Source organism: Vibrio sp. MMH1-50, from assembly GCF_022347645.1.
In the GTDB taxonomy this organism is placed as follows: domain Bacteria; phylum Pseudomonadota; class Gammaproteobacteria; order Enterobacterales; family Vibrionaceae; genus Vibrio; species Vibrio harveyi.
Genome location: NZ_JAKRGG010000002.1, coordinates 230,459 through 288,129, shown reverse-complemented (window position 1 = coordinate 288,129; position 57,671 = coordinate 230,459). Strand labels below are relative to the sequence as shown.

45 protein-coding genes and 1 other RNA gene (2 of these 46 running past the window's edge) are annotated in these 57,671 nt (G+C 45.0%); 27 read left to right on the top strand and 19 right to left on the bottom strand.

Annotated elements, in window-relative coordinates:
* A protein-coding gene (locus tag MHO32_RS03320) for a cadherin repeat domain-containing protein (RefSeq protein ID WP_239210643.1) crosses the window boundary here: on the top strand, positions 1 to 1,306 show its end. 1,745 nt of this gene lie to the left of the window's left edge; 1,306 of the gene's 3,051 nt are visible here — the last part of the coding sequence; the start codon falls outside the window, past its left edge; it ends in the stop codon at positions 1,304 to 1,306.
* Positions 1,307 to 1,363: 57 nt separating this feature from the next.
* Here MHO32_RS03320 and tesB read toward each other — a convergent pair whose 3' ends face one another.
* Complete coding sequence (gene tesB, locus MHO32_RS03315) at positions 1,364 to 2,224, bottom strand: acyl-CoA thioesterase II (RefSeq protein WP_005446627.1); 861 nt, start codon at positions 2,222 to 2,224, stop codon at positions 1,364 to 1,366.
* Between the two features lie 167 nt (positions 2,225 to 2,391).
* Between tesB and MHO32_RS03310 the strand changes: the two genes are divergently transcribed.
* Positions 2,392 to 2,826: a YbaY family lipoprotein gene (locus MHO32_RS03310; RefSeq protein ID WP_038899106.1), complete on the top strand. Its 435-nt coding sequence runs from the start codon at positions 2,392 to 2,394 to the stop codon at positions 2,824 to 2,826.
* A gap of 34 nt (positions 2,827 to 2,860) precedes the next feature.
* Here MHO32_RS03310 and MHO32_RS03305 read toward each other — a convergent pair whose 3' ends face one another.
* A complete protein-coding gene (locus MHO32_RS03305) occupies positions 2,861 to 3,163 on the bottom strand; it encodes a DNA base-flipping protein (RefSeq protein ID WP_005446629.1) in 303 nt (100 codons plus the stop codon).
* 273 nt (positions 3,164 to 3,436) lie between these two features.
* Here MHO32_RS03305 and MHO32_RS03300 point away from each other — a divergent pair, with 273 nt between their 5' ends.
* From MHO32_RS03300 to MHO32_RS03280, 5 genes are all read left to right on the top strand, one after another.
* A complete protein-coding gene (locus MHO32_RS03300; RefSeq protein ID WP_005446632.1) occupies positions 3,437 to 4,180 on the top strand; it encodes a hypothetical protein in 744 nt (247 codons plus the stop codon).
* Positions 4,181 to 4,354: 174 nt separating this feature from the next.
* The gene (locus MHO32_RS03295) at positions 4,355 to 6,352 is read left to right on the top strand and encodes a GGDEF domain-containing protein (RefSeq protein WP_009698326.1); all 1,998 of its coding nucleotides are present in this window, start codon (positions 4,355 to 4,357) and stop codon (positions 6,350 to 6,352) included.
* Between the two features lie 143 nt (positions 6,353 to 6,495).
* Positions 6,496 to 6,592, top strand: an RNA gene (ffs, locus tag MHO32_RS03290) — signal recognition particle sRNA small type.
* Between the two features lie 768 nt (positions 6,593 to 7,360).
* Positions 7,361 to 10,114 carry a cation-translocating P-type ATPase gene (locus tag MHO32_RS03285; RefSeq protein WP_074050248.1) on the top strand — a complete coding sequence of 918 codons (2,754 nt, stop codon included), beginning with the start codon at positions 7,361 to 7,363 and terminating at the stop codon, positions 10,112 to 10,114.
* 183 nt (positions 10,115 to 10,297) lie between these two features.
* Positions 10,298 to 11,032, top strand: coding sequence for an RNA methyltransferase (locus tag MHO32_RS03280; RefSeq protein WP_005446638.1), 735 nt, complete (start codon positions 10,298 to 10,300; stop codon positions 11,030 to 11,032).
* 90 nt (positions 11,033 to 11,122) lie between these two features.
* On the opposite strand, the gene fdxA is transcribed toward MHO32_RS03280, so the two are convergent.
* Complete coding sequence (gene fdxA / locus MHO32_RS03275; protein ID WP_005431654.1) at positions 11,123 to 11,446, bottom strand: ferredoxin FdxA; 324 nt, start codon at positions 11,444 to 11,446, stop codon at positions 11,123 to 11,125.
* Positions 11,447 to 11,678: 232 nt separating this feature from the next.
* On the opposite strand from fdxA, the gene MHO32_RS03270 reads away from it, so the two are divergent.
* The 5 genes from MHO32_RS03270 to udp all read left to right on the top strand — a co-directional run bounded on the left by MHO32_RS03270 (position 11,679) and on the right by udp (position 19,047).
* Complete coding sequence (locus MHO32_RS03270) at positions 11,679 to 13,298, top strand: NAD(P)/FAD-dependent oxidoreductase (protein ID WP_009698323.1); 1,620 nt, start codon at positions 11,679 to 11,681, stop codon at positions 13,296 to 13,298.
* 344 nt (positions 13,299 to 13,642) lie between these two features.
* Positions 13,643 to 14,062, top strand: coding sequence for a CBS domain-containing protein (locus MHO32_RS03265; protein WP_005446643.1), 420 nt, complete (start codon positions 13,643 to 13,645; stop codon positions 14,060 to 14,062).
* 63 nt (positions 14,063 to 14,125) lie between these two features.
* Positions 14,126 to 15,577 (top strand): MATE family efflux transporter, encoded by a 1,452-nt coding sequence (locus MHO32_RS03260; RefSeq protein ID WP_005446645.1) that lies wholly within the window; start codon positions 14,126 to 14,128, stop codon positions 15,575 to 15,577.
* 99 nt (positions 15,578 to 15,676) lie between these two features.
* The gene (locus tag MHO32_RS03255) at positions 15,677 to 17,983 is read left to right on the top strand and encodes a zinc/cadmium/mercury/lead-transporting ATPase (RefSeq protein WP_239210642.1); all 2,307 of its coding nucleotides are present in this window, start codon (positions 15,677 to 15,679) and stop codon (positions 17,981 to 17,983) included.
* 305 nt (positions 17,984 to 18,288) lie between these two features.
* A complete protein-coding gene (gene udp / locus MHO32_RS03250; RefSeq protein WP_005437517.1) occupies positions 18,289 to 19,047 on the top strand; it encodes a uridine phosphorylase in 759 nt (252 codons plus the stop codon).
* A gap of 163 nt (positions 19,048 to 19,210) precedes the next feature.
* On the opposite strand, the gene MHO32_RS03245 is transcribed toward udp, so the two are convergent.
* Positions 19,211 to 20,371 (bottom strand): DUF1887 family protein, encoded by a 1,161-nt coding sequence (locus MHO32_RS03245; RefSeq protein WP_005437515.1) that lies wholly within the window; start codon positions 20,369 to 20,371, stop codon positions 19,211 to 19,213.
* A gap of 165 nt (positions 20,372 to 20,536) precedes the next feature.
* Positions 20,537 to 22,528 carry a methyl-accepting chemotaxis protein gene (locus tag MHO32_RS03240; RefSeq protein ID WP_005446660.1) on the bottom strand — a complete coding sequence of 664 codons (1,992 nt, stop codon included), beginning with the start codon at positions 22,526 to 22,528 and terminating at the stop codon, positions 20,537 to 20,539.
* A gap of 235 nt (positions 22,529 to 22,763) precedes the next feature.
* On the opposite strand from MHO32_RS03240, the gene hinT reads away from it, so the two are divergent.
* The 7 genes from hinT (at position 22,764) to MHO32_RS03205 (ending at position 29,066) form a co-directional block, all read left to right on the top strand.
* Positions 22,764 to 23,114: a purine nucleoside phosphoramidase gene (gene hinT / locus MHO32_RS03235; RefSeq protein WP_005446662.1), complete on the top strand. Its 351-nt coding sequence runs from the start codon at positions 22,764 to 22,766 to the stop codon at positions 23,112 to 23,114.
* 128 nt (positions 23,115 to 23,242) lie between these two features.
* Positions 23,243 to 24,640: a COG3014 family protein gene (locus tag MHO32_RS03230; protein ID WP_009698321.1), complete on the top strand. Its 1,398-nt coding sequence runs from the start codon at positions 23,243 to 23,245 to the stop codon at positions 24,638 to 24,640.
* Positions 24,640 to 25,032: a YcfL family protein gene (locus MHO32_RS03225; protein ID WP_005446667.1), complete on the top strand. Its 393-nt coding sequence runs from the start codon at positions 24,640 to 24,642 to the stop codon at positions 25,030 to 25,032. The genes MHO32_RS03230 and MHO32_RS03225 overlap by 1 nt, the downstream gene beginning before the upstream one ends.
* 87 nt (positions 25,033 to 25,119) lie before the next feature.
* On the top strand, positions 25,120 to 25,710 hold the full coding sequence (gene lpoB, locus MHO32_RS03220) for a penicillin-binding protein activator LpoB (RefSeq protein WP_005431666.1): 591 nt from the start codon (positions 25,120 to 25,122) through the stop codon (positions 25,708 to 25,710).
* A gap of 43 nt (positions 25,711 to 25,753) precedes the next feature.
* A complete protein-coding gene (thiK, locus tag MHO32_RS03215) occupies positions 25,754 to 26,635 on the top strand; it encodes a thiamine kinase (protein WP_239210641.1) in 882 nt (293 codons plus the stop codon).
* Between the two features lie 75 nt (positions 26,636 to 26,710).
* On the top strand, positions 26,711 to 27,250 hold the full coding sequence (gene ycfP, locus MHO32_RS03210; RefSeq protein WP_005446677.1) for an alpha/beta hydrolase YcfP: 540 nt from the start codon (positions 26,711 to 26,713) through the stop codon (positions 27,248 to 27,250).
* Positions 27,251 to 27,776: 526 nt separating this feature from the next.
* Entirely contained in the window at positions 27,777 to 29,066 is a 1,290-nt protein-coding gene (locus MHO32_RS03205) for an NAD(P)/FAD-dependent oxidoreductase (RefSeq protein ID WP_050933599.1), read from the top strand.
* A gap of 86 nt (positions 29,067 to 29,152) precedes the next feature.
* Here the strand turns inward: MHO32_RS03205 and MHO32_RS03200 are convergent, their stop codons facing one another.
* The 4 genes from MHO32_RS03200 to MHO32_RS03185 all read right to left on the bottom strand — a co-directional run bounded on the left by MHO32_RS03200 (position 29,153) and on the right by MHO32_RS03185 (position 34,587).
* A complete protein-coding gene (locus MHO32_RS03200; RefSeq protein ID WP_005446680.1) occupies positions 29,153 to 29,701 on the bottom strand; it encodes a GNAT family N-acetyltransferase in 549 nt (182 codons plus the stop codon).
* A gap of 71 nt (positions 29,702 to 29,772) precedes the next feature.
* Positions 29,773 to 30,543, bottom strand: a complete 771-nt coding sequence (locus MHO32_RS03195) for a peptidoglycan binding protein CsiV (protein ID WP_074050253.1) — start codon at positions 30,541 to 30,543, stop codon at positions 29,773 to 29,775.
* Between the two features lie 7 nt (positions 30,544 to 30,550).
* Entirely contained in the window at positions 30,551 to 34,012 is a 3,462-nt protein-coding gene (mfd, locus tag MHO32_RS03190) for a transcription-repair coupling factor (RefSeq protein ID WP_239210640.1), read from the bottom strand.
* A gap of 5 nt (positions 34,013 to 34,017) precedes the next feature.
* Complete coding sequence (locus MHO32_RS03185) at positions 34,018 to 34,587, bottom strand: PilZ domain-containing protein (protein WP_009698318.1); 570 nt, start codon at positions 34,585 to 34,587, stop codon at positions 34,018 to 34,020.
* Positions 34,588 to 34,851: 264 nt separating this feature from the next.
* Between MHO32_RS03185 and lolC the strand changes: the two genes are divergently transcribed.
* From lolC to lolE, 3 genes are read left to right on the top strand one after another with little or no spacing between them, the layout of a single operon-like run.
* Entirely contained in the window at positions 34,852 to 36,060 is a 1,209-nt protein-coding gene (gene lolC / locus MHO32_RS03180; protein WP_239210639.1) for a lipoprotein-releasing ABC transporter permease subunit LolC, read from the top strand.
* The gene (gene lolD / locus MHO32_RS03175) at positions 36,053 to 36,760 is read left to right on the top strand and encodes a lipoprotein-releasing ABC transporter ATP-binding protein LolD (protein ID WP_029790268.1); all 708 of its coding nucleotides are present in this window, start codon (positions 36,053 to 36,055) and stop codon (positions 36,758 to 36,760) included. Before lolC ends, lolD begins: the two co-directional genes overlap by 8 nt.
* A gap of 2 nt (positions 36,761 to 36,762) precedes the next feature.
* Positions 36,763 to 38,007 (top strand): lipoprotein-releasing ABC transporter permease subunit LolE, encoded by a 1,245-nt coding sequence (lolE, locus tag MHO32_RS03170; protein WP_009698315.1) that lies wholly within the window; start codon positions 36,763 to 36,765, stop codon positions 38,005 to 38,007.
* 197 nt (positions 38,008 to 38,204) lie between these two features.
* On the opposite strand, the gene MHO32_RS03165 is transcribed toward lolE, so the two are convergent.
* Entirely contained in the window at positions 38,205 to 38,714 is a 510-nt protein-coding gene (locus tag MHO32_RS03165; protein WP_005446692.1) for a DUF2062 domain-containing protein, read from the bottom strand.
* A gap of 8 nt (positions 38,715 to 38,722) precedes the next feature.
* Here MHO32_RS03165 and MHO32_RS03160 point away from each other — a divergent pair, with 8 nt between their 5' ends.
* From MHO32_RS03160 to kdsB, 5 genes are read left to right on the top strand one after another with little or no spacing between them, the layout of a single operon-like run.
* Entirely contained in the window at positions 38,723 to 40,981 is a 2,259-nt protein-coding gene (locus MHO32_RS03160) for a DNA internalization-related competence protein ComEC/Rec2 (protein WP_239210638.1), read from the top strand.
* Between the two features lie 31 nt (positions 40,982 to 41,012).
* Positions 41,013 to 42,761 (top strand): lipid A ABC transporter ATP-binding protein/permease MsbA, encoded by a 1,749-nt coding sequence (gene msbA / locus MHO32_RS03155; protein ID WP_239210637.1) that lies wholly within the window; start codon positions 41,013 to 41,015, stop codon positions 42,759 to 42,761.
* 5 nt (positions 42,762 to 42,766) lie between these two features.
* Positions 42,767 to 43,774 (top strand): tetraacyldisaccharide 4'-kinase, encoded by a 1,008-nt coding sequence (gene lpxK / locus MHO32_RS03150; RefSeq protein ID WP_009700425.1) that lies wholly within the window; start codon positions 42,767 to 42,769, stop codon positions 43,772 to 43,774.
* Entirely contained in the window at positions 43,755 to 43,934 is a 180-nt protein-coding gene (locus MHO32_RS03145) for a Trm112 family protein (RefSeq protein WP_005378451.1), read from the top strand. The genes lpxK and MHO32_RS03145 overlap by 20 nt, the downstream gene beginning before the upstream one ends.
* Positions 43,934 to 44,692: a 3-deoxy-manno-octulosonate cytidylyltransferase gene (gene kdsB / locus MHO32_RS03140; RefSeq protein ID WP_005446698.1), complete on the top strand. Its 759-nt coding sequence runs from the start codon at positions 43,934 to 43,936 to the stop codon at positions 44,690 to 44,692. Before MHO32_RS03145 ends, kdsB begins: the two co-directional genes overlap by 1 nt.
* Positions 44,693 to 44,774: 82 nt before the next feature.
* Here kdsB and MHO32_RS03135 read toward each other — a convergent pair whose 3' ends face one another.
* The 9 genes from MHO32_RS03135 to MHO32_RS03095 form a co-directional block, all read right to left on the bottom strand.
* Positions 44,775 to 46,334, bottom strand: coding sequence for a SpoVR family protein (locus MHO32_RS03135; protein ID WP_017819023.1), 1,560 nt, complete (start codon positions 46,332 to 46,334; stop codon positions 44,775 to 44,777).
* Positions 46,335 to 46,345: 11 nt separating this feature from the next.
* Positions 46,346 to 47,617, bottom strand: a complete 1,272-nt coding sequence (locus tag MHO32_RS03130; protein WP_005446701.1) for a YeaH/YhbH family protein — start codon at positions 47,615 to 47,617, stop codon at positions 46,346 to 46,348.
* Positions 47,618 to 47,662: 45 nt separating this feature from the next.
* Positions 47,663 to 49,597: a PrkA family serine protein kinase gene (locus MHO32_RS03125; RefSeq protein ID WP_239210636.1), complete on the bottom strand. Its 1,935-nt coding sequence runs from the start codon at positions 49,595 to 49,597 to the stop codon at positions 47,663 to 47,665.
* 489 nt (positions 49,598 to 50,086) lie between these two features.
* A complete protein-coding gene (locus MHO32_RS03120) occupies positions 50,087 to 50,587 on the bottom strand; it encodes a YfbU family protein (RefSeq protein WP_239210635.1) in 501 nt (166 codons plus the stop codon).
* Between the two features lie 158 nt (positions 50,588 to 50,745).
* Entirely contained in the window at positions 50,746 to 51,411 is a 666-nt protein-coding gene (locus tag MHO32_RS03115; protein ID WP_009698309.1) for an energy-coupling factor ABC transporter permease, read from the bottom strand.
* 179 nt (positions 51,412 to 51,590) lie between these two features.
* On the bottom strand, positions 51,591 to 52,331 hold the full coding sequence (pflA, locus tag MHO32_RS03110; protein ID WP_005446703.1) for a pyruvate formate lyase 1-activating protein: 741 nt from the start codon (positions 52,329 to 52,331) through the stop codon (positions 51,591 to 51,593).
* A gap of 144 nt (positions 52,332 to 52,475) precedes the next feature.
* Positions 52,476 to 53,453, bottom strand: a complete 978-nt coding sequence (locus MHO32_RS03105; protein ID WP_045487986.1) for a lipid A deacylase LpxR family protein — start codon at positions 53,451 to 53,453, stop codon at positions 52,476 to 52,478.
* A 152-nt stretch (positions 53,454 to 53,605) separates the two neighbouring features.
* The gene (gene pflB, locus MHO32_RS03100; RefSeq protein ID WP_038898170.1) at positions 53,606 to 55,882 is read right to left on the bottom strand and encodes a formate C-acetyltransferase; all 2,277 of its coding nucleotides are present in this window, start codon (positions 55,880 to 55,882) and stop codon (positions 53,606 to 53,608) included.
* A 306-nt stretch (positions 55,883 to 56,188) separates the two neighbouring features.
* Positions 56,189 to 57,671 carry the 3' portion of a DUF3360 family protein gene (locus MHO32_RS03095; protein ID WP_005446706.1) on the bottom strand. 65 nt of this gene lie beyond the right edge of the window, so only the last 1,483 of its 1,548 coding nucleotides appear in the window; the start codon falls outside the window, past its right edge — the gene reads right to left on this strand; it ends in the stop codon at positions 56,189 to 56,191.

Here is a 57,671-nt window from a genome sequence, read left to right as displayed (position 1 = left end):
ACCGACAATTTCAGGAGTGGTTGGTCAGGTCAGCTATGCGTTTGCTGAAGGTTCAGAAACCGATGTGGTTTCATTAGACCCTAACTCAGGTGAAATGCGTATTCTGAATGCTGGCAACACAAGAATTGTCGTGTCTGATGTGGGCAATGAGCAATACTCCGCTGGACAAGCAAGCTTTAGTGTTACCGTTAAACCGATTGAGAGCCGTGCGACTATTGCCTATCCACAAGCGACATATGGCTCTGGTGACAAGTTACAACCTAATTTAAACGGTGATGGTGTCAAAGCTGAATATCGCTTGATCAACCAATCAGCGCCGTCTGTAAAAATGGCTTCAAACAATGGCGAGTTAACGATACTGCACGCTGGAGATTACATGGTTGAAGCCACGCTGACAGGACGTAACTACCTAACTAAAAAGGTCAGCTATCAGGGGAAAATAGGCAAAGCCGATCACCCTGGTTTATCTGTACTTCGCCAAGACGTAGAGTTTGAACCCTTCAAAGAAGTGGTGCTAGATTTTGGTCGAGCAATTGGCGAGCGCAGTTACGTACTACACAACACCAGACGCGAAAATATAGCGTCACTAGATCCTTCACGCGGTGTTATCACCTTAAAAGGTTATGATTCTAGTAGCGCTGTGCAAATTAATATTGCTGAGAAAGAAACCCGCGATTACAAAGAGATGAGTGACACTCCGGTAACAGTAGCACTCAACCTCTCTGCTTCTGGTGTGGCGGATAAGTACACACATTTAACAGGTGGTCAAACGGTCGTTGGTAGTGAATTGAATGCACAACAATTCGCTAATTTAAAAGAAAGTGAATTTGGTATTATGGGAGCGAGCTTATTACGAGAGCCTACAGATACTGAATTGGTTGAGAATGGTGAAGGTAAAGTTGCCCTGTTGCTGATGAGGCCAACAGATAATGATGACCCAATGGCAGTGCGAGCTGTGTGGATGCATATTGCTCGTTTTGATGGCTGTCGTGCTGCATTATTGGATCCTAATGATCCTCGCCCATTTTTAGCGATCGACTATTCAGCGGAAGGTTATTGTAAAACCGGTGCAACCTTTCGTATGACTCGTTATTTGGTTATTGATGACAGCAAGCTTGAAAAAGGAACCAAATACGAGATAGTCAGCCCATTGATTCAGTACCGACGTGGACATCGCGAGTTTCTGGCCACTAAGAAAGGGGGGCAATACGCGGAACCAGGTGTGATTTATGGTGAAGGTGAGTACGGTCTTCCTGACAGCTTGTACGAGTGGTCTGTTGTTACTTTTGAATATCAAAAAAACTAACTGACATAAAAAGGAGTGCATAAGCACTCCTTTTTTAGTCCCAATTTGTGAGAAGAGCTATTTGGTAAAGCGCATCACACCTTCTTGAACTGCCGTTGCAACAAGATGACCTTGTTGGTTGTAGATTTCCCCACGAACTAGACCGCGAGTGTTACTGGCGGTTGGACTTTCAATAACATACAGCAACCACTCATCCATCTTAAACGGGCGGTGGAACCAGATAGAGTGATCGATGGTTGCCACTTGGAAGTTCGGAGTCATCAATGACACTTCGTGTGGATGAAGTGCCGTTGTTAGGAAGCCCCAATCCGACGCGTAAGCTAGGAGATATTGGTGAATCAGTTGGTTCTCTGGCATTTCTCCATTGGCGCGAATCCATAGGTACTGTTTCGCTTCAGTTTTCTTAGGTTTCAATGGGTTTACGATGTTGACTGGGCGAGTCTCGATAGGTTTTTCGCCACAGAATGTTTTGCGTAAACGCTCGGGTAAGAACTCTGCAATATGGCTGGCAAGCTCAGTTTCCGAAGGAAAATTCTCCGGTCCAGGAATATCTGGCATGGTGTTTTGATGATCAAAACCAGGAGCATCGCCATGATAAGACGCCGTTAGATAGAAAATAGGACGACCATTTTGAATCGCTTTGACTCGACGAGTACTAAAGCTGCGCCCGTCACGTAGGTTCTCTACGTCATAGATGATTGGTTTCTCTGGATCGCCAGGATAGAGGAAATAACTGTGAAACGAGTGCACTGTGCGTGCGTCCTCTACAGTGTAACGTGCAGCAGATAATGCCTGTCCAATAACCTGGCCACCGTAAACTTGAGGTAAACCTAGGTTCTCGCTTTGACCACGGAACAAGCCTTCTTCTAGTTTTTCGAGTTGTAGTAGGCTGAGCAATTCTCTTAGTGGTTTACTCATGATGTCTCCTCACCTTGTTTTTATTGCTGCTTCAATTATGAAACAAAATCAACTGTTTGATAATTTCTAACTTAGTCAAACTATTGTCAAATAGATAAGCGTACAGCAGACAGTTTAATAATCTCCCTCTATACTTAGCGCGAATTGATACACCCGTTGAGGAAACTATGAAAAAAACACTACTACTTGTTACTTCTTTACTATTCGGTGCTGCACTAGTGGGTTGCCAAACTTCTCAAACAACAGAAATGGAATCAGCTGAGGCGTCTATGAAGACAATTACAGGTACAGTGGCTTACCGTGAGCGTATTGCACTGCCTCCGCACGCAGTCGTTACGGTTGCGCTAGAAGATGTTTCTCTTGCGGATGCCCCAGCTAAAGTACTAGCGAAACAAACATTCGAGACAGAGGGTAAACAAGTACCTTTGGCATTTGAACTGAGCTACAACAGCAACGATATCAAACCAAACCACCGTTACAGCCTACGTGCTCGTATCGAAGTGGATGGTAAATTGCGCTTTATCAATGACACAAGCATTCCTGTCATTACAGATACAGAACAAACGCACCAAGCAAACATTCGTCTTGTTGGTACTCGTTAATCGTTAGCCCAACTGATTGTTAAAATGGCAGCCATTAAGGCTGCCATTTGTATTTTCTGAGCGAGACTTTTCCAATCTCAGACACTTCAATTCCCTCAGCTTCAAGCTTTTGCTTTTGTCTTTCCAGATCGCGACCTTTCAACGAAATCTTCCCCTGACTATTTATGACACGAAACCATGGCAGTTTACTGCCTTCGGGTAGATTACCTAACGCTTTACCAACATGCCTTGCATAGCCCGGATAGCCAGCCATTTTGGCAATTTCACCATAAGTAGAAACACGTCCGGTGGGAATTTGGTGAATTACAGCAAAGATTTGCATTAAAAATTGGTCCATACTGAAAGTGTCCATTGTTGTTTACCAAGGAATGGTAATACACAAGACTTGTACTTCGCTATCAGTTCTTGCTCCTTAACATCATTTGTCGCTCATCTCTCTTCACCGCCTTTTATTGTTTCTTTTGTGAGCTGCAAGTGATCTCTCAGAGTAAGTTGGAAATACAAAAACAAGCTTATGCTTAGTTTACATATAGACCCGCTCAACGACTTTTAATGCCCAGTTTGACATGCCGTTGAGTTACCAAGTTGGTTGGGGAAGCCAGGAGGCGCTATGATTTTTTCGACACTTCAATTTCTTATTACGACTCTTCTTGCCGTGGTGTGTGCTCGTGCCATCAGTTTGAGCGAAGGAGAGATCCCCGTTCTCGCCTTAATGATTCCCGCACTGTGGATATTGCCACAAGGAGGAATTGCCGGTTTGATTCTGCTCGGTGCCATGACCGTTTATGGTGTCACTCTGTCGATGCAGCCGATTGCATTGTCAGTGGGCGTTTTGATCCTATTCCCACTATTAATGGTCGTGTTCTCACGTCGTAGTTCACTAGGCGTATTGCTTACCGCTGGTCTGATTGTATTGACCTTACAAGTAGGCATTATGGTGACACAACAAGCCGGGAAGCTTGATGGCTCTGCGTGGTTGACAGTGGTGCAAACCTTATCAGTGATAGTCATGTGGTGGGCAGCAAATCATTGGAAACCTTCAGAAAAACACAGTTGGTGGTCATTGCTGTTGTTGCTGCCACTGTGGTTAGCTGATTTGCCTTATGCTGTGCTTGTCGCACTAAGTATTACGGGAATTCTGGCTTCTATGGAGGCGTTAACTAAGATTCGAAATTCGATGCGTTGGGGTAAGTTGCTCTGCTGGACTTTGCCGACCGTAGGGTTCGCTGCATTAGTCGTTAGCCCAAACATTGAAGTACCAAACCCTGTCTTTGTTGTTTGGATTTGTTTGCTCGGAACGGCTTGGATGACGGACTACATCTTACGTAGTAGCGATGAGCAGGCAGAGTTATGAAATAGTTGTAGTCGCTCTGGGTAAATAGTGACCCGTGCGGCAGACTCTTGATTTGTTTATGAAATAATAGGCCGAATGTTATATGTTCGGCCTTTCATATTTATTGTGCATTTAATAATAAAAATTCAATCCTACCTTCAATATGTATGAAGGGTCCTTTTAGAAACGTTTGTCATGGTTAAAGTAGTTCAAAGGCTGTTGGTTTTTGCTTGCTTTCTATTGAGTTTGAGCCTCAAAGCAGAACCGGAACAAGCCCCTAATTATAAGGTAGCGACAGAGGCGGATGATGTCGTTACTCGCGTGTTATTTGACGCAGTAGCAGAACATTTTGGTGTTTCGATCCAGTACGTGAATTACTCGAGTTTCGACGCTATTTTGGATTCTGTTGCGAACGGTGAGAGCGACTTTGCTGCGAATATCACCTACACCTCAGAACGTGCACTGAAGTTCAGTTATTCACGTCCAACTAACATTGAATATACTTATCTGTATGGTTTGAATGACGCGACCTTAGGTGAAGCGAGTGTTGTTGGGGTACCAAAAGACACCATCTATGCAGAGCTTATTCAACAAAACTACCCTGAGTTGCTTCAAGTTCCTTATCAAGGGCATGAAGAAGCGGTGGCACTGCTGCGTTCTGGTCAAGTTGATGGGGTAGTAGATGCTATCAATCAACTCAAACCTATGTTGCTAGAAGGCTTTGATGCCAAACTTCTTAATGACCAAATCTCCATCAAGCCTGTTTCTATTGTTAGCCAGAAAGGATCACATCTTGATGAGTTGTCGACGTTTGCCAATTTTATTCACGATGAATCGGTACAAAAGCATTTACGCGAACAAGTTGCGCTATATCAGTTTGAACTTCGACAGACAGCATTGCGTGAATCTATCAAACGACTGCCAATCGATTTAGAGCAGCCTCTTACTATCAAGTTTGAATCTATCTTTCCTTACGTGGTTTATAAAGAGGACGGCTCTATCGAAGGGATGACAGCAGACGTCGTAATGAAAAGCTGTAAAATTTTGGCTTTAAATTGTGTGGTTATCAGCAAGCCTGATGAAAGTTGGGAGTCCATGTACGCCCAATTTATCCAAGGTGAATTCGATTTATTAGCGCCACTGACCATCAGTCGAGAACGACGTGCTTTCAGTTACTTCCCTCAGCCTCATTACCAACCAACGTCGGTTATGGTGAAACGCTTGGGCTACAAGCCCAACGTATATTCCCATGTGTCTCAGCTTATTTCTGAACGTATTGGTGTGGTAAAAGATGACTTTTTTGATCAAATGCTTACCCAAATGTTGCCATTAAAGGAACTAAAGCGATTTGATTCTCAGCAAGCAACATTAGATGCCTTGTTAGCCAGAGAGATTGATTACATTGCGATGGACACCGCTATGCTGAATCATTTCTTACGTTTGAGTGAGTTAATTCCAATCGAACAAGACGATGCGATTGGTGAGTTTTACGAATCGGAATTGTCGATAGGGTTAACAACCAATCAGCGTGGTGAAATTCTCGCCCCATACTTTAGTCGAGCAATCTCCATGCTAGATTTGGAGAAAATTGTTGCTCAGTATGACTTAAGACCAGATTGGCGAACCGCCTTAGAATATGAAGTTCGTTTGGCGACGCAGACTCAAGCTGTGTTTGTTTTTGTGCTGGTGTTTGCGGTTGGTGTCAGCTTGTACCTATACCGTCAATCAAACACTGACAACTTGACTGGATTGAGAAATCGACGCTCGTTACAACTTAAGTACCGACAGGGTGTACCAAAGGATCTTGCGGTCTTGTATCTCGATATTAACCACTTCAAGCAAATCAACGATACGTTTGGACATCGAGCAGGGGATAAAGTGTTGCAATTGCTGTCGCTCAAAATACATCGTGTGTGGGCGGGTAGAAGTTATCGTATTGGTGGTGATGAGTTTATTTTGCTTGGCTATCCTACTGAGGTTCAGTTAAGTCGAGCGGTTGAAGAACTGAGTTCACTGGATGTCAAAGACGAACAATCTGATGGTTTGAATGTGGTAACCATTTCTGTGGGTGTTTCCGCCAAGCGAGAGCGAAGCGTTAGTCTTGAGCAAGCGCTGCATTTAGCAGATGAAGATATGTACTCGAGCAAACAAGCTTCCCGGAATTGTAATGAAGCAAACCCTTGTATGGTTTAGCTTTAATAGACTGAATTGACCGAGTTTTGTCCAAACGGAAGTGAAAAGGACAAATTCGTCGCTTTAGCCCTTGCAATCCGAGAGGCGATGCTGAATAATCCTCACATCATTTGAGACAAGCTCTCAAAGCAAGAATTATGGGGCTCTGGTCCTCTCGCAACAATAGCTCGTGAACTCGGTCAGGTCCGGAAGGAAGCAGCCGCAGCGTGTGACTTGTGTGCCGGGATGTGGCTGGGGTCCCACCCTTTAAAAGCCTCGCTTATACAGCGAGGCTTTTTCGTTTTTATCTTCTGCACTTTAGATCCAATTTTCGATTTAGAACCACTAGATCTTCAAATTGTTGCCTCGCCTTCAAACCAAGTCATTCTCGCTGAACCAAGCATCTCGAGGTTACTTGGGTATACATGGACGAGCTTCATTCTATGGTAAGGAATCTAAAGTCGCACTTTTCCCCGCGTTATTCATTTTTCCCAGAATATGCTCAGAAAATAAATATTCATTACCGATGAATGCAAGGCTTTATATTCTTACAGTGCTCGCATCATTATTTTCTGTTAGCAATTCTTTTATCTTCTCGTTCCTGTTTATTCGAATGGTTTGTCTGCTTGTTAGATTTGTTAGCAATCTTTAAGAAAATTAATCTGTAGAAAAATTACACTTTTCGGGAAATATGAAGTGTATTTTCCGTCTATTCGGGGTCTTATTCATGATCTTTTACACTTGTTTTATTTTTTGTATGACAAAATAAAATTGAGATTGATTGGGGTCAAAGATTCGTCCGCATTCGCCTTTTTCGGGGCTGAAAGTTAATTACAAGTATTCATTGGTTCGGGTAGGTTATTTTTACTCGCTGACATAACACTGAATAGATTCTTGATAAATATTCAAAATGAAAATAAACGGTGCAAAGGTGACGAGCGAGGTGATTTAACTCAATTCTATTCAGCGAATGCTTTTTATCAGTTTGAAATTGTACTGATGTCGCTTGAATGCTTTTTGGAGACCCCCATGACTAAAAAGTGGTTTACTGAGTCGGTTGAAGAAACACTGACTCAATTTAATGTATCAACTGAGCAAGGTCTGACTTCGGAAGAAGTAGAACAGCGTCAGGCTGAACACGGCAAAAATGAGCTACAAGAGCAAGAAGGCAAATCTGCGCTTGAGCTATTTCTACACCAATTTAAGAACCCATTGATCTTCATTCTGGGTATTGGTGCGATTGTTTCCTTCTTCACTGGTCACCTAGTTGATGCGATTGCCATCACTGTGATCATCTTCATCAATGCCATCATTGCATTTTGGCAAGAGTTTAAAGCTCAGAAGGGCATGGAAGCACTGCGAGAAATGGCAGCCCCAACCGCACAAGTTCGTCGCAATGGAGAATGGGTTGATGTCTTGGCGCGTGACATTGTGCCAGGCGATATCCTAAAGATTAATACGGGTGACATCCTCGCAGCGGACGTGCGTATCATCGAAGCGAACCGTCTCGCAGTAGATGAGGCTGCGCTTACTGGTGAGTCTGAGCCGGTTGATAAAATCGTCAAGGTGATTGAAGACGAAACCGTTGGTCTTGGTGATCAGCGTAATATGGGCTTTATGACCACGATTGTGACGACAGGTACAGGCTTAGGTGTAGTAGTCAGCACAGGCATGAAGACGGAAGTCGGTCATATTGCGGATATGATGGCAAACACCGAAGAAACCAAAACACCAATGCAAGAACGTATGGATACCATCGCGAAGACCTTGATGGTTGCGGCTTTGGGTGTGGTTGCTGTGGTTTGTGGTATCGGTCTTTACCATGGTATGCCTTGGCTCGAAATCCTCAACACGGGTATTTCTCTATCGGTAGCAGCAATTCCAGAAGGTCTACCAACGGTTATTTCAATTGTGTTGACCATGGGCTCAACACGTATGGTGAAGAACAACGCATTGGCGAAGCAGCTTTCTGCGATTGAAACGCTCGGTTCAACCACGGTTATCTGTTCGGATAAAACCGGTACGCTGACACAAAACCAAATGCAGGTAATGAAAGCGTACGATGCAAGTGGTCGTTACTGGGAAGTGTCGGGCAAAGGCTTTAGCCCTGAGGGGGAATTCAAACCTCTAGGTCATACGGTTGATGCAAAGCAAAGCCCAGAAATGATGAAAGGCTTGGTAGTTGCGACCCTGTGTAATGATGCGGAATACATCAAAGATGGTGATAATTCGTCAGTGCGTGGTAACCCAACCGAGGGTGCACTGATTGTTGCCGCGGCAAAAGCGGGTCTGGAACAATCAGACATGCTATCAACAGGCGGTTACTCTATCGTCGAGAAGTTCCCATTCGACTCTGCACGTAAGATGGCGTCAGTGATTGTTAAAGGACCTGATGGTAAGCACTTCCTCGCTATCAAAGGTGCGCCAGATGTGGTGTTGCGTAATGCCTCTGGTTTTATGGTTGATGGTGGTGAGCTACCAACAGCTCCAACCATGTCGACAGGTAGCCTTGCGTTAGCGGCAAGTCCAGCAGAAGAGGTCATCGCGAATTATGAAGCGGCAATTCAGGACTTCGCAGAGCAAGCGCTTCGTACTTTGGCGGTGGGTTACAAAGAGCTGACAGAGGATGACCTAAAGCGTGATCCTGCTGAGCTAGAGAAAGATGTGACCGTGCTTGGTTTGTATGGAATCATGGACCCACCGCGTCCAGAGGTTCGAGATGCAGTAGAGAGTTGTTACAACGCTGGCGTTCGCACGGTAATGATCACGGGTGACCATGCACTCACTGCAGCGGCAATTGCACGCGAAATCGGCATTATCCGCAGTGAAAAAGACTTGGTTATAACGGGAGCACAACTGGATGAAATGGACGATGAGGCATTGCGTAAGATTTGCCCGGAAGTGGCAGTCTTTGCCCGCGTGACGCCAGAACACAAGCTGCGTATTGTTCAAGCTCAGCAACACAATAATGAAGTGGCAGCGATGACGGGTGATGGCGTTAATGACGCACCTGCCCTTCGTCGAGCTGACATTGGTGTTGCGATGGGTATTACCGGTACTTCGGTGGCCAAAGATTCAGGTGATTTGATCCTTCTGGATGACAACTTCAGTACGATCGTGAAAGCCGTGCGCCAAGGACGTCAGATCTTCGATAACTTGCGTAAGTTCATTCGCCAAGCACTGACAGCGAACGTGGGTGAAGTGTCGGTTATCTTATTTGCTTTCTTGATGATGGGACCTGAGGCGATTCTACCACTCACGCCATTGATGATTCTTTGGATTAACCTAGTCTCTGACGGCTTGCCTGCTTTGGCGTTGGGTGTTGAGCCAGAAGAGAAAGACTTGATGGAACGTAAGCCGCGCAAGCGTAACGAAAGTTTCTTCAGCGACCATCTCGGTACACGTATTGTGACGCGTGGTTTAGCATTAGGCGGAATGAGTTATTTGGCGTTCAACTGGGCATTGAGCAGCGGTCAAAGCGCTCAATATGCACAGACAATGGCTTTCGCAATGCTGATTTTTGCTCAGCTATGGCACTTGTTTGACTCGCGTACGTTTAACTCGCTATACCGTAAGAATCCTTTCACCAATAAATACCTATTGGGGGCTGTCGCGGTCTCGGCAACGCTGTCCCTTGGCGTGATTTACACCGGTCTTGGTCAGTTGATCTTTAACACAGAGGCACTAAGTGCTGGTCACCTATTTGGTGTGATATTAGTGTCTTCACTGCCGACGTTCATTTTGTCTGGTATCAAAGAGATGACGAAAACCAAAGTCGTTTAAGAATGGTGATGTCGATTCTTGCAGCATAGGGAAGCGACAGAGACCTAAAGCCCGCCGAGAGTGATAGCTTGGCGGGCTTTTCTTTTCTCTCAAGCAAGGCATCTCTTTAGCTGTGCGAAGGTTTACTCTATAATCCCCCCGTTTTCATCTGGTACTTCACCAACTTTCATCTGGGATATTTTCATGATTTCAAAAAACCAACTAAAACTGCTGCGTGCTTTAGGTCAAAAGAAGCAGCGTAAAGCGCACGGCTTATTTCTGGTTCAAGGTGAAAAGAACGTACTGGAGTTAGCGAACAGCTCGCTCACGGTAAAGCAGATTTTTGCGACTGCTGAGTTTCTAGAGCAGCACAGCCAAGAACTAAACGGTTTCGAATGTATTGAAGCGTCACTTGATGACTTAACCAAGGCAAGTACCCTGGTCAGCAATAACGCAGCCATTGCTGTGGTTGAAATTCCAAACGTAACAGTGCCTCAGGCAAAAGGCTTGATGATCGCATTGGATGGCGTATCTGATCCGGGGAACCTAGGTACGATCATTCGCGTAGCAGACTGGTATGGTATCGAGCACATCATCGCGAGCACAGATTGTGCCGACCCATACAACCCAAAAACCATCAGCGCAACCATGGGTAGCTTTGGTCGTGTGCAAGTTAGCCTAGTGGATTTACCAAGCTACTTAGAAGAGGCAAACTTGCCTGTGTATGGTGCTTTTCTTGAAGGCGAGAGCGTGCACAAAACGGAATTCTCAGCAGACGGTATTTTGTTGATGGGCAGCGAATCTCATGGTGTGCGTGAAGCGGCGTCTAAATTTGTGACTGACAAGATTACTATTCCAGCATTTGGTGGTGCAGAGTCTCTAAACGTAGCAATGGCGACAGGTATTATTCTGGACAACATGCGTCGTCAACACAGCTAATCGCAGCAACGAATCATAGATACAAAAAAAGCGTAACGAGCCAGACTTTTTCAAGTTGAGGTTCATTACGCTTTTTTCGTTTTAATGCGCTTATTTTTCTAGCATGTCCAATTTATTTGGCACGCCGTTCCACTTTTCTGCTTCATCCATTGCTGGCTTCACTTCAGTTTGTACCGGCCAGATTTCTGCAAGTTCTGCGTTGAGCTCTTTGTAGATCACTTGATCTTCTGGTAGCTCGTCTTCTTGGAAGATGGCGGCTGCGGCACATTCATCCACGCACAAGCCACAATCGATGCATTCAATCGGGTTGATTACCATAAAGTTTGGACCTTCGTGGAAGGCATCAGCAGGGCATACCGCGACACAGTCAGTGTATTTACATTGGATACAGTTATCGGTTACGACAAACGCCATGATAATCAGCTCTTAAGTTAGTCAAAATTGAAGAATGGGGATAATACTCATCCCAAGGCAAAATTCAACATTCGCTACGTTAATTCCGCCGCGCAACTTGGATTTAGTATGACAGACAATTCAATTTCTCGTAAAATGCGCGCCATTGTGAGCTGACTGCTTTTTCACCCTTGATATTAACGAGGAGAAAATAGCAGTTCTGGCTAAGACACCTACCATAACGAGACATCACATGATTCGTATTAATGAAATTAAACTTCCTCTTGATCACGAGGAAGGCGCGCTATTGGACGCGATTACTAAAAAGCTTGGCATTGCTGCTGAGAAAGTTATCTCTTTTAATGTCTTTAGACGCGGCTACGATGCTCGTAAGAAAACCAATATTCATCTTATCTACACGCTAGACATCATCGTTGAAGGTGATGAAGAAGCGTTGCTAGCGAAATTTGAAAAAGACCCACATGTTCGCCAAACACCTGACATGGAATACAAGTTCGTGGCGAAAGCACCTGAGAACCTAACTGAGCGCCCAGTGGTGATCGGTTTCGGTCCTTGTGGTCTTTTTGCGGGTTTGGTTTTGGCTCAAATGGGCTTTAACCCAATCATCGTTGAGCGTGGTAAAGAAGTACGTGAGCGCACTAAAGACACGTTTGGCTTCTGGCGCAAGCGTACACTTAACCCAGAATCGAACGTACAGTTTGGTGAGGGCGGTGCAGGTACTTTCTCTGATGGTAAACTTTACAGCCAAGTGAAAGATCCAAATTTCTACGGTCGCAAAGTGATCACTGAGTTTGTTGAAGCTGGAGCCCCAGAAGAAATTCTATACGTAAGTAAGCCGCACATCGGTACCTTTAAACTGGTTACCATGATCGAGAAGATGCGCGCGAAAATCATCGAGCTAGGTGGTGAGATCCGCTTTAGCACTCGTGTTGACGATCTGCATATGGAAGATGGTCAAATCACAGGCGTAACGCTATCAAACGGTGAAGAGATCAAATCTCGTCACGTAGTACTAGCGGTAGGTCATAGTGCTCGTGATACTTTTGAAATGCTGCACGACCGTGGCGTTTACATGGAAGCGAAACCATTCTCTGTTGGTTTCCGTATCGAGCATAAACAGTCAATGATCGATGAAGCGCGTTTTGGTCCAAACGCAGGTCACCCAATTCTTGGTGCTGCAGACTACAAACTGGTTCACCACTGTAAGAATGGTCGTACGGTTTACAGCTTCTGTATGTGCCCTGGTGGTACGGTAGTTGCGGCAACTTCTGAAGAAGGTCGTGTAGTAACGAACGGCATGAGCCAGTACTCTCGTGCGGAGCGTAACGCGAACAGCGCAATCGTCGTCGGTATCTCACCAGAGGTAGATTACCCAGGCGATCCACTAGCAGGTATCCGTTTCCAACGTGAACTGGAATCGGGCGCTTACACACTTGGTGGTGAGAACTACGACGCACCAGCGCAGAAAATTGGTGACTTCCTGAAAGGTCGCGATCCAAGCGCACTGGGTGATGTTGAGCCATCGTTCACTCCGGGCATCAAATTGACTGACCTGTCAAAAGCGCTACCTGAGTTTGCTATTGAAGCGATTCGTGAAGCGATTCCAGCATTCGATCGTAAGATCAAAGGTTTTGCATCAGAAGATGGTTTGCTTACAGGTGTTGAAACACGTACGTCTTCTCCAGTTTGCATCAAGCGTGGCAAAGACTTCCAGAGCATTAACTTAAAAGGTTTCTTCCCTGCGGGTGAAGGTGCCGGTTATGCTGGTGGTATTCTTTCTGCGGGTATTGATGGCATCAAAGTGGCGGAAGCCGTAGCGCGTGACATCGTAGCTTCACTGGAAAATGCATAATTTAGTCGCGTGATATAACGTCGAAAGCCAGCCCGATCATAGGCTGGCTTTTTTGTCTTTGCTGCATAGCTAGTTATTTCTCATTTAAATTTCTGAACGACTGGTTACTTATCCAACCTCTTCTCATGCTTTATATTCTCATGGTTATTCATCGAGCTGAGGGCGGTGTTGATGGTATATAAATATGCAACTGAGCATCTATTGTTTTGTCTTATGTATTGATTCGATTAGAGATCGATAGACTAAATCTATGGATAAAATTGCTAATTTCCATTTAGTAAAATCAAGAAATTAGACGACACTTATCTTAAAGGCAGCAAAAATGTGCCGCTAAGGAGATAAGAATGCACTCACTAAAAGTTAAAGATTACATGACGTTACAGGCAGTGACTTTCACCAAGAACATGTCGTTGACGGCGGCTTTGGACAAGGTGATGCAAAGTGTTACTCTAGGTGGGCCTGTTATCGACGAAAACGAGAAAGTCATTGGATTCCTTTCTGAACAAGACCTTTTGGACAAACTCGTTAAAGCCAGTTATCACTGTCAGGACACGCACACAGTAGAAGAGTGTATGCATGATGATGTTTTGTCTGTATCGCCGGATATGTCGATCATTGAGTTGGCCGACATGATGAAAATAGGCAAGCCAAAAATGTACCCTGTGGTAGATGATAAAGAGAAACTCGTCGGTGTGATTACAAGACGCGATGTGCTGAGAGCGATAGGAAAAACGCTGAACGAATGTTTCAAACACCCCGTTTAATTACAAAACAATAAGTATGAAGACGAAAGACGCTACGGCGTCTTTTTGTCGTTGAGGAAGAATATGTCTACGCAAGACGCAAAGTTTGTCCAAGGTTCAACCATGCGCCACATTCTGGTGATGTCCGGAGCGGGTTCCGTGGGTTTAATGGCGCTGTTTGTCGTCGATTTGCTTGATATGTTGTTCATCAGTATGTTGGGGCAGGTCGAGTTGGCTGCGGCGGTTGGTTTCGCGGGAACATTAATTTTCTTCTCAACTTCAGCATCGATAGGTACCTCGATAGCGATGGGCGCTTTAGTTTCCAAAGCGATCGGTGCAAAGGATTTCGAACGAGCGAAGTTGACCAGTGGTAGCATCATGCTGGTGGCTTTTATGATCAGCTTGGTCATTACCATTGGTATGTTCATCCACATTCCCGAATTACTCGCAGCCATTGGTGCGGAAGGAGTTGCAGCGGAGCGTGCTGAAGCGTATCTCAACATTCTTCTACCAAGTGCGCCAATTTTGGCATTAGGTATGTCAGCCGGTGCAGGTTTGCGTGCTGCTGGTGATGCTAAACGCTCGATGTGGGCCACGTTGGCTGGTGGTATCGTTAACGCGATTCTTGATCCTCTCTTTATCTTTGTCTTCAAATGGAACGTGGAAGGTGCGGCGGCGGCCTCGGTGATTGCTCGTTTTACGGTATTGGCATTCTCCCTTTATCCGCTGGTGAAAGTGCATCAGTTGGTGTCCTTTCCAACATTCGATATCTTCAAAAATAACCTTAAGCCGATTTTGGCGATTGCCATTCCAGCAATCATCACTAATACCGCAACGCCAATTGGCAACGCGATTGTAACGACACATATTGCTCAATTCGGTGAGGACTTTGTCGCAGGCTTTGCGGTGATAGGGCGTTTAACACCAGTGTGTTTTGCTGTGATTTTTGCATTGTCTGGTGCGGTTGGTCCTATCATTGGGCAGAACTTTGGCGCGGAGCGAATGGACCGCGTGAAGCGAACACTGACAGACTCTTTGTTGGTTACCACTATTTACACTCTGGGTGTTTGTGCCTTGCTTTATGTTTTGCAAGATTACATCGTCGCTATGTTTAGTTTGACGGGGGATGCCGCGATTATTGTTGTCGCGTTCTGCACTTACGTTGCTATCACATTTGTATTCAATGGCACTTTATTTGTTGCGAATACCTCGTTTAACAACCTTGGTAAACCGCTTTATTCAACGGCATTGAATTTGGGTAAAGCGACAATTGGTACATTACCATTTGTGTACTTTGGGGCTCAATGGTATGGCGCACTTGGTGTGTTATATGGACAAGCGGTGGGTACGATTGTATTTGGCTTACTTGCACTGGTAGTACTGAACAAGCACATCAAAGATCTGATGCAGAACTTTGGGGAAGACATTATTGAAGACGACCCTGCGATTACTTGTGTTAACACTCAGCCTTTCTGTTCGCATGACGCGGTATTGATCGACGAAGTCGCAACGGCTTTGGAAGAAGAAAAAGCGTAATTTTGCTTAATTCATTATATTGTTCTTGACCTTGGAGCTAGCTCCAAGGTTTATCCTTGGTGGCAGAAAGAGGCTCATCACCAATAAGGAAAGTGAATTATGTGTACAAAACATCAAGGTTGCCAATCTGGCAAAATCAAATCTGCGGTGGCGGTAGGTGCAAACGACTCTTGCTGCGCACCGGCAAAACCAACTCTCAATATCACGCAAGCGAGCGTGGTCGACTCAGAAGGCTCTTGCTGCAGTAGCGGCGGTTGTAGCTCAGAGTCTGCCGAAGACGAAGGTCCTGCCGAACCCCTCGAATCCTCCATTCGTCATAGCTGGTTAGTGTCTGGTATGGACTGTCCTTCTTGTGCCCAAAAGTTAGAGAAGGCGATTACCTCTGTAGAAGGGGTTACCAACGCTAAAGTACTATTCGCAACCGAAAAATTGGTCGTCGATTTTGATAACCGTGCCGTCGCGGCTGTAATTGAGCAGGTCTCTCAACAAACTGGTTTTCCATTAACTTCTACCGATGCACCAAAGCCAAAAGCAGAAAAGAAAGGTTGGTTAGGCATTGTTAAAGACAATGTACAAATCCTATCGATCGCAGGTGCAATGGCGTTTGCTGGCATCATTTCTGATTTCAACCCAACGTTAAGTACTTGGTTGTTTACCTTAACCTGTTTGCTTGGTTTGTATCCGGTTGCAATGAAAGCGGTAAAATTGGCTCGTAGTGGCACTCCGTTTGCGATTGAAACATTAATGAGTGTCGCAGCATTAGGTGCACTTTACCTTGGCGAAACTGCTGAAGCAGCGATGGTGCTATTGCTTTTCCTTATTGGTGAAAAGTTAGAAGCATACGCATCATCTCGTGCTCGCAGTGGTGTTCAGGCATTGATGGACTTAGTGCCTGAAAATACGACACTAATTGTGGACGGCGAACGTCAAGAAGTGCCAGCGTCACAGCTTCAGCCAGGTGACATTATTGAAGTCGCTCCTGGTGGTCGTATGCCTGCTGACGGTCTACTTATGACCCAAGCAGCAAGCTTTGATGAGAGCGCACTAACCGGTGAATCCGTTCCAGTTGAACATGCTGAAGGTGGAAAAATCATGGCGGGTGCCGTGGTTGTCGACAAAGTCGTGCAAGTGAAAGTGACGTCTCGCCAAGGTGAAAACGCGATCGACCGTATTCTGCATTTGATTGAAGAAGCAGAGTCACGCAAAGCACCGCTTGAACGCTTCCTAGATAAATTCAGTCGTTGGTACACACCGCTGATGATGCTTGTCTCTCTATTAGTCATCATCACACCGCCATTGCTGTTTGCACAACCTTGGGAGACATGGGTATACCGCGGTTTAGCATTGTTATTGATCGCATGTCCATGTGCTTTGGTTATCTCTACTCCTGCAGCGATTACCTCAGGTTTAGCCGCGGCAGCAAAACGAGGTGCCTTGATCAAAGGCGGTGCAGCGTTGGAACTGTTGGGACGTGTTGAATCTGTCGCGTTCGACAAAACAGGTACTTTGACACAAGGTAAACCGCAAGTGACTGACGTGGTTCCATTCGATGTAACAGAAGAGCAGCTATTAAGCTTAACGGCGTCGATTGAGATTGGCTCAAGTCACCCACTAGCGTTATCGCTGGTAAGTAAAGCGCAAGAGCAAGGCATCAATATTCCTGAAGCGGCAGATAAAACTGCGCAGGTTGGTTCTGGTGTGACAGGTGTGGTTGAAGGGAAGTTGGTTCAAGTCATCGCACCATCGAAAGCAGACTTCCCAATCTCGCAACAGGTTGAGCAACAAGTGGTTGAGTTAGAAGGGCAGGGTAAAACGGTCGTTATTGCTCGTCATGATCATGAAGTCATTGGTTTGATCGCATGGCAAGACACGCTTCGCCAAGACGCCCAGCAAGCGGTTGCTGCACTGAAGAAACTTGGTATTTCATCAGTCATGTTAACCGGTGATAACCCACGTAGTGCAGAAGCTATTGCTAACCAGATTGGTCTTGATTACAAAGCCAGTCTGTTACCAGCGGATAAAGTGCACTATGTGGAAGAGATATCAGCGCAACACACTGTCGCGATGGTCGGAGATGGTATTAACGATGCACCGGCGATGAAAGCATCCAGCATCGGTATCGCCATGGGTGGTGGTACGGATGTTGCGCTAGAAACCGCAGATGCGGCCCTGACTCACAACCGCTTGGTTGAATTGCCTGCGATGATTGAGCTATCACGTGCGACGCTCAATAATATTCGTCAGAACGTAGCGTTGGCTTTAGGCTTGAAAGGCGTGTTCTTGGTGACAAGCTTACTCGGTATTACTGGGTTATGGGTTGCGGTATTAGCCGATAGCGGGGCTACTGCCTTGGTGACTTTGAACGCTTTAAGACTATTACGCTTTGAAACTAAGCAAGTAAAATAATCATAAACGTGTATTAAGAATTAACCTGAGGCGGAGACGTCTCAGGCTTTTTTATATCTGTTAATCGAGATGGTCTTAGTGATGGTTTCGTTTGGTGAATCACTGATTACTATGCAATGAAATGATCTTTTGGTCTGTAAAGTGTGATCCAAACCGTTTTTATTTGAAAGTGTAGATTTATTACATTGTTTCATTGTGATTGTGATCACTCAATGTTGGTAAAAGGTTCGCTACAGTGCATCTGTACCCAACAACTTATTAATGAGCTTATTGTTTACAAAATAAGCCACAACAAGGAGCGACTTATGTCTCAAGCTGTATTCCATTTAGGTGTTACTGAAGCTGATCTTAATGGTGCTACTCTAGCAATCATTCCAGGCGATCCAGCACGCGTACAAAAAATCGCAGAAGAAATGGAAAACCCAGTATTTCTAGCAAGTCACCGTGAATACACGCTATACCGTGCAGAGCTAGACGGTAAACCTGTTGTGGTTTGTTCTACAGGTATCGGTGGTCCATCTACTTCTATTGCAGTAGAAGAGCTAGCGCAACTTGGTGTTCGTACTTTCCTACGTGTTGGTACTACTGGCGCAATCCAACCACACGTAAACGTAGGTGACATGATCGTTACGACAGGTTCTGTTCGTCTAGATGGCGCGAGCCTACACTTTGCTCCAATGGAGTTCCCAGCAGTAGCAGATTTCGAAATCGCAACAGCAATGAAAGCAGCAGTTGAAGAGTCTGGTGCAACAGTTCATATGGGTGTGACTGCTTCAAGTGACACTTTCTACCCAGGTCAAGAGCGTTACGATACTTTCTCTGGTCGTGTTGTTAAGCGTTTCCAAGGTTCTATGCAAGAGTGGCAAGACATGGGCGTTCTGAACTTCGAAATGGAGTCAGCAACATTGCTAACCATGTGTGCAAGCTCTGGCCTGAAAGCAGGTTGTGTGGCGGGTGTAATCATCAACCGTACACAAAAAGAGATTCCAGATCATTCAACTCTGAAAGAAACGGAAGCTCGCTCAATTAAAGTTGTAGTAGAAGCCGCTCGTAAGATGCTTTAAGTACAACATTAGTTGGCATTTAAACAAACGGGAAAAACCAGAGGTTCGCCTCTGGTTTTTTCTATCTGTTCGTTTTGTTTGGGTGCAACAACTTTAAACCTGACGCAATAAAAAAAAGCAGCCGAGAGGGCTGCTTTTCTATTTTTTGATTGGAGGTTAAAAACTAGATTTCGTCAGAACCGCCAGCGGCTTCAAACCATGCAGAAAGGTGAGTTTTGAGATCTTTGAGTTCATCAGGACCGATCAGTGCCAAACCTAAATCTTCTGCACGAGTGATGTCATTATGGCGCAGTGGGCGGAAGCTCACCAACATCGCTCTTGCTTGTAGACCGCCAAGAAGATCACGCAGCGATTCAAGTTTGTAGAGCGTGTCATCGCCATCGTCACGCATGCCTTTGGTTTTACATTCGATGATGTGAAGCTTGTTGTTCACCACCGTTGCCACGTCAAGCTCATTACGAACTTCACTTTCACCGAGTTTGCGATAAACCTGCACGTTCAACGAACGGTCTTGAATGGTCGGCATGGTGTCTTGAATTTGTTTAACGGTGCTGTGAACCAGAGTTTCTAACCACTCACCATTTGAGAAGCGGCGTGCATCTTCGTCAGCAAACGTCAGTACGCCGTTTTCGTAAGTGGCGATTTGCGCTTCGACCAAGTCGGTCAACAACATGTTCAGTTCACGGTAGCCTTGTTGTTTCTCAGAAAGCTCAACATCTAGCTTTTGCTCTTTACGACACGTTGTTGCAAGGTAGTTTAGTGTAGCAAGACCAGGACCAAGCTCTAACGCGTTAGACGCCCAGCGCTCGCCAAGTTCATACAGCTTTTGGTCAAGTTGAGGAGGAAGGTCTACGTGGTGGAATTCACCGCGCGCACCGAAAATTGTAAGGTAGTCAGAAATCGTAATGTGGTCTTCTACTTGCGTGTCTTCTTTGCCATCTGGGTAAAGCCAGCATAATTTGTCACTGTTTGGCTCTACAACGAAGATTGGCCAGCGATAAGTACGGAAGACTTCGTACACGGAAAGCAGACGGTGACGAAGGCCACAGCTTGCATTGAGTTTAACTTCTTCGCCTCGGTCGTGGAGGTCTTTTGCCAATTTGTGGACAGATTGTTTGATCAGAGAAGTGTTTACTGCAGAAGGAATTTCAAAGAATTCGGAAGTAATTTCTCGCTGCTCTAATACTGCGCTCAGTCGCTCGTACATATCGGATTGGCTTTTGTCGCCGATGAAGACGATATGTGTACTTACAGTGCGATTATCCAAAAGAGGAGTGACTAATCTCACTGGATCTTGGTCGATAATACCAACATGAACAGCCATAGGTTTTCCTTCTTATTTGGCTTGCTCGAAAAGAGAAAAGAAAAGGGATGAGCAAGCCATAATAACCATATGTAGACAAGGCTCATAAAAAACAAGGGTGACTTTAATAAAAAGTCACCCTTATACAGTTGGTTGCAATAAATCCGCTACTTGTCGCGTTCGATTTTATAGCTTAAATCGATGAACCAGTTCATTTTGCTGATGCGCAAGTTGCGTCATTGATTCGCTGGTTTGCGCAATGCTAGACATCGCGTGATAGCTTTGGTCTGCAATGCTATTGATGTCTTCAATGCTGCGTGCAATATCGGCAGAAGTCTCGCTCTGCTCAGCTGCCGCCTGAGATATATGCGTGCTCATTTGGCTGATTTCGATGATCAGTGCTTGGATTTCTTCCATTGAACTGTTTGCTTTTGATGCTTGTTCCACCGACATTTCCATATCACTCATACAACTTTGAATCACCTGACTCGCGGTTTGTGAACTGGTTTGTAGGTTACTGATCATTGACTCAATCTCAGTTGTCGATTGTGTCGTCTTGGAAGCTAACACTCGAACTTCATCGGCAACAACTGCAAAACCACGACCTTGCTCGCCAGCACGTGCTGCCTCAATGGCGGCATTCAGTGCGAGTAGGTTGGTTTGTTCAGCAATGTTACGAATTACATCCAGAATAGAGCCAATTTGCCCACTCATTTTCTGCAATTCAGAAACCGCAGACACTGATTCGTTTAAACGTGTCTCAAGTTGGTTGATGGTCGAGATATTGCTGTTCATCACGTTGCGTCCTTGGTCAGACGCTGTCTCAACACGTTGTACCATCTCTAGCGAGCCTTGTGCACTCTGCGCGACTTCTTGTACTGAGTGAGACATCTCAGTCATTGCTGTCGCCACATTAGCGGTTTGCTCACGTTGAGAATTCAATTGTGTTTGTGCTTGTGAAGAAGTTTGCTCGTTGGTTGATGCGGTTGTTGCTAAGTTGTCTGATGCATCGTTTAGTTTCACAAGGATGTTGTGCAGGCTATCCGCGAGCGTATTGATGTGACCGCTCACACGGCTGAATTCGTTGTTGTAACGGTTGTCGATACGTTGCGTCATATCGCCTTCTGTAAGGCCTTCCAACGCTTTTAAGATGCGAGTTAGTGGTTCACGAACACTTTGCGCGATGTGGTAGCCGATCGCTGTTGCAAAGAGAACCACAATAACAGCAATGACAATCGCTTTAGTCACGCCCGCTGAGTAGATGTCCCCAGCGTCAGCGAGAGACTCGTTCAGCTTGTCGGTTGCGGTTGTGGTGAATTGTTCAAGAATTGCCATGCTAGAGTCTACTTTTGTCGCTAGGTTAGCAATGTTATTGTACAACGCAGATCGAGCCGATAAGTAACTGTTGTGTTGATCCAATACTCCGCCACGCATACCTACGTCGCGAGTAAACTGCTCAACGGATTCGCCGAAGGCTTTTTGCAGCTCAGGCAGTTGTGTCACAAGTCCACGGAACGCGTAGTTTAGGTGCGTGACTGCTTTACGGTTTTTTGCTACCGCTTGAGTTACGAATTCTGGGTTGGTACTTGCCAGCGCATCCGAGGTAATAACTTCAGCATCTTTTAATTTAATGAAGTAGCTTTTTGCCATCACTTTCACTGAGATGCTGGATTGATCTGCAACGTATTCTTTAAGACCAACAGAAAGCTCTGTGTTGAGCTTTTGGAAACGACGCGATGATTTTTGCACTTCTTCTTGTGCTGAGAACATTGCCTCATAGTTGTCCATGGCTTCTTTTGCTTCGGTAAAGTAGCTCTGCTCAAGTTCTTTAAGTTGAGAAAATGGTTCGGCAAGAGAAGGGTAGATTTGACTCGCGATTTCAAGTTGACTCAATGTCCCTTCAAAGCGCTGTTGAGATTTAGCAAATTCCTGACGCATTTCATCCATGCGTTGTTTATTCTCTGTGGTCAGGAAATCCTTAAAAGATTTATCTGCGGAAAGCAGTTCCACACTGGTCTGGTTAGATAGTGAAACAAGTGGTAGTGAAGACTTGGATACTGTCTCAAACTTACCGTGAATATCATTCATGCCCCCCATCATAATGGCAATCGTGACCGCAAACAGGACGATGATTAGCGCGAAGCCTGCATACATCCGTTTAATAACTGAACCTCGCATAAGTGAGCTTCCTCTCCCAAAAATAGACAAGATAAATAAGAAATGTCTTAAAAAAGTAACAAAATTCATTGGATTGTATTGAGTTTGAGACGCACGTTTTATGACGGACACGACAAAAAAAGCTTCAACGTAACGGCTTATATTGATAATGTTAAGTGAACACTGTTTTTTATTGAGCTCGCTTTTGGCTTAGCGCATACTAAATAGGTTACACACCTTATAAAATGGAGTACCCATGGCGGAAGAAACCATCTTTAGCAAAATTATTCGCAAAGAAATCCCAGCAGATGTCCTTTACCAAGATGATTTAGTAACGGCGTTTCGTGATATTAATCCGCGTGCACCAAGCCACATTCTTATCATTCCAAATAAGCTGATCCCGACAACTAATGACGTGGAAGCCGAAGATGAAGCGATGATGGGGCGCATGTTCACGGTTGCGAAAAAGCTGGCTAAAGAAGAAGGCATTGCAGAAGACGGTTACCGTTTGATTGTAAACTGTAACTCACATGGCGGTCAGGAAGTCTATCATATTCATATGCATCTAGTGGGCGGTCGTCCTTTAGGTCCAATGGTATTGAGCTAATCTATTAGAAGTGGATGAAGCAGTTCATCCACTTCTTTATACCCAAGCACTTCGGGATGTTTGGCTCAGCCAATGTTTTGAAATTACTTGGGTATATTTCTGTGAACGACACATTTGTGGAGATAAATGTGAAACATGGTGTGAAGCTATTCGGATTGATGAGCTGGGTCCTGCTTGCTACGGGATGTGCGAACTTATCCGCTGGCAATCTGTTCAGTCATTACAGCGACCAAAATAAAGAAGTCTACCAAGCGGTGGTTGCTGGTGAATACGCCAAAGCTGAACAACTGCAATCAAGTGATGTAGGTGGCGAAATCCTTGGAAACTTTGAACAAGGAAGAATTTCGTTTCTTGCTGAGGATTACCCTACCAGCTTGAACTCATTAGAAGAAAGCGATCGTGCAGTTCGTAAACAACAAGATCGTGCAACCATTTCTGTTACGGAAACAGCAACCAGCGTTGGTTCTCTTGCCGTTAACGACAATCTAAATGAATATCAGCCTGCCGATTATGAGCTCGGCTTTTTGCATTTGTACTTAGGTTTAAACTATTTGCAAAAGAATGATCTCGAAGGTGCGCTGGTAGAAATGCGCCGTGCTAACCAAGTGCAAGAAGCAGCGAAGAAAGCACGTGAAAAGGAACTAAAACGCGCAGAGAAGGATCTTAAGAGTCAAGGCATGTCGGCGAACCTAGGTAGCGTGCTTGCAAACTACCCAGATGCGGGTAAAAAGCTAAGTTCAGTACAAAATGGCTACTTGTTCTATCTGTCGGGTCTTTTATATGAAGCGTCACGAGATTTGAATAGTGCGTATGTAGACTACCGTCGTGCCCTTGCGGTGATGCCAAACAATAAGCAAGTGATTGAAAGCACCATGTATGCCGCAAAAAAGCTCGGCATGCGTGAAGACTTACGTTTACTTGAAAAACGTTATGGTAAAGCACCTTCAGGGTTGAGTAAGTCTCAAGGTCGCGTGATCGTGATCGACGAACAAGGTGTTGTAGAAGCATTACAAGGTTGGCGTATAGATTTGCCTATATATGACAGCCGAGGTGATGGTGCAATTTACTCGCTCGCATTACCTTATTACCCAAAAAGCGGAACGCAGCGTTTTGGCGATGTGGCATTGAATGGCAGCAAATTACCATCGAGCACTTTAGTCGATGTTAACTCGATGGCTCAAAACGATTTGAACGAACGTTTAACGACGATTGTTATTCGTCAGGCAATTCGTGTTTGGGCAAAAGACCGAATTAGAAAAGAAGCAGCGAAGAAAGGCGATGACGTCGGCAACATTCTTTTCAATGTTTGGAATACATTAACTGAACAACCTGATACCAGAAGTTGGCAGACGCTCCCGGGGACGGTGAAAACGGCTTCGAAAGTGGTGAAGCCGGGCAAGCAGAGTCTTAACTTAGGTGATCAGGTGTATCAATTTGACGTGCCAGCACAACAAACCACGTTGGTTTGGGTGTCCCGTCAGGGTTCGCACTCAACAGTGTGGCATAAACAACTAGGGAGGTTGTAATGAGAGCATGGCTTATAGGCTTAGCGGTGATCATTGGTTTAGCCGGGTGTGCTGACAACACCGCAGGTATCCGAATTGATGGTCAAACTCAAAAGGTGTTTTTTAATGACAATGTTTTGGGTAGCCGTTTGTTAGTTGACAACATCACAACGACTTACGTGGATGATCGCCCACGAGGTGTCGTGCAGTTAAGCAGTAACTACAAAGGTGACCAGCACATTCTTTATCGCTTTTATTGGTATGACAATACAGGTCTGGAAGTGAACACTAAACCTGGTCCGTGGCGCAAAATGATTGTGCGTGGATTCGAACAGGTGACTCTGTCTGAAGTGACGGTGAACCCAAACGGAACACAATTTCGCGTACAAATTCGCGAAGCAGATGATAACTAACTCAACTCGAGTAACACAATTTCGGCGGCTATGCTGCTTTGCCAAGGTGGAGGCACCTTGGTATGAAACACAAACTAAGGAACTCTCATGAAAAAAAGTATTATTGCTCTTTTAGGTCTTGCCGTCATTCTGGGTGGTTGTTCAAATAAGGTCTCTTACGGTGATGCGCAAGCGACAGAAACAACAACGATTGATTTCGGCTCGACGGATCTACAAAAAATTGCTGGCGAAATGGTCGACAGCATGATGATGTCAGGTTCAGTGGCAGCAATTACTCGTGACCAACGTCCTATCGTGTTTGTTGAGCGCATCAAGAACAAAACAAGTGAGCACATCGATACTGAATCTATTACTGACACTATCTCTACTAAGATGCTGAACTCTGGTAAGTTCCGTTTTGTAGACATGGATCGTGTGGAATCTGTTCGTGAGCAACTTAACTTCCAAAACACTGACGAGCTAGTGAACCAAAGCACAGCTATCCAATTCGGTAAAATGGTCGGTGCGCAATACATGCTTTACGGCAACCTTTCTAGCATCGTGAAAAATGCAGGCAGTGACAAAGACGTTTACTACAAAATGACGATGCGCCTAATGGATCTAGAAACAGGTCTGATTGAATGGGCGGATGAAACAGAAATCCGTAAAGAGCAATCTAAGAGCCTATTTGGTCTTTAATTGATTCTTGTTGGTCATATGACCTTGAGTGGAGAAGTCATTCATGGCGTGGTTTTCTTGGCAACAAGCGAAACAGTTAGATCCGAGTTTAAATACTCTTGATGGCTTCTTTACTTCACCACCAGTGAAGGTTCAAACCGTCACTGGTGGACTTACCAATCGTTGTTGGCGGTTGGAATCTTCAGAGGGTCTTGCGTATGTCTGGCGACCAACCAGTAACGTATGCAAGACCTTTGCTATATCTCGCCATAACGAATATCAAGTGCTCAATGCAATCGCCCCGCTTAACCTCGGACCTAAACCTGTCTTTGTTCATGAGCAAGGTTTGCTAGTGGAGTGGGTTCCGGGTGAGACATTGACTAAGCCTGGTATCGATATTGATGAATTATTGCCAATCGCTGCTGCTATTCATGAATATCCGTCGACGGCGATTCCTTTGGTTCCTTTCTCTTACTTGTCACGAATTGATCACTACTGGTTAGAGCTAGGTGGTAAGTACATTGGTACAGAGTTTGAAACCTTGTATCGAAAATGGCGGTCGGAACCGAGTGTTGAACAAGTTCCCGTTGCACTGTGCCACTTCGATCTTGGTTGTTATAACTTGGTTCGTGGTGAAGAGGGGGTGAAGGTCATAGACTGGGAATACGCCGCTTTATCTGATCCAAGATTAGACCTCACTTTGATTTTGCAGCTTGCCGATGTACCAATTGAGCAGGGTGTTGCTCAGTATTGCGAGATTCGTCAAATTGATGATGTGTCTCTGTGGCTGGAAGGCGTACGTGCGTGGATGCCAAGGACCATTATGATGGCGATGTTATGGTATTTGATCGCCTACAAATTGTGGGGTGATGAACAATACTTAGACAGTGCGAATGAGTTTAAAGACTTATTATGTATGGAAGATCACTGTTTTGATAACTCATGACTTTTTCCTCTTTAACCATAAGGAAATAGTGGTAGTTTAAAGTGAAGTACCAGCAAGTCACAGGGAGAGGTACACATGATTATTTACTTGCACGGCTTTGATAGTACAAGCCCAGGTAACCACGAAAAAGTTCTTCAATTGCAATTCATCGATGATGACGTTCGTTTCATCAATTACAGCACACTTCATCCTAAGCACGATATGCAGCACTTGTTGAAGGAAGTGTCTAAGGTCATCGACCAAGCGAATGACCCAGCCCCACTTATCTGTGGTGTTGGCCTTGGCGCATATTGGTCAGAGCGTATCGGTTTTCTTTGCGGCATTAAGCAGGTGATGTTCAACCCAAACCTGCATCCAGAGAAAACGATGGCAGGTCGCATTGATCGTCCCGAAGAATATGAAGATATCGCGACCAAATGTGTCGAGCAATTCCGAACCAAAAACCAAGATCGTTGTTTAGTGATTTTATCCAAAGAAGATGAAATACATGACAATTCGAAAACTGCGGCGGAGTTGGACAAGCATTATCAGATTATTTGGGATGAGAACCAAACGCACAAGTTCAAGAAAATCTCTCATCATCTGCAAGCGATGAAGGCATTTAAGAACGCATAAATTGCCCAATAGATAAAAATTTAACTACCTTTAAACAGCACTTCAAGAAGTGCTGTTTTTGTATCTATTGGTTTTGACTCTATCGCACTGATTCTGCCAAATTTTACATTTTGTATCGATTTATCGGCTTGATTTATCGATTTAACCTTTTGTGGCACGAAAACGTTACCGTCAAGCAGATGAAAAGTAGTCAATCCGTATCCAGAGTAAGGATTTTTGTTGCCATCAAAGGATTGCTCTATATAATGAACTTGGTAAAAATAATTTGATAAATATCAAAAAAAATTGAGAGCGAGTAAGAAACTTGCCCATTTTTTGTCTGAGATCGTGTGTTTCAGGCGAATAACCCGATGGACCATAAGCCGAAAACAAGAGTAGGCAATAACATGATGGCGTCGGGATTTATCCAAAAAGTGAGCTCACCTCTAGAGACCAAAGAATTCATCGGTTGGATGTATGACCGCAGCGTAACTGTGAGTCTACGTCGAGCTGAACCCATATATTCATTTTTGTAGAGGATAACATTGTGACACGCATTATCGTTGTAGGCGGCGGTGCTGGTGGCCTTGAGTTGGCTACCAAACTGGGTCGCACTCTGGGTCGTAAGAACCGCGCGCAAATTACACTGGTAGACCGTAAAGCGAGCCACTTGTGGAAACCACTGTTGCACGAAGTGGCAACAGGCTCATTAGACGAAGGTGTGGATGCATTGAGCTACCGTGCTCATGCCAAAAACCATTGCTTCGATTTCCAAATGGGTAGCCTTCAAGACATTGACCGTGAACGTAAAGTGATCATTCTAAGTGAACTAAAAGACGAACATGGTGAACTTCTGATGCCAAGCCGTGAACTGGAATACGATATTCTGGTTATGGCAATTGGCTCTACGTCAAACGACTTCAATACGCCTGGGGTTCGTGAAAACTGTATCTTCCTCGACAGCCCTGAACAGGCGCACCGTTTCCGTAGTGAAATGAATAATGAATTCTTAAAACTGCATGCAAAAAACGGTAACGGTACGGTAGATATCGCGATCGTTGGTGCGGGTGCAACTGGTGTTGAATTATCGGCAGAGCTTCACAACGCAGTAAAAGAATTACGTACGTATGGCTTCGGCGATCTTGACTCTAGCAAACTAAATGTAAACCTAGTTGAAGCAGGTGAGCGCATTCTGCCTGCGCTTCCACCACGTATCTCTTCTGCAGCGCATCAAGAGTTGGTTAAGCTAGGTGTAAACGTGCGTACTGCGACCATGGTGACACAAGCGGACAAAGACGGTTTGACTACCAAAGATGGTGAGAAAATCCCTGCACAAATCATGGTATGGGCTGCGGGTATCAAAGCGCCTGATTTCATCAAAGGTATTGCCGGTCTAGAAACGAACCGTATTAACCAATTAGTCGTGAAAAACACGTTGCAAACCACTCGTGATGACGACATCTTCGTTATCGGCGACTTGGCTCAATGTACCCAGCCAGATGGCTCATTTGTGCCGCCACGAGCTCAGGCTGCGCACCAAATGGCAAGTCAAGCGTTCACTAACATTGTGGCTAAGCTTAATGGTCGCGAGCTTAAAGCATACGAATACAAAGACCACGGCTCTCTAGTGTCTCTAAGCCGCTTCTCAACCGTTGGTAGCTTGATGGGTAACTTAACCAAAGGCTCTATGATGGTTGAAGGTCGCATCGCACGCGTAGTTTACATTTCCCTGTACCGTATGCACCAAATGGCGCTACACGGTGTGATTAAAACGGGTTTGATGATGCTGGTTGGTCGTATCAACCGCGTATTGCGTCCAAACTTGAAACTGCACTAATTTGAATTTTTGGTTCTTTGTTGAAGATTTGGCGAGAGAATCAAATAACAAATAGAAGAAAAGCCACCGCATGTCGGTGGCTTTTTTCATTCCAAGTCATTGGGTAACAGTGAATAAACGACCCCATCTTTTGGCTTCCCATGAAAGATAAATCGGTTTCTGGCAATCGCTTCTTTCTGTGCACCAACAGACTCAATTAAAGCCTGACTGGCTGTGTTATCTAAATCACAGACGATTTCTACGCGAGTCAAATTGAGTTTAGCGAAGCAGAACTCGGCAAGCGCGCGGATTGCCTCTTGAGCGTAACCTTTGCGTTGATAACGGTCCGCAACCCAATAGCCAATGCTTGCCATATTGAAGGTATGATAAAGCTCATTGACAGCAGCCATACCAACAAGGTTATCGCTACTTCGTTCATAAATGCCAAAACCAAACGCTTCTGTTTTTACCCAGTTCAGTCGCGTAGCGAGCAAGAAATCTTGCGCATCTCTTAGTGAGACATTTTCATCACACCAATCTAACCATTGGTGTAGGGAAGGGGATTCTGCCAGTATGCGTTGTAGAATATGGGCTTCCTCAGATGGGATTAATCTGAGAGCCAAACGAGGGGTTATGATTTCAAAATCTGGACTCATACAACTTCCATGTTAGATTTCAAATAAAACAAAGCGCAGCAAGTGCTGCGCTTTGTTGTTGGTACTGTGTTTTATTGTACTCGACGAACTTGAATGATCATCCCCATTAATGGGTTATCTAAGTAGTGGGTTTCGCCACTGCGCATACGACGCTTCTGATCCATTCGGAAGCTCTTCAAGAATGTCTCTTCAGTCACAGTCGGAGAGACTTCTGCTAAGTTACCGACTTGCACGTTACCATCGACTTCGCCAAATTCTTCAGACAATTGTTCTGAAGGTTGCGATTCAATGTGAACCTCCCGAACACTCGGTTCACGTAAGTCCATCGTTGTCTCGGCAAACAAATAGTGCTGAACGTAGATTTGTAATTTGCCATCTAACTCATAAAGTGGACCTTTAACGCTTTCTTCGCTATAGCCATCGGTCGCTAAGGAATGTGCATTGCCAGTGATTGAGCTGCCATCTGGATTATATGATCCTGAAAAATCACGCCCGCCAACAATGCGGAAAACTGGTGCACTTGCTTTACCACGGTCACCTTGACGCCACGCTACGTGCTTCAATACTTTAAAGCCTGCATGGTTGTTAAGTGCTGCTTCTTGAGCGTTCAATCTGTAAGAAGAACGAGGAAGCAGGGTGACGCCTTTTGATTGACGGTAAGAATCGCTTTGTAAGCTGCCGACGTTACTCATTTCGATAGTTGGCAGTTTGTTTGGCCATGATTCACTGGTACTTTCAGCGTCGACTGCTCGCTTGAAAATAATTACTTCAATATCAAATTGACGCGCAGCCCATGATGGCATTGAGACACAAAGAAGTAATAATGGGATCAGTATTCTCATTCGACTATTAGCTCGTTGGTAATAAATTCTGTTTAAAATCATTCAGTAAGTCTTGAACAAACTGAATGCGTTTACGTCGGTCCGTCAATGGTACGCTAAACTTGAACTTAGTTGGACCTTCCATTGCAAATTTTTGCGGCTGTGATTGCAGGAGTTTAACTAAATATGCTGGGTTTATGTCAGCATCAGGGTAAAACTCGATGAAACCACCTTTGTCATGAGCTTCAATTTTCTTAGCTTTGAGACATGCAGCAGCAATTTTTAGCTCAGAGACAGACAGTAAGTTCTTCGTTGCATCAGGTAGCAAGCCGAAACGATCAATCAGTTCCACTTTTAATTCTGATAGCCCTTCTTTATCTGTCACGCTCGCGATTCGTTTGTACATAGATAGGCGAGTGTTGACGTCTGGTATGTAGTCATCTGGCAAAAGAGCTGGAATACGCATTTCGATTTCAGTTTGTTCTCGAAGTAGATCATCCAGTGAAGGCTCTTTGCCCTCTTTTAAGGCTTCAACGGCTTGTTCAAGCATTTCCATATATAGTGTAAAACCAACCGATTGAATTTGACCACTTTGTTCGTCACCCAGTAACTCACCAGCCCCGCGGATTTCAAGATCGTGGGTAGCAAGAGTGAAGCCAGCACCAAGGTCTTCCAGTGACGCAATTGCATCAAGACGCTTGATTGCATCTTTCGTTATTGCTTTTGGATGTGGCGTCAACAGGTAAGCGTACGCTTGGTGGTGCGAACGACCAACACGACCACGAAGCTGGTGCAACTGCGCGAGACCTAGGTTATCTGCTCGGTCCATGATGATGGTGTTGGCGGTTGGTACGTCAATACCTGTTTCTATGATCGTAGTACATACGAGTAAGTTGAAGCGCTGATGATAGAAATCATTCATGATGCGCTCGAGCTCGCGTTCACGCATCTGACCATGTGCAACGGTAACTCGCGCTTCCGGAATCAGCTTTTGCAAATCTTCGGCGGTTTTTTCAATCGTTTCGACTTGGTTATGTAGGAAGTAAACCTGACCACCACGCATGATTTCACGGAGTACTGCTTCGCGTACTACGGAGTCTTCGCGTTGACGTACGAAGGTCTTAATCGCCAAGCGGCGTGCTGGTGGTGTTGCGATGATCGACAAATCGCGCATGCCACTCATTGCCATGTTTAATGTGCGCGGAATTGGTGTTGCGGTAAGCGTTAAGATGTCGACATCGGCACGCATTGCTTTCACTTTTTCTTTTTGACGCACACCAAATCGGTGTTCTTCATCAACAATCAACAAGCCAAGATCTTTGAACTTAATATCGCTTGATAGCAACTTGTGAGTACCAACGACAATATCAACTTTGCCATCAGCGACATCTTGGAGAATCACTTTTTGCTCTTTTGCCGATTTAAAGCGCGACAGGACTTCTACGCGAATTGGCAAGTTAGCAAAGCGGTCGCGGAAGTTTTCAAAGTGTTGCTGTGCAAGCAGAGTGGTTGGTACTAAGACTGCCACTTGCTTACTGTTGTCTGTGGCAACAAATGCAGCGCGCATTGCGACTTCTGTTTTACCAAAACCAACGTCACCACAAACTAGGCGGTCCATGGCTTTTGCTTGGCACATGTCAGACAAGACCGCATTAATTGCCATTGACTGATCGTCGGTCTCCTCAAACGGGAAAGTTGCTTTGAAAGTTGCGTATTGACCGCGGTCGAGCTCAAATTTATAGCCCGGTTTTAGCTCTCGCTTGGCATAAACATCCAGAAGTTCTGCTGCAACGTCACGAACTTTCTCAGCAGCTTTACGGCGAGCTTTTGCCCATGATTCACCGCCTAGTTTATGCAGCGGTGCACTTTCTTCAGCTCCGCCAGAGTAGCGGCTAATCAAGTTCAGTGAAGATACGGGTACGTAAAGCTTGGCATCATTTTGATACTCAAGTGTTACGTATTCCGTTTTCATACCGCCAGCTTCAAGAGTTTGTAGGCCTATGTAGCGGCCGATACCGTGATCGATGTGCACAACAGGCTGACCCGGCTTAAGTTCAGCTAGGTGGCGTATGACGGTGTCACTGTTGACTGCTTTTTTGTCTTTACGGCGACGTTGGATAACGCGATCGCCAAGCAGATCGCTTTCGCAGATCAGCGCGAAATTTAGCTCTTCATGAATAAAACCATGTTCCGCAGCACCTAGAATTAGGCTGAAACGATCGTCAGAATCCAGCGCTTGATATAGTGAACCATGGACTACTGGGCGCACTTTAATGCCTTGCAGTAGCTCTGTTAATGCTTCACGGCGACCTTCTGACTCGACAGAGAAAACGATTTTACCCGCAAACTGTTCACTGAATTGGCGTAAACGCGCTAACGGCTCTTTGTTCTGCTGTTGAACACCAAGCTCTGCCAGAGATTGAACGGCGAGATTCTGGCGACCTGCACGTTTAACGATTTTCTCTAGGCTCAGTTGAGCTTGCGGTAGTTGTTTGAAGTGAGTGAATAGCTCATCTTTCTTCAGCCACAATTCATGTGGTGCTAACAACGGACGCAGTGGATCGATTTTCTTTTGATCGTAGCGGTAGTCAACGTCATTCAAGAAGGTATCGACTGCGGCTTCAATATCGCCGTAGGTGATCAGTTGAGAGTCATCGGGTAAATAATCGAAAAGCGTTTCTGTATGATCGAAAAATAGTGGCTGCCAATATTCGATGCCCGCCGGCCAAGTGCCTTTGGTGACTTGCATGTAAATTGACTCAGGCTCGCGGCGAGCTTCAAACTGAGAGCGCCAACGAGTACGGAAATCTTCAATAGCCGCTTTCGTCGTCGGAAATTCATGCGCAGGCAGAAGCTGGATTTGCTGAATGTCTTCGATCGAACGTTGGTTTTCTGGATCAAATGTGCGAATGGTGTCGATCTCGTCATCAAAGAAATCAATGCGATATGGATCTGAACTGCCCATTGGGAACAAATCTAGGATCGAACCTCGGCTTGCATATTCACCTGGACCAAAAACTTGATCAACGTGACGGTAGCCAGAGTTCTCCAGTTGCACACGCAGTTTTTCCAGCGAGAATTGGTCGCCCGTTTTCACCATCAAGGTGTGTTGCAGTAAGAAATCACGCGGGGACTGGCGTTGTAATACTGTGCTCACTGGCACAATGGTCACACCACGATTTTGGTTTGGCAATTGATATAAGCGTGCAATACGATCTGAGATGATCTCTTGGTGTGGAGAAAAGTTGTCGTATGGCAGCGTCTCCCAATCAGGGAATAGGCTTACAGGTTGGTCGGTAAATTGCTCAATTTCTGCTTGCAGTTTGAGCGCGATTTGCGGGTCTGGTACCACTAGCAGAGAGTGGCTAGAGTGTTGTTTTGCTAGCTCGGCAATCGCCATCGGCAATGCCGCTCCCGGTAAGTTGCCAAGCTGTTTTTTATCGCCACGCTCAGACGGATTGGTGACGGACAGAATCGTTGCTTTTGTCATGGTAATTATTTGTTATCTCGCTCTAATGAGCGCTGACGGAGTAGTTTTTGCTGTTGGTATAGTGCGGCTTTAATCAATAAATCTTGGTCAGCTTCTCGAAGTAATTTGTACTTTAGTGTGACTACATAGCCTTGCTCGGCAGATTCGCACTCTACTACCTGAGCGTAGCAGTAAATTGCTGCAGCAGGATGATCTAAGAAGAGCTTCACACGAACCAGTTGGTCTTTTTCTACGGCAGAATCGCTACGGTAGCTCAGTTGGCTTGCGCCGAATTGCGTAGTCTGGAAACGGAGTGCAATGTCATCTTGTTGCGAGAGCATAAAGCTGAGCAGTAAGTTGAGTTTAGAGTTTTGAGTATCCAGCAAATGGATGACGTGTTTTAACTCTTTGTTTTGCAGCTCCAATCTCGCGTTATCAGCTAACATATCTAAATGGCTAAATTCACTTGCGACAATAAAAGGCGCTGGAATTTCGGATTGGAAAGTCTCTTCATCTGGCAGAGCAAAGTCCGTCCCTAGCGTTTCGACGTTGATAGTCAGATTGTGGTGTACGGTAAAATATTCTTGCTCTGTCATAATTCGGTCCTTTTCTGCCATCGAGCGCTCTCATTTCATTTAGGAATGAGTAGGATAGGGGGTTGATTATCGCTAATCAGGTTAAGTTATCAAGTTTCCCCGTTTCTCTGGCTGAACTTTTTGCTGTAAATGGGGACTTATTGCATGTCGTTGACAAATTTAGCGATTATCTTGTCTTCTTCATTGTAAGAGTAAGGTAAGATAACCCGTATTAACTAGCTAAGTAATGGCTTCATAACTAGATAACCAGTTGGTTTGTCCTATATGTATCATCCTATTTCTTTGTTTATTGGCTTGCGGTACCTTCGGGGACGCTCCGGAGACCGATTTAGCCGATTTGTTTCTTATATGTCGACAGCCGGTATCACAATTGGCGTGATGGCGTTAGTGACGGTGCTTTCCGTAATGAACGGTTTTGAAGCCCAGTTGAAAGAGCGCATTTTAGGAGTGCTTCCTCATGCTGTGATTTCGCAACACGATAGTAAAACGCCTCTCAGTGAAGCTGCTCCAAAGTTCATTCAAGATATGTCGACCATAGCAAAACCAGAACCTATTGTTCGTGGTGAGGCTGTTATTCAAAGCTCTGCACAACTGACAGCTGGTTATTTAATTGGTATAGAGCCCAAACTTGGCGACCCGATTTCTAACCACCTTATCGCAGGACGTTTATCTTCTCTTCAAGCAGGTGAGTACAAAATATTCCTTGGTCACAGCTTGGCGCGCTCATTGAAAGTGTCGATGGGCGATAAAGTCCGTTTGATGGTCACCAATGCCACCCAATTTACCCCACTGGGTCGAATTCCGAGCCAACGTAATTTCACGGTAGCTGGCATCTTCAATACGGGCTCAGATGTCGATGGTCAGCTTATGATTGTTAATATGACTGATGCGGCAAAGCTGATGCGTTTACCGAAAGATACAGTCTCTGGCTGGCGTGTGTTCTTCTCAGACCCTTTTATGGTGACTGATTTTGCTGATCAGCCAATGCCTGATGGTTGGCAATGGAGTGATTGGCGAGAACAACGTGGTGAGCTTTTCCAAGCCGTCAAAATGGAAAAGAATATGATGGGCTTGATGCTTGGGCTGATCGTTGGTGTTGCGGCGTTTAACATTATTTCCGCTTTGATCATGGTGGTGATGGAGAAGCAATCTGAAGTCGCGATTCTTAAAACACAAGGTATGACTCAATCTCAAGTGATGGCGATTTTCATGGTTCAAGGCGCAAGCAGTGGTGTGATTGGTGCCATTGTTGGTGGTGCAATGGGCGTTGCTTTATCACTTAACCTCAATGCAATTCTTGAAGCGGCGGGAGTGGCACTATTTAGCTTCGGTGGTCACTTACCTATCGTGATTGATTCATTCCAAATTTTACTAGTGGTAGTGCTGGCGATTGCTCTGAGTCTAGCTGCAACTGTTTACCCGTCTTTCCGAGCATCTTCTGTTAAACCTGCTGAGGCACTTCGCTATGAATAAGCTATTAGAATGTCGTGATATTCGTAAAGTCTACCGAGAGGGTTCGTTAGATACTGAAGTGCTCAAAGGTGTAAGTTTTGATATTGATAAAGGCGAGTTAGTGTCTATTGTCGGTTCATCAGGCTCGGGTAAGAGTACGTTGCTCCACATCCTTGGAGCATTAGACGATGCATCTCAAGGAGAAGTGGATTTTCTGGGACAGAACCTGTCTGCTTTGAGCTCCAACAAACAAGCTGCATTGCGCAATAAGCATCTTGGCTTTGTGTATCAATTCCATCATCTGCTGGCTGATTTCACAGCGGTTGAAAATGTTGCAATGCCACTGTTGATTGGTGGGGCGAAAGTTGCAGATGCGAAAGCGGAAGCAAAAGCCCTTCTGGAGAAGGTGGGGTTGGGACATCGAATGGATCATCGTCCGTCAGAACTTTCTGGTGGTGAGCGCCAACGTGTGGCTATCGCACGAGCTTTGGTCAATAAGCCTGACTTGGTTTTAGCAGATGAGCCGACTGGTAACTTAGATCACAATACGGCGCTAGCGATTTACGACTTAATGCGTGAGTTAAATCAGGAGTCGAATATTGCTTTCTTAGTTGTCACTCATGATAACGAGCTGGCCGCGAAAATGGATCGCCAAATGCATATGCAAGATGGTTTGCTGGTGGATCGTTTTACCACAGACACAGCAACCGTGGAGGGCTAATTTTGTTTTCATCTTTAGCATTGATGATTGGTGGACGTTTCAGTCGCGCTAAAAAGCGTAACAAGATGGTATCGTTCATTTCTCTTTCCTCCACCATCGGTATTGCGGTTGGCGTAGCAGTCATCATCATTGGCTTATCTGCGATGAATGGCTTTGAACGAGAGTTACAGTCTCGTGTGCTTTCTGTGATTCCACATGGTGAGTTAGAGGGGGTGAATGGTCCACTGCACAACTATACCAAAACCATGAAGCAAGCCCTAAGTCATGAGCATGTGGTTGCTGCCGCACCTTATGTTCGGTTTACGGGGTTAGCAGAAAAGGGCAGTAAGCTAAAAGCAATAGAAGTTCGCGGTGTGGATCCAGCTTTTGAGCAAGCTGTTTCTAGTATGTCTGACTTTATTGACCCACAGGCGTGGCAAAATTTTTACTCAGGTCAACAGCAAGTGATTCTTGGGCGTGGTGTCGCCAATGAGTTAAAGGTCGATGTTGGTGACTATATTACTTTAATGATCCCGCAATCAGGCAGTACGAATAAGGTACAAGCCCCAAAGCGAGTCCGAGTCAAAGTCGCTGGTTTTTTAACGCTTAACGGTCAAATAGATCATTCATTAGCGCTAGTACCGCTCAAGGATGCTCAAGCCTATGCTCGCTTAGGTGATGGCGTTACAGGTATTTCGCTGAAAACGGATGATGTGTTGAATGCACCATCAATTGTACGTGAAGTCGGTAGCCGAATTGATGTTTATGTTTACCTAAAAAGCTGGCAACAACAATTTGGCTTTTTGTACCGTGATATCCAACTTGTTCGTACCATTATGTACCTGGTAATGGTGCTAGTGATTGGTGTCGCGTGTTTCAATATTGTCTCGACATTGATGATGGCGGTTAAAGATCGCGCGGCTGAGATTGCGATTCTTCGTACTATGGGTGCAAAAGACAGTTTGATTAAGCGTATCTTCGTTTGGCAAGGCGTATTCTCGGGCGTATTTGGTAGTCTTGCGGGTAGTGTCGTTGGCGTTCTTGTCGCTCTCAACCTCACACCGATTATTAAGGGGTTGGAAGCCTTAATTGGTCACCAATTTCTTTCGGGGGATATCTACTTTGTCGACTTCTTACCATCGCAATTGCATTGGCCAGATGTTGCTTTGGTTTCCATTACGGCGATTATCTTGAGTTTGTTGGCAACATGGTACCCAGCCTCCCGTGCAGCGAAACTTAATCCAGCGGCGGTATTGAGTTCCAAGTAATCTACAAAGCTCAGCGAACAGTTCGCAAATAACAGACAACAAAAAAAGGACCGATTATTATCGGTCCTTTTTATCTATATCGTTGCTATCTCTAATTGGCTCGATGCGTTTCATACTTGAGTTACATCACCTTTCATTTCTAACGTTAACTGTTTTCCATTCAACGCGCCATAACCTGCCAACTGGTGAATAAGCGCTTATCGTACTTTACGCTTTTGCCAGCTTCTCACGACTGAATAACGCCAAAGACCACGAATACCGAAATAACCAATGATTGCTGACACTACGCCACAGATCGCGCAGCCAAGTAAGAACGGAGGTCCTATGGTGTTCATTTGCTGCATGATGAATTCCCACGACAATTCAAAGTGGAATGGTTGTGGTGGTACATGCATGACCAAGGCACCAAGCTTGTAAGCAAAGTAGAACAGCACTGGCATGGTAATTGGGTTACTGATCCAAACAAGTGCGACTGATAGAGGCAAGTTAACACCAAGCATGATGGCAAGACCTGCCGCCATGATCATCTGACTCGGAAGCGGGACAAACGCCATAAACAGACCAACAGCAAAAGCACCAGATGCAGAGCGACGATTTAAACACCACAAGTTTGGGTTATATAAAACGTTGCCGAAGACCTTTAGTGCTTTTTGGCGTTTGATCATTTCATGATCTGGCATGAAGCGTTTTATCAGCTTTCTAGGCATAGGACGACATGACTCTCTTAGAAAAAAGTTTGACCTTGGCTTTATTTGTAGCGAGCGTTATTTCGTCTGCATGGTGGCCGACGATACCAGATTGGCGTTGGTTGCTGCTGGGAATAATTGCCACTGGCTCAATAATAAAATTACGACGTGGCTTATTGAGCATAGGCGTAATTTCGGGCTTTATGGTTGTCATTATCCACGGCAATGTTATGGAGCATCAAAGACAAGCCCTGTTTCAAGCAGGGGTGAATATTACCATAAATGGCAAAGTTGACAGCCCTTTTACGCAAATAAGTCACGGATATGAAGGAATTGCGCGTGTCCATCAGGTGAATTCTCAAAACTTGTTACCTTTTTTTAAACCGAAAATCCGGTTGATAACGCCTTTCCCACTCGCCGTTAACAGTGAGTTCACTACCGAAGTGACAATTAAACCCATCTTTGGGCTCTTAAACGAAGCAGGTCATGACGCCGAAAAGCAGGCAGTAGGAAAGGGCATTGTGGCAAGGGCGACCGTTTCAAAGGATTCAGCGTGGCTTATTCGTGAGCGATCATCATTAAGAACGCAAATTATCGCCGTCGTTCATAAGCACATTGTTCAGCTTGAACACTTCGCTCTTATTCGTGCTTTGGCGTTTAGTGACCGTACGCTTCTGTCTCGATATGACTGGCAACTCCTACGTGATAGTGGCTTACTGCATTTGGTCTCGATTTCGGGTTTACATATAGGAATGGCGTTTGCTTTTGGTATGAGCTTTGGGGTTGTTGTTAGGTACGCTTTGCCAAAATTTGTCTTTTTACCTTCCTTGTTTGGGCTTGCTACTGCTTTTTTGTATTCATGGTTAGCAGACTTCTCTTTGCCTACGACTCGAGCTTTTTCAGTATGTTTGATTTACTTGTTATTAAAGTCTGCTTTGATTTATTGGAGCGCTTGGCGCGTGCTGCTCCTTGCTGTAGCAATACAGTTGTGCATCGAGCCGTTTTCTGCACTCACTATGAGCTTTTGGCTGTCTTATCTCTCTGTTATCGCCGTTTTATTTGCAGTGAATTGTGTACAACATAGCCGTGGCAATTGGATTAGGAAACTAGGTACCTTATTCAAAATTCAGTTAGTACTCACTGTGTTGATCATTCCGATTAGTGGGTTGTTTTTTGCCGGGACGAGCCTCTCCTCTATTTTATATAACCTCATTTTTATCCCTTGGTTCGGTTTTGTTGTCGTTCCACTGATGTTTGTTGCACTTATCATTACCCCGTTTTCAGTGCACTTGGCGAACATGCTGTGGCAGTGGTTAGATTGGATGCTTGTACCCCTTACTTGGTCTTTGCCATTTGCTTTGGGGAGTTGGCAATCTCTTAGCTCACAGGCAACGTTGTGGGTGCTGGTATTGGGCGTTTGTGTGCTTTCGATGCGATTTTTAAATCGAGAAACCTCAGGCGTTTTGTTCTTGGTCATCACAAGTCTGGCGTTGTGGTATGAACGAAAATCCGATGGTTGGCGTATTGATGTGTTAGATGTTGGGCATGGACTTGCAGTGCTCCTAGAAAAAGACGGTGAAGTGCTTTTATATGACACGGGTAAAACATGGGCTTATGGAAGTATTGCTGAACAAGTTATTGCTCCTATCTTGTATCGTAGAGGGTTCGGTTCTATCGACATGTTTGTCGTCAGTCACGCCGACTCAGATCATGCTGGAGGACGAGCATATATCGAAAGGCACTTCGCCCCAGTTCGTAAGTTTAGTAGCCAAAACTATGCTAACTACCAACCTTGTATTGCAGGGGAACGATGGAAATGGCAAGCGCTAGAATTTGAAGTTCTTTGGCCGCCAAAGTTGGTTAAACGTGCATATAACCCACATTCATGCGTGATTCGTGTTGTCGATACCAAAATGGATTTTAAGTTGCTATTAACGGGCGATATTGAAGCCGTTAGTGAATGGATCTTGGTGAGAAAACCCGATCAGTTAAAAAGTGATGTTGTGATTGTCCCGCATCACGGAAGTAAGAGCTCTTCTAACCCCAAGTTTGTTGAAGCGATTGCCCCAAAACTGGCGATCGCATCTCTGGCAAAAGGGAATCAGTGGGGAATGCCTGCAAATAACGTGGTTCTAGCGTACGAGAACGCCAATGCGAAATGGCTGGATACGGGGAATGGCGGTCAAATAAGCGTCCTTATTGAGCAAGAGAATTGGTATTTTGAAACGAAACGAAGTGAGACATTTGACCCTTGGTATAGGCAGATGCTGCGTAACGGAGTAGAATAAGAGTCTTAATGTAAGAAAATAAAGCACTTCTATGTCAACAAATACTGATGAAACGACTTGGCAGACGTTTAAGCGTCTTTGGCAATTTATCCGTCTTTATAAATCTGGTCTGATCGTTGCTGTTATAGCATTGGTTGTTAATGCTATCTCTGATACTTATATGATCTCTCTATTGAAGCCGTTGCTCGACGAGGGGTTTGGTAACGCAGAGTCAGATTTTTTACGAACACTCCCGCTTATTGTCTTTGCCATGATGTTTATTCGTGGCGTAAGTGGATTTGTTTCCACTTATTGTTTGAGCTGGGTATCCGGTAACGTGGTAATGCAAATTCGCCGCATGGTGTTTAATCATTTTATGCATATGCCTGTTTCTTATTTCGATAAAGAAAAAACAGGCAATCTACTTTCTCGAATTACTTATGACTCTGAACAAGTTTCAGCGGCGACTAGTTCTGCGCTAGTTAGCATTGTGCGTGAAGGTGCAAGCATCATTGGTTTGTTGGTTCTGATGTTCTATAACAGCTGGCAATTGTCTTTGGTTTTGTTTGCTGTTGCACCTGTTGTTGCTTTTGGTATTAGCGTTGTTTCTAAGCGATTCAGAAAGATCTCGAGAAACATGCAGACGATGATGGGCAATGTGACTGCCTCTGCAGAGCAAATGCTGAAAGGTCACAAAGTAGTACTGAGTTATGGCGGCCAAGATATCGAAGGTAAACGCTTCGAGAAAGTAAGTAACCAAATGCGCCAACAAAGCATGAAGTTGGTGACAGCTCAAGCAGCGGCAAACCCAATCATCCAGATGATTGCGTCTATTGCTATTGTTGTGGTGCTTTATCTTGCAAGTATTGACTCAATTAAAGACCAGTTAACGCCGGGTACATTTACTGTTGTATTCTCTGCGATGTTTGGTTTGATGCGTCCATTGAAAGCACTAACAAACGTAACGTCACAGTTCCAACGTGGTATGGCGGCGAGCCAAACCTTGTTCGCTCTTGTGGATTTGGATACAGAAAAGAACGAAGGCAAATTCACTGTCGAGCGAGCAAAAGGCGACGTTGCAGTGAAAGATGTAAGCTTTACCTATGAAGGTTCTGAAAAGCCTGCATTGGAAAATGTCAGCTTTGATATTCCACGAGGCAAAACAGTTGCCTTAGTGGGGCGCTCAGGTTCAGGTAAGAGTACCATTGCGAATTTGTTTAACCGTTTCTACGATGTAAGTGGCGGTGCTATCTCACTTGATGGTCATGATATCCGTGACTATGAGCTGAAAAACTTACGTGAGCAGTTTGCTCTGGTTTCGCAAAACGTGCATCTGTTTAACGATACGATTGCGAACAATATTGCTTACGCAACAGAAGGCAAGTATTCACGTGAAGACATTGAACGCGCAGCCAGCCTAGCTCACGCGATGGAGTTCATCAGTAAGATGGATGGTGGACTCGACGCGATGATAGGTGAGAACGGTGCAAGCCTTTCTGGTGGGCAGCGTCAACGTGTAGCAATTGCTCGAGCTTTATTACGTGATGCGCCAGTTCTTATTCTTGATGAGGCAACATCTGCTTTAGATACCGAATCTGAACGTGCCATCCAATCTGCTCTGGATGAGCTACAGAAAGACAAAACCGTATTGGTGATTGCCCACCGCCTATCTACGATAGAGAATGCAGATGAAATTTTGGTTGTGGACGAAGGTGCAATTGTTGAGCGTGGTAGCCATGCCGATTTAATCGCGAAAGATGGCGCTTATGCCCAACTTCACCGAATCCAATTTGGTGCTTAAGCGCTGTGATTGAAAAAATCTGGTTCGAAAACCATCCTCTCAAGTACTTACTGTGGCCGCTACTGTGGCCACTTAGTCTGTTATTCGGTGCAATTAGTAAGTCTAAGCGACAACAATACCAATCTGGAAAAAAACAAGCGTATAAAGCGCCTGTACCTGTTGTCGTTGTTGGTAACATTACTGCTGGTGGGAACGGCAAAACCCCAGTTGTGGTGTGGCTGGTAGAGCAATTGCAGCAACTTGGTTTTAAGCCTGGAGTGGTGTCTAGAGGCTATGGCGCAAAAGCGCCGCAATATCCGTTATTGCTTGATGATAGTACGCCTGCTAAACATTGTGGTGATGAACCTAAGCTTATCTATCGCAGAACTGGCGCACCAGTGGCAGTGGATCCAGTCCGTGCTAATGCAGTGAAAGCATTACTAGAAGTGGGCGTTGATATCATTGTTACGGATGATGGGCTTCAACATTACGCGCTTGAGAGAGATATCGAGTTTGTTATTGTTGATGGTAATCGTCGCTTTGGTAATGAAAGCCTTATACCGCTTGGCCCGCTTCGCGAAGGGGTAGAGCGTCTTTCTAACGTCGATTTTATTATCACAAACGGTGGTCAAGCTCAGCAAAACGAAATGCCAATGTCTTTAGCGCCATCGAAAGCCGTTAATTTAAAGACAAAACAGCAAGTCGAGGTGAGCGAACTGCAAGACCTCGTTGCATTTGCTGGGATCGGACATCCGCCACGATTTTTTAATACACTTAATGCGATGAACGCTGACGTTAAAGTAACGAAGGGTTTTGCCGACCATCAAGACTTTGACCAGCAAGAATTGCACGCATTGGCTCAACAAGGGGCGAATGTGATTATGACAGAAAAAGATGCCGTCAAATGTGACAGCTATGCGCAAGATAATTGGTGGTATCTGCCTGTTTCTGCTCAGTTTGAATCAAACGATGCAGAGCGAATTTTAAATCGAATAAAAGAGGTTAAAGCGACTTATGGATCACCGTCTGCTTGAGATTGTAGCTTGCCCTGTGTGCAAAGGTAAGCTGACGTACGATAAAGATAATCAAGAGTTGATCTGCAAATTGGATCGCCTTGCTTACCCAATAAAAGAGGGTATTCCTGTTCTGCTTGAGCCAGAAGCTCGAACCATGAGCATGGACGAGGGACGCTAATGTCTTTTACGGTTGTCATTCCTGCACGCTATGCGTCAAGCCGCTTACCAGGTAAGCCATTGGCAGATATTGGTGGTAAACCTATGATCCAATGGGTTTACGAGCAAGCGTTACAAGCGGGTGCAGAAGATGTGATTATTGCAACTGACGATGAGCGAGTGTCAGTGGCAGCAGAGCAGTTTGGTGGCAAGGTTTGTATGACCTCGCCAAACCACGAATCTGGCACTGAGCGACTAGCCGAAGTAGTAGAGAAAATGGCGATTCCTGCAGACCATATTGTGGTGAATGTTCAGGGTGATGAACCATTGATTCCGCCGTCTATCATTCGCCAAGTGGCTGATAACTTAGCAGGTTGCGATGCGCCCATGGCAACGCTTGCGGTGGAGATCGAATCGGAAGAGGAAGTCTTCAACCCGAATGCGGTAAAAGTGGTCGCGGATGAGCGTGGCTATGCCATGTATTTTAGCCGAGCAACGATTCCATGGGATCGTGACAACTTTGCTAAACAAGACAAAACGATCGCGAACCCATTGATGCGTCACATCGGCATCTACGCTTACCGTGCTGGTTTTATCAATACCTATGTGAATTGGCAGCCAAGTGCACTTGAACAAATCGAGTGCCTAGAGCAGCTTCGCGTACTTTGGTACGGCGAAAAGATCCATGTGGAAGTTGCAAAAGAAGCGCCAGCAGCCGGTGTGGATACGCCAGAAGATTTAGAAGCAGTACGTGCGATTGTCGCTAAGCAAGCACAATAAGCTTGGTATTGATTTCAAAATTAGAAAAGGCTCCTCATTGAGGAGCCTTTTTGTATCTACGATAGATTGGAAGCTGTATCGGTTAGATATTGGTGTCGTACTGATTGCGTTTCGGACATGTTGAGAGGATCTCTCTGTGTCCGGTGTCTTTGACTTCTTCCAAAATCACGTCGAAGCCCCACAAGCGATATACATGCTTAAGTACTTCTTCATAACTGTTATCCAAAGGAATGCGGTTATGGGGGACATATTGCAGCGTTAATGAGCGGTCACCGCGGACATCTACGTTAAACACCTGAATATTTGGCTCTAAATTCGCCAAGTTATATTGCGCAGCTAGCGTTTCACGAATGCGTCGGTAACCCATCTCATCGTGAATGGCGGCAACTTCGATGAAGTTTTTACGATCATCGTCATTGATGGCAAACAACTTGAAATCACGCATGAGCTTCGGTGATAAGTATTGGCTAATAAAGCTTTCATCCTTGAAGTTATGCATGGCAAAGTGAACCGCGTCTAACCAGTCTGTTCCTGCTAGTTCAGGGAACCACTCTTTGTCCTCGTCTGTTGGTTCTTCACAGATACGTTTGATATCGCGGAACATCGCAAAACCAAGCGCATAAGGGTTGATACCACTAAAGTAAGGGCTGTTATATGGTGGCTGTGCAACCACACTAGTGTGGCTGTGTAGAAATTCGAGAATGAATTTCTCAGACACCAAACCCTCATCATAAAGGTGATTAAGAATGGTGTAGTGCCAGAATGTTGCCCAGCCTTCGTTCATGACCTGAGTTTGTTTTTGAGGATAGAAGTATTGGCTTACCTTACGCACGATACGCACAATCTCACGTTGCCATGGCTCAAGCAGAGGAGCATGTTTTTCAAAGAAGTAGAGCAGGTTCTCTTGTGGCTCGCTAGGGAAACGGACTTTAATGTCTTCTTCTTTTGTTTTCGATTGTGGAACGGTACGCCATAACTCGTTCACTTGCGATTGCAGGTAAGCTTCACGCTCTTCCTGACGCGCTTTCTCCTCGTTAATTGAAATCTTTTCAGGACGTTTATAACGGTCAACGCCGAAATTCATAAGTGCATGGCAAGAGTCTAGAAGCTGCTCGACTTCGTGCACACCATAACGCTCTTCACATTCCGCAATGTAGTTCTTCGCAAACAATAGATAATCGATGATAGAGCTGGCATCGGTCCAAGTTTGGAACAGGTAATTGCCTTTAAAGAACGAGTTGTGCCCATAGCATGCGTGAGCAATAACCAGTGCCTGCATAGTGATGGTGTTCTCTTCCATCAGGTAAGCGATGCATGGGTTTGAGTTAATGACGATCTCGTAAGCTAGACCCATTTGACCGTGCTTATAGTTCTGCTCTGTTTGGATGAACTTTTTACCAAATGACCAGTGGTTGTAGTTGATGGGCATACCGATGCTTGAGTATGCGTCCATCATTTGCTCTGAGGTGATGACTTCGATTTGGTTAGGGTAGGTGTCGAGACGATAATGCTCCGCGACACGCTTGATTTCCTTGTGGTAACGCTCCAGCAGTTCAAATGTCCAGTCTGGACCATCTGGCAGCATATTATCTCTACGTTTCTTCGAGGCTTCCCCCGAAAGGTTTGTCGTTGCGGTATTCATCGCTAGCCTCCTTACGCATTTTCTTTTTGGAATAGTTCACGGAAGACTGGGAAGATATCCTCCACAGAGCGGATGTTTTTCATAGCGAAGTTTGGAAAGGCTTCGGAAAGCTTTTCATACTCATGCCACAGCGTTTGATGGGAACGTCTAGTGATCTCGATGTATGAATAGTACTGACAATTTGGCAGTAACTTATTGACGAGTAGGTCACGACAACGGGGTGAGTCGTCTGCCCAGTTATCGCCATCGGATGCCTGAGCCGCGTAGATGTTCCATTGACCCACAGGGTAGCGGTCTTGAACGATCTCATTCATCAGCTTGAGCGCGCTCGATACGATAGTGCCCCCCGTTTCTTGCGAATAGAAAAACTCGTGCTCGTCGACTTCTTTCGCTTGGGTGTGGTGGCGAATGAAGACCACTTCAACATTCTCATACGTGCGAGTTAAGAAAAGATACAAAAGCACATAGAAGCGTTTTGCAATGTCTTTGGTGGCTTGATCCATAGAACCGGATACGTCCATTAGACAGAACATGACCGCTTGGCTCGATGGCACAGGGCGCTTCTCATAGTTCTTGAAACGTAAGTCGAAGGTATCAATGAAGGGTACGCTTTCGATTTTCTTACGTAACTCTTCGATTTCCTTCTTCAAGCGATTTTCTTCGAGCTGTTGTGCAGGCTCAATGTTCTTGATGCGAGTTAGTTCATCCTCTAGCTCGTTAAGAAGACGTTTTTTACCTGCTGTCATTGCGGTGCGTCGCGCCAGAGATTGTTGTAACGAGCGAACGACGGCAATGTTGGATGGAATACCCGCGGTTTGATAACCCGCGCGATGGGTCTTCCACTCTGTGATTTTGGCAATTTGGTTTTTCTCGAGATTTGGTAGCTCTAAATCTTCAAATAAGATGTCGAGATATTCATCTTTTGAAATTTGGAAAACGAACTCGTCTTGACCTTCGCCGTCGGGGCTAGCATTGCCTTCACCAGCTCCGCCGCCTTGACCTCCACCTTTCGGACGTTCAATTTTATCACCCGTGATAAATTGGTCGTTGCCAGGGTGCACACGGTCACGTACACCCCCTTTACCCTGATGAAACATAGGTTCGTTAATGTCTTTGTGCGGTATTGCGACGTCTTCGCCCGTTTCCGTGTTCGTGATCGAGCGTCGATTCACTGCGTCAGCTACCGACTCTTTAATCTGCTCTTTATGGCGCTTCAAGAAGCGCTGTCGATTAACAGCGCTCTTGTTCTTGCCATTGAGCCTTCGGTCTATAAATTGCGCCATGAAATAGCCCTCTTCATGTTTCACAAGCGACCTAACTCAAACTGGTTAGGATGACTTACGTACTCGTAGGTACCACTCAGAAAGTAGGCGAACCTGTTTCTCGGTGTAGCCTTTTTCCATCATGCGAGCGACAAAGTCGTCGTGTTTCTTCTGATCTTCAGAAGACGTTTTCGCATTGAATGAGATAACCGGAAGCAGCTCTTCGGTATTGGAGAACATTTTTTTCTCGATTACCGTGCGCAGTTTTTCGTAGCTGGTCCAAACTGGGTTTTGACCATTGTTATTGGCTTTCGCACGAAGCACAAAGTTTACGATTTCGTTTCGGAAATCTTTCGGGTTAGAGATGCCCGCTGTTTTCTCGATCTTCTCTAATTCAGCATTTAGAGAAGCACGGTCGAACAGTTGGCCTGTTTCTGGATCGCGATATTCTTGGTCTTGGATCCAGAAGTCTGCATAGGTGACGTAACGGTCGAAGATGTTCTGACCGTACTCAGAGTAAGACTCTAGGTATGCCGTTTGAACTTCTTTACCAATGAACTCGACATAACGAGGCACTAGATAGCCTTTCAAGAATTCAAGGTACTTCTCTGCCATTTCTGAAGGGAACTGCTCACGTTCTACTTGCTGTTCAATAACATAGAACAGGTGAACAGGGTTGGCCGCCACTTCCGTTTGGTCGAAGTTGAACACGCGAGATAGGATTTTGAAGGCGAAACGAGTTGATAGACCGTTCATACCCTCGTCAACGCCTGCGTAGTCACGGTACTCTTGGTAGCTCTTCGCTTTCGGATCGGTGTCTTTCAGTGTTTCACCATCGTACACTCGCATCTTAGAGAAGATGGACGAGTTCTCAGGCTCTTTAAGTCGCGAAAGAATACTAAATTGTGCCAGAGTTTCGAGCGTACTTGGTGAGCAAGGTGCTTTAGAAAGCTCACTGTTTTCAAGCAGTTTCTGGTAGATCTTCACTTCTTCCGACACACGTAAGCAGTAAGGTACTTTCACTATGTACACACGGTCTAAGAACGCCTCATTGTTCTTATTGTTGCGGAAGGTTTGCCACTCAGATTCGTTCGAGTGAGCCAGAATCATACCGTCGAATGGAATCGCAGACAGTCCCTCGGTACCATTAAAGTTACCTTCTTGAGTTGCGGTTAATAGAGGGTGTAGCACCTTGATTGGCGCCTTGAACATCTCTACGAATTCCATCAAACCTTGGTTCGCTTTACACAGCGCGCCAGAGTAACTGTAGGCATCTGGGTCGTCTTGTGAGTAATGCTCTAACTGACGAATATCGACTTTACCAACGAGGGACGAAATGTCTTGGTTGTTTTCATCGCCTGGCTCGGTTTTAGCAATAGCCACTTGGTCGAGGATGGAAGGGCGTACTTTCAGCACTTTGAACTTGGTGATATCACCACCAAATTCATGCAGACGTTTTGCTGCCCACGGTGACATGATAGATCGTAGGTAACGATGTTCGATGCCGTATTCTTTCTTCAAGATCTCGCCATCTTCTGTCGGATTGAACAGACAGAAAGGGTGATCGTTAACTGGGCTTCGTTCGCCGTTCGCACTAAGCACATAAACGGGCATTTTTTCCATTAGGGCTTTTAGCTTTTCGGCAAGTGATGACTTACCACCACCAACAGGACCGAGTAAGTACAGAATTTGTTTACGCTCTTCCAAACCTTGTGCGGCATGTTTGAGATAAGAAACAATCTGCTCAATCGCATCTTCCATGCCATAGAAGTCTTTGAAGGTTTCATAACGTGAGATGACTCGGTTCGAGAATATACGGCTCAGTCTTGGATCTTGAGCAGTATCAATGATTTCTGGCTCTCCGATAGCCATCAGTAGGCGTTCTGCAGCATTAGCGTAAGCGCTTTTGTCGTCTTTACACAGGGCTAAGAAATCCTGTAACGACATCTCTTCATCTTTTGCAGCTTCATATCTTGATTGATAGTGGTCGAAAATACTCATGTCGCTTTCCCCTTTAACTAGTCAGTCTACCGACGAACGTTGACGCAGGCTTATCCACCTTTGATATGCCCTTCGTTGTATGAAGTTATACGTCCTGTTATCACGTTTGGTTTGTACTGGAAGTAAGCTAGACAACACCAAAGACTTTGCTTTATGGACACTTTTTCACTGCAACGGAGAACGATGGATAGGTACCTTTCAATCACTCCCTTTCTCATTTTAAGCCTAGTCGGGGATTTCCAATTTTGCTTAACAATTATGAATTTATTGCAAAAGTGACATTTGAATCACTGTTTGGAGATTGAAAAATTTATGTTGTGAATAGGAGTGATAGAAATCAGATATTTGGCTTTGAATCACTGATATTAGTGATTCGTATACAAGTCTAGAGAATGAAAGATAAAACTGTGCTGATAGAATGAGCTTGACTTGTGACAGGGGAAAAGAAAAAAGGAGAGCCTTTGCCCTCCTTTTCAAATACTTGCTGAATTATGCACTAAAGATTTGTGCTAGCTCGTTTGCACATAGGTGGTATTGACGAGGACAGTTGCGCCAGGTTTTTAGCATGCGGCGGTATTTGTCTAACATTGGCATTTGGCTATTGAAGTGGTGATCAGCTTTATCAAATTGAGGGTAAAGACCTTCTGAATCCACTAGGAAGCGCACATAGTGTACTTGTTGTGCTTCTGTCGCAATATCAAAGCCAAGGAACTGAAGGCGACGCTGGTCGAATTTACCGCGCTCTTCGTCATCCAGCATTTTGTTTGATTCTTGCATTGCGTGGTACATCTCCATGATATCGATGATTTCACGACACTCGGTTTCTGTAATGCAGCCAAAATCTTTGTTCAACTCGCGCATTTGTAGCTCGTAACCACGCTCTACAATAGTCTGTAGACGCTTGTATTTTGCTGCGTTGTTAGGATCAAGTTGAGACATTAGGTTGTACTGGTTTGATAGGATCAAACGTTGAGCGTTTGACATTTCCATGGTGACCTCACTAAATAATCTAATACATTTTTAATGTGCTTAGGTTAACGTTTCGGATGAAGGTGAAACATGATCTCAACACATATTTAATATGAAAAATGGCAAGAATTATCGAATTTAACCAGTTTACAAATGCAGTATGAATGGGGCGTTACAACTTATTTGTGATAATGGTTGTATATGTAGTCACGGTCTGAAAAAACTCTCAGCCACTCAGGCTTAAAAACGGTCAGTACCGCTAAAGCCATTCCATTAAGAAGACCTTCAGGGAAAGCGAGTAACGGAACAAACACAAAGTAATTGTGCTGGATGGTTTGCCAATCATAGTGACCCACAGATAGGTGGTAAAAAGAATTGATCAGCAAGTGGAGGCTGCCGGTAAGTGCACCATTGAAGAATCCTGCCACAAAAATGAAAACGAAGATGTTACGTGGTAAGTACTGGTAGCTCAGAAGAAAGATGCTGTAACTGATAAGTATTGGAATCAGTGCAGAGAGCACTAGCGCGCTTGGCAACATCAACAACGATATGTCATGAATCAAGTGGTTGACGACCATCGCAGGGATGCAAAATAGAAAAGCCATGCGCCAACCATACATCATAGTTAGCGTGGTTAAAGCAAGGAAATGAATTTGTAACCCTTCTTTCACCCCTGCTTGGGCAGACCACAAAACGCTAATCAAGAAAAGTGTCGCGAAGACTAAATGTTGGAATGGCTTTTCTTGTTCCATTTTAGGCCAAACGACTCTTCGCCAATCGGGGAGACAATAAACGACGACGACCCAGAAAATAATGATGATCGAAACAAAATTAAACCAATCCATGTGTTATCCCAACGCTTTTCCTGTGAGCTTTACTTACGGTTTCGTATTCCTAATACGTCTAATATGAGTTGGATAGGGCACAAGACCTGCTGGTCCGTTAGACACATATACCTACGTATAGGTAAAAAAATACCAGCAAGTTGCTGGTATTTTTAATCTATTCAATAACCTAATGCTACTTAGTATTTCACATTTGAGTGGTATTGGGAAAGAATTGACTGGATTTCGTCCATAGTTTCTTTAGATGGAGGATTTACACCATCAAGAGGATATTCAACACCAAGCGCCTCCCATTTGTGTGCGCCAAGTTTGTGGTATGGCAGAAGCTCTACTTTTTCAATGTTATCCATATCTTTAATGAATTCACCAAGCATATGAGCGGCTTCTGGTTCGTCCGTGTAGCCAGGAACAACCACATAACGAATCCAAGTCTTTTGACCAATTTTATGTAGATAACGAGCAAAGTCTAAAACACGACGGTTAGACACACCAATGAAGTCTTGGTGAATCTCATCTTTCATGTGTTTTAGGTCAAGCATGACTAGGTCAGTCGCATCCAACACTTCATCGATCACGTCGGTGTGTTTACGGATGTAGCCGTTAGTATCCAAACAAGTGTGAATGCCTTCTGCTTGAGCAGCGCGGAAGAAGTCACGAACGAACTCAGGCTGAAGCATCGCTTCACCACCGGAACAAGTAATGCCACCACCTGATGCGTTCATGAAGTGACGGTAAGTTTTTGCTTCAGCAATAATCTCTTCAACCGTAACTTCCTTGCCATCATGCGTGTCCCATGTATCGCGGTTATGGCAATACTTACAACGCATTAAGCAACCCTGCAAGAAGACGATAAAACGGATACCAGGTCCGTCTACGGTACCACATGACTCAAACGAGTGAATACGACCAGTTGTTGACATCTTTTGCTCTCATTTTTAATAAATTCTGACCGTTATTTTATTACAAATTGCAGGGTTAAAACAGTCTAAGTGGGCTTTCGTTGGCGAGATATTGAGCAAAGACAACGGCGAATGAAAACTCACACGCCGTATGGGGAGATTTCTTTAGAAGAAGGCGAACAAAGACAAAGAGCCTGTACCGTAAACGTCAGTTTGGGCTTCCTCATAGTCTGGCGTTTTCACTGTAAATGTTAAGCTTGCGCCATAGTTTTGGTTGTACCAAGCCGCACCTGCAACGGCACTCGCTTGCCAGTTCTGTAGTGTGACATCATATTGCTCTGATGGCTCTGGTAGACCTGAACGGTCGCCTTCAATAGTGATATCGTTAAAGCGGTAACGACCTTCAAAGCCCGTGAATAAGAACCAACTTGATGTGCTCTTAGCTAACATGCTGGCATGGAATGGACTTTCAACGCTGATGTTTGCGGCACCTATGCTGTTGGCTAAGTTAGTACCCCAACGAAACATGACACCTTGTGAAACGTCACTTCGGAAATTACCCGCGTTAATATCGTTAACGTTGGTGATTTCCCACTGTGTCGTTTTGCCCTCGCTACGCATCAATTTGTTGAACGCTCGGTAGCCGACGCTAAACGCTAACTCGTCATCAATTTGGTAATCCCAACCTTGTGGATCGGTTGAACCAGTAATGCTATGAACCAGCTCTTGCGCCTTTTCAGAGAGTGAGCTCTCACCCGTTGCACCGATAGTGAAATTGTAGCGAACAGCTTTATCAGCGGTGAGTGAGATATAGTTGATTTCAGTATGTAAGTAGCCCGCGTAAGGACGATCGTTGACAAGTGGGTAGTCGGCTTCGATGTCACTTGGCGTGTACATTTTATGCCCAAGCACTAATTCAATCTTATCGACGTTGCTTTGGCTAGAATCATTTAATGTAAACCACTTCCATTCTGCGTCTTCACGCAATTGTTCAGTCGCGTAAGAGAGAAAAATACCATTGGTATAATCTTGGTCAACGCCAAAAATGCCATCGTTATCGAGAGTGAAAGAGACTGTGGATTTGGTGGATGCGATTGCTGCCGGTGATAGCAGCGCAAGGATGAATAATTTACTGAGTTTCATAGTGTATGTTTGCAAGCTTTTTACGCATCATACGGAAGATCCCAGACAAAATCTTTTGTAATGTCACAACTTTAGTTCAAGAAACAAAAAAAGGTCGATGCTTTTCAGCATCGACCTTTGTTCTATCACTTAAAGTGCTAATTCAATCAGTCTTATAGAGACTCAGTGAATGTACGTGCGATTACGTCAGCTTGTTGCTCTGCAGTTAGAGAGTTGAAGCGTACAGCGTAACCAGATACACGGATTGTTAGCTGAGGGTATTTCTCTGGGTGCTTAACAGCGTCTTCTAGAGTTTCGCGGTTAAGAACGTTCACGTTTAGGTGTTGACCACCTTCGATACCAGATTCATGGTGGAAGTAACCATCCATTAGACCAGCAAGGTTAGCACGTTGTGAACCTTCATCTTTACCTAGAGCGTTAGGTACGATAGAGAACGTGTAAGAGATACCATCTTTAGCGTGAGCAAACGGTAGTTTACCTACAGACGTTAGAGACGCTACAGCACCTTTTTCGTCACGACCGTGCATTGGGTTAGCACCTGGTGCGAAAGGAGCACCTGCGCGACGACCGTCAGGCGTGTTACCAGTCTTCTTACCGTATACCACGTTTGAAGTGATTGTTAGGATAGACTGAGTAGGGATTGCGTCACGGTAAGTCTTAAGCTGACGAATCTTGTTCATGAACACTTCAACAAGTTCACAAGCGATGTCATCTACGCGAGCATCGTTGTTACCGAATTTAGGGTAGTCGCCTTCGATTTCGAAGTCGATTGCTACGCCATCTTCGTCACGAACTGGTTTAACTTTCGCGAATTTGATTGCAGATAGTGAGTCAGCTGCAACAGATAGACCTGCGATACCACAAGCCATAGTACGGCGAACGTCACGGTCATGTAGAGCCATTAGCGCAGCTTCGTAGCTGTACTTGTCGTGCATGAAGTGGATGCTGTTTAGTGCAGTCACGTACTGCTTAGCTAGCCAATCCATGAAGTGGTCTAGTTTGCCCCATACATCGTCGAAGTCTAGAACTTCGTCAGTGATCTTAGGCATTTGAGGGCCAACTTGGATCTTCAGTTTCTCATCCACACCGCCGTTGATAACGTATAGAAGAGTCTTAGCTAGGTTAGCGCGAGCACCGAAGAATTGCATGTGCTTACCAATGATCATTGGAGATACACAACATGCGATTGCGTAATCATCAGACTCGAAGTCTGGACGCATTAGATCGTCGTTCTCGTACTGGATTGATGAAGTATCGATAGATACTTTTGCACAGAACTTCTTGAAGCCTTCAGGTAGTTGCTCAGACCAAAGAACAGTGATGTTTGGCTCTGGAGAAGGACCCATTGTGTATAGAGAGTTTAGGAAACGGAAGTTTGAACGTGTAACTAGCGTACGACCGTCAAGACCCATACCACCCATAGACTCTGTTGCCCAGATTGGGTCGCCAGAGAATAGATCATCGTACTCAGGAGTACGTAGGAAACGAACCATACGTAGTTTCATTACGAAGTGGTCGATCATTTCCTGTGCGTCAACTTCAGTGATCTTACCTTCAGCGATATCACGTTCGATGTAGATATCTAGGAAAGTAGAAGTACGACCTAGAGACATTGCTGCGCCGTTTTGAGATTTAACAGCTGCTAGGTAACCGAAGTAAGTCCACTGGATAGCTTCTTGTGCAGTTTCAGCTGGACGAGAGATGTCACAGCCGTATTTCGCAGCCATAACTTTCATTTGACCAAGTGCACGGTGCTGCTCAGCAATCTCTTCGCGAAGCTGCATAGTCATCTGTAGATCTTCACCGTTCTCAAAACGCTCTTGTAGAGACTTGAATTGAGCTAGCTTGTCTTGCATTAGACGGTCGATACCGTATAGAGCAACACGACGGTAGTCACCGATGATACGACCACGACCGTACGCATCTGGAAGACCAGTTAGAACGCCTGATTTACGACATGCTAGGATATCTGGAGTGTAGATATCGAATACGCCAGCGTTGTGCGTTTTACGGTATTCTGTGAAGATTTTCTTAACTTGTGGGTCAAGCTCGCGATCGTAAGCTTTGCAAGAACCTTCAACCATACGGATACCACCGTTAGGGATGATTGCACGCTTAAGAGGAGCTTCAGTTTGTAGACCTACGATAGTTTCTAGGTCTTTTTCGATGTAGCCTGCATCGTGAGCAGTGATGGTAGAGATAACTGAAGTATCGAAATCAACAGGAGCGTGAGTCGCGTTCTCTTGTTTGATACCTTCCATTACCTTAGCCCAAAGCTTGTTAGTCGCTTCAGTACCTTCAGAAACTAGGAAAGATTCGTCGCCTTCGTACGGAGTGTAGTTCTTCTGAATGAAATCACGAACGTTTACTTCGTTTTGCCAGTCGCCTGCAGCAAAACCTTCCCAAGCTTTAGCAAATTGCTCTGCCATGACATACCTACCTTTGTAGTAGAAAAAAATACGTACTGGTTCGCCGTTGAGCCAGCTATCTCCACTGTTAAACGGAGAACAGTACACTCTTAATGAATAACAATATTTATAGTCTTAAATAAGAAAGAGTGGGTCATAAAACTATAAATATTGTCACTGCTAACAATGTGGGTTCTTCCCAACCACAATTCAAGGCTACACTAAAAAAATTTTGCAAACCTTAAACTAAATCAATAAATCCTAAAAAATCTCGATAAAAATTGGGTAGCGACGAGCGCTACCCACACAATTTTTGAACGAATGTCATTATAGCCAAGCTTTAATGCCATATTGTCCTTCTAGCATACCTACTGCAAGCATAGCGACTAAACAGATAACAAGTACACCTACAGGGATCACAATCTTATCGACAAAGGATAGACGAGAAGCGCGCTCCTTATCACCAATCAGACCATTGTTGTCTAGCAGCATAGTCAGTGCCCAAGCAAGAACTGGGTTAACGACTGCAGAACCAAAGATACAGATACCTGCTGCTTGAGAATCTTTCGAGTCTTTCACCATCTGCATACCTGCTTCAAGTAGAGGTAGAGATACACCTACAAGAAGAGCAACACGCATTACTGGTGGCCATACTGCGATATCCATTGGGAAACCAAGGATTGCAATGATCATTACCAGAAGACCAAGAAGGATTGCACCGCCAGGGATAGGGCGTTTTGCGATCGCTGCTGGGATCATGTAAGTACCCCAAGATGAAGTGATGTTACCACCACCTACTGCTGTACCTACCATCTGACGGATAGAACACATTGTCATTGTGTCATCTACGTCCATCAATACTTTTTCTGTCTTTTTAGGGTAGTTCAATTCTTGGAAGATACGGTGACCTAGGAAGTCAGGAGACCACATTGCCACGGCAAGGATTGCAAATGGTAGAGATGCGATGAAGTGTTCCATGTTAGGAAGACCTAGCATCCAACCTTCTTCAGTGCTGCCCCACCAGTAAACAGGGTTTAGGTTAGGAAGACCTGTTTCAGTGACGAATTTAATATCGAAACCTGCACCTAGTACTAAAGCGATTGCAAGACCAGTGAAAGCACACACCGGAATAGCAAGCCAACGCTTGTTCACTTTTGCAAGGAATGCGTATAGTGCGATAGTGACTGCCAGTACGATCAGACCAACATAGCCCATGCTACCAGCTTCAACAGTAGAAGATTGCAGACCAACGGCCCATTCTTGAATCGAAGTAATCTGGCTCATGGTACCAGTCAAACCCAAGAAGATAAGCAAGCCACCGGCTGTACCTTCCGAGGTGAGGTTCACCAGTTTGGAGCCGCCTTTTAGGAAACTCAGTAGAAGACCGAACACACCGATTAGAATTGCCAATGCAAGAGGGTGAGCACCAGCAAGAGCGATGGTACCAATAAGAGGGATCATTGGACCGTGGTTACCTGCAAGGTTGGCTTTAGGGTTAATAAAACCAGAAGCAAGTACACAGAAAAGAAGTGCAGGGATAAGCATTTCTACACGTGCAACTTCGATAGCAAAATCTTTGCCCAAGTTGACGTGGTCCCATGCTGCAGTAAGACCTTCAGCCCAAGACATCATTACCGCAGAGTACATTGCGATAATACCGATAGTACCAGCAAGTGCTGGAACAAGGTCTTCAAGCTCAAAGCGGAAGTCACGACCTGGCAAGTTCAAGCCAAATCGACGTGGCTTCATAATTTGTAGTTCGTGGTCTAGGTAGTCTGAACGGCTTGCGAACTCAGATGATGGACGATGA

Excerpts from the sequence above, each read along its gene's own strand:
- tesB (WP_005446627.1), bottom strand. The coding sequence starts at position 2,224 with ATGAGTAAACCACTAAGAGAATTGCTCAGCCTACTACAACTCGAAAAA.
- MHO32_RS03310 (WP_038899106.1), top strand. The coding sequence starts at position 2,392 with ATGAAAAAAACACTACTACTTGTTACTTCTTTACTATTCGGTGCTGCA.
- MHO32_RS03305 (WP_005446629.1), bottom strand. The coding sequence starts at position 3,163 with ATGGACCAATTTTTAATGCAAATCTTTGCTGTAATTCACCAAATTCCC.
- MHO32_RS03300 (WP_005446632.1), top strand. The coding sequence starts at position 3,437 with ATGATTTTTTCGACACTTCAATTTCTTATTACGACTCTTCTTGCCGTG.
- MHO32_RS03295 (WP_009698326.1), top strand. The coding sequence starts at position 4,355 with ATGGTTAAAGTAGTTCAAAGGCTGTTGGTTTTTGCTTGCTTTCTATTG.
- MHO32_RS03285 (WP_074050248.1), top strand. The coding sequence starts at position 7,361 with ATGACTAAAAAGTGGTTTACTGAGTCGGTTGAAGAAACACTGACTCAA.
- MHO32_RS03280 (WP_005446638.1), top strand. The coding sequence starts at position 10,298 with ATGATTTCAAAAAACCAACTAAAACTGCTGCGTGCTTTAGGTCAAAAG.
- fdxA (WP_005431654.1), bottom strand. The coding sequence starts at position 11,446 with ATGGCGTTTGTCGTAACCGATAACTGTATCCAATGTAAATACACTGAC.
- MHO32_RS03270 (WP_009698323.1), top strand. The coding sequence starts at position 11,679 with ATGATTCGTATTAATGAAATTAAACTTCCTCTTGATCACGAGGAAGGC.
- MHO32_RS03265 (WP_005446643.1), top strand. The coding sequence starts at position 13,643 with ATGCACTCACTAAAAGTTAAAGATTACATGACGTTACAGGCAGTGACT.
- MHO32_RS03260 (WP_005446645.1), top strand. The coding sequence starts at position 14,126 with ATGTCTACGCAAGACGCAAAGTTTGTCCAAGGTTCAACCATGCGCCAC.
- MHO32_RS03255 (WP_239210642.1), top strand. The coding sequence starts at position 15,677 with ATGTGTACAAAACATCAAGGTTGCCAATCTGGCAAAATCAAATCTGCG.
- udp (WP_005437517.1), top strand. The coding sequence starts at position 18,289 with ATGTCTCAAGCTGTATTCCATTTAGGTGTTACTGAAGCTGATCTTAAT.
- MHO32_RS03245 (WP_005437515.1), bottom strand. The coding sequence starts at position 20,371 with ATGGCTGTTCATGTTGGTATTATCGACCAAGATCCAGTGAGATTAGTC.
- MHO32_RS03240 (WP_005446660.1), bottom strand. The coding sequence starts at position 22,528 with ATGCGAGGTTCAGTTATTAAACGGATGTATGCAGGCTTCGCGCTAATC.
- hinT (WP_005446662.1), top strand. The coding sequence starts at position 22,764 with ATGGCGGAAGAAACCATCTTTAGCAAAATTATTCGCAAAGAAATCCCA.
- MHO32_RS03225 (WP_005446667.1), top strand. The coding sequence starts at position 24,640 with ATGAGAGCATGGCTTATAGGCTTAGCGGTGATCATTGGTTTAGCCGGG.
- lpoB (WP_005431666.1), top strand. The coding sequence starts at position 25,120 with ATGAAAAAAAGTATTATTGCTCTTTTAGGTCTTGCCGTCATTCTGGGT.
- thiK (WP_239210641.1), top strand. The coding sequence starts at position 25,754 with ATGGCGTGGTTTTCTTGGCAACAAGCGAAACAGTTAGATCCGAGTTTA.
- ycfP (WP_005446677.1), top strand. The coding sequence starts at position 26,711 with ATGATTATTTACTTGCACGGCTTTGATAGTACAAGCCCAGGTAACCAC.
- MHO32_RS03200 (WP_005446680.1), bottom strand. The coding sequence starts at position 29,701 with ATGAGTCCAGATTTTGAAATCATAACCCCTCGTTTGGCTCTCAGATTA.
- MHO32_RS03195 (WP_074050253.1), bottom strand. The coding sequence starts at position 30,543 with ATGAGAATACTGATCCCATTATTACTTCTTTGTGTCTCAATGCCATCA.
- mfd (WP_239210640.1), bottom strand. The coding sequence starts at position 34,012 with ATGACAAAAGCAACGATTCTGTCCGTCACCAATCCGTCTGAGCGTGGC.
- MHO32_RS03185 (WP_009698318.1), bottom strand. The coding sequence starts at position 34,587 with ATGACAGAGCAAGAATATTTTACCGTACACCACAATCTGACTATCAAC.
- lolC (WP_239210639.1), top strand. The coding sequence starts at position 34,852 with ATGTATCATCCTATTTCTTTGTTTATTGGCTTGCGGTACCTTCGGGGA.
- lolD (WP_029790268.1), top strand. The coding sequence starts at position 36,053 with ATGAATAAGCTATTAGAATGTCGTGATATTCGTAAAGTCTACCGAGAG.
- MHO32_RS03165 (WP_005446692.1), bottom strand. The coding sequence starts at position 38,714 with ATGCCTAGAAAGCTGATAAAACGCTTCATGCCAGATCATGAAATGATC.
- MHO32_RS03160 (WP_239210638.1), top strand. The coding sequence starts at position 38,723 with ATGACTCTCTTAGAAAAAAGTTTGACCTTGGCTTTATTTGTAGCGAGC.
- msbA (WP_239210637.1), top strand. The coding sequence starts at position 41,013 with ATGTCAACAAATACTGATGAAACGACTTGGCAGACGTTTAAGCGTCTT.
- MHO32_RS03145 (WP_005378451.1), top strand. The coding sequence starts at position 43,755 with ATGGATCACCGTCTGCTTGAGATTGTAGCTTGCCCTGTGTGCAAAGGT.
- kdsB (WP_005446698.1), top strand. The coding sequence starts at position 43,934 with ATGTCTTTTACGGTTGTCATTCCTGCACGCTATGCGTCAAGCCGCTTA.
- MHO32_RS03135 (WP_017819023.1), bottom strand. The coding sequence starts at position 46,334 with ATGAATACCGCAACGACAAACCTTTCGGGGGAAGCCTCGAAGAAACGT.
- MHO32_RS03130 (WP_005446701.1), bottom strand. The coding sequence starts at position 47,617 with ATGGCGCAATTTATAGACCGAAGGCTCAATGGCAAGAACAAGAGCGCT.
- MHO32_RS03125 (WP_239210636.1), bottom strand. The coding sequence starts at position 49,597 with ATGAGTATTTTCGACCACTATCAATCAAGATATGAAGCTGCAAAAGAT.
- MHO32_RS03120 (WP_239210635.1), bottom strand. The coding sequence starts at position 50,587 with ATGGAAATGTCAAACGCTCAACGTTTGATCCTATCAAACCAGTACAAC.
- MHO32_RS03115 (WP_009698309.1), bottom strand. The coding sequence starts at position 51,411 with ATGGATTGGTTTAATTTTGTTTCGATCATCATTATTTTCTGGGTCGTC.
- pflA (WP_005446703.1), bottom strand. The coding sequence starts at position 52,331 with ATGTCAACAACTGGTCGTATTCACTCGTTTGAGTCATGTGGTACCGTA.
- MHO32_RS03105 (WP_045487986.1), bottom strand. The coding sequence starts at position 53,453 with ATGAAACTCAGTAAATTATTCATCCTTGCGCTGCTATCACCGGCAGCA.
- pflB (WP_038898170.1), bottom strand. The coding sequence starts at position 55,882 with ATGGCAGAGCAATTTGCTAAAGCTTGGGAAGGTTTTGCTGCAGGCGAC.